Raw genomic sequence first — 57,091 nt, forward strand, 5'->3', positions numbered from 1 at the left:
TCTTAAAAACTTAGGTTAGTGTGATGTCAAAAAAAATCACTGCAACAAACGTGGTCGTCATCGGTACCCAATGGGGCGATGAAGGCAAGGGCAAAATCGTCGACTGGCTGACGGAGCACGCGCAAGGCGTGGTGCGCTTCCAGGGCGGCCACAACGCCGGCCACACGCTGGTGATCGGCGGCGTGAAGACCGCGCTGCAGCTGATCCCGTCGGGCATCATGCGCCCGGGCGTGGCCTGCTACATCGGCAACGGCGTCGTGGTCTCGGTGCCGGACGTGCTGCGCGAGATCGACAAGCTGGAAGCCGTGGGCGTGGAAGTGGCGTCGCGCCTGAAGGTCTCCGAAGCTTGCCCGGTCATCCTGCCTTACCACACCGCGCTCGATGCAGCCCGTGAAGCCGCCCGCGGCGCCGCCAAGATCGGCACCACCGGCAAGGGCATCGGCCCGGCCTACGAAGACAAGGTGGCGCGCCGCGCGATCCGCGTTGCCGACCTGCTCAACGAAAAGCGTTTCGCCGAGAAGCTGGCCGAGAACCTCGATTATCACAACTTCGTGCTGGAAAACTACCTGAAGGCACCGAAGGTCGAGTACCAGAAAACCCTCGACGATGCGCTGGCGTATGTGCCGCGCCTGCGCCCGATGGTGGCCGACGTGTCGAGCGCGCTGTACGCCGCGCACAAGGCCGGCGCCAACCTGCTGTTCGAAGGCGCGCAGGGTTCGCTGCTGGACGTGGACCACGGCACCTATCCGTTCGTGACGTCGTCGAACTGCGTGGCCGGCAATGCCGCCGCCGGTGCCGGCGTGGGCCCGAACATGCTGCATTACATCCTCGGCATCACCAAGGCCTACACGACGCGCGTGGGTTCCGGCCCGTTCCCGTCGGAACTGCCGACCGATGCCGGCGTGGGTCACCACCTGGCGCAGGTCGGCCATGAATTCGGCACCGTGACGGGCCGCGCCCGCCGCTGCGGCTGGTTCGACGCCGCGCTGCTGCGCCGCTCCGTGCAGATCAACGGCGTGTCCGGCATGTGCCTGACCAAGCTGGACGTGCTGGACGGCCTGGAAACGCTGAAGCTGTGCACCGGCTACATGCTGGACGGCCGCAAGGTCGACATCTTCCCGGTCGGCGCCGAAGACGCCGCGCGCTGCGAGCCGATCTACGAAGAAATGCCTGGCTGGACCGAAAGCACCGTCGGCGCGAAATCGCTGGCTGCGCTGCCGGCAACCGCCCGCGCTTACATCAAGCGCATCGAGGAACTGGTCGGCGTACCCGTCGACATGGTATCCACTGGTCCGGACCGCGAAGAAACCATCGTGCTCCGTCACCCGTTCGAATAAAAACACGCAATACACGCCACAAGCAGGAAGGAATTACATGAGCACCCCTCAATCCGACGACAAGCACCTGTGGGTGACCTGGGATGAGTACAACCGCCTGGTCGAAGGCCTGGCACTGAAGGTCTACGAATCGAACTTCAAGTTCGACATGGTGCTGTGCCTGGCGCGCGGCGGCGTGCGCCCCGGCGACGTGTTCTCGCGCATCTTCGACGTGCCGCTGGCGATCCTGTCGACCAGCTCCTACCGCGCCGACAAGGGCACGGTGCAGGGCGACCTCGACATCGCCAAGTACATCACGGTGACGCGCGGCTCGCTGGCCGGCAAGATCCTGCTGGTGGACGACCTGGCCGATTCCGGTGTCACGCTGATGAAAGTCATCGACCACCTGAAGGCCAACTACGCGGATGTCGAGGAGGTGCGTTCGGCCGTGATCTGGACCAAGGGCAGCTCGGCCTTCAAGCCGGACTACCAGATGCAGGAACTGCCGCACAACCCGTGGATCCACCAGCCGTTCGAGGATTACGACGGCCTGCGCCCGCACCAGCTGGCGTCGTGGCTGAAAAAAGGCGAAAAGAGCGCATAAGCATTTGCGCCTGCGCGACAATGGCGGAGGGCCGGAAGGCCTTCCGCCATTTTTCGTTCTGGTACCGCAAAGATAAAAACAAAGAGAGTGCCCCATGACTGAAAACTTCTTCCAGACCTTCATCCTGCTGCTGCTGGTCACCGACCCGTTCGGCAACGTGCCGCTGTTCGCCGCCGCGCTGCAGCCGGTGCCGCTGGCCCGGCGGCCGAAGATCGTGGTGCGCGAATGCCTGATCGCGTTCGCCGTGCTGCTGGTCTTCATGTTCTTCGGCCGGCCGTTCCTGCACGCGCTGAGCCTTTCGGAAGTATCGCTGCGCATCGCCGGCAGCGTGATCCTGCTGATGATCGCCATCCGCATGGTGTTCCCGCACCCGGACGGCGTGCTGGGCAAGAGCGAAGGCGGCGAGCCGTTCATCGTGCCGCTGGCGATTCCCGCGCTGGCCGGCCCGTCGGCGCTGGCCACGGTGCTGCTGTTTTCCAGCGAGACACGTGGCGACGTGATGATCCACGTTGCCGCACTGGCCGCCGTGGTCGTTGTCTGGCTGGCCGTGTTCCTCGGTGCCGACAGGTTGCAGCGGGTACTCGGCACGCAGGTGATGACGGCCTTCGAGCGCCTGATGGGGCTCATCCTTGCGGCGATGTCGATCGAGATGCTGCTGGGCGGGATCAGGGAGTTCGTGAAGACGCTGTAGCCGTCTTCGTGCAACGTTGGACAGGCCGGGCTTGCCCCGGCCTTTGTTTTGATCTATATTTAGATATCCATCTAATTAGCGAACGATCGAAATACGATGCCAGCTCCCACCGATGCCTTCAAGGCCATGGCCGATCCGGCGCGCCGTGAAATCCTGCGCCTGCTGCGCGACGGCGAAATGACTGCCGGGCAGCTGGCCGAGCATTTCGACATGACGCGGCCGACGATGTCGCACCATTTCGCCGTGCTGTCCGAGGCCGACCTGATCACCCGCCGCCGCGACGGCCAGACCATCTGGTATGGGCTGAACACGACGGTGCTGCAGGACGTCGTGGCGTGGATGATGGACCTGACCGAACCACAGACCAAGAGGAGAAAGGCATGAACCGGAACTACCTGATCGCCAACATCGTTCTGATCCTCGCCGCCAGCGCGCTGACGGCATTCTGCTGGCCGCACCTGCCGGACAGCATCGCCATCCACTGGAATCTGGCGGGCGAGGCCGATGGATGGGCCGGGCGCTGGACCTTGTGGCTGACCGGGCCGGGGCTGATGGCGCTGCTGCTGGCAATCGGGGTGGCGCTGCCGTACCTGTCGCCGCGCGACTTTTCGGTCGCCAGTTTCGGCGCCACCGCGGGCCATATCGTGACGCTGATCGTGGCGATGACCGGCGGCGTGCATGTGCTGCTGCTGGCGGGTAATTTTGGCATGGACATCGACATTGCCCGTGTCGTGCCGGCCGGCGTATTCGTGCTGCTGATCCTGATCGGCAATCCGCTGGGCAAGGTCAGGCGCAATTTCTATATCGGCATCCGCACGCCGTGGACGCTGGCCAGCGAGCGGGTATGGTATGCGACCCACCGCATGGGCGCACGGGTGATGGTGGCGGGCGGTGCCTGCGGGTTGATTGCCGTACTGCTGGGGGCACCAGCCGCCGTGATCGTGACACTCCTTGTCGCCCTGGCCTTGCTGCCGGTGCTGTATTCGCTGATGTTGTACAAGCGGCTGGAGCGGGCAGGGGATCTGTAAAAAAAGGCGCTGTGCGCGTTAAGTCGGTTTTGCATCTGGGTACGGAACTTTTCGTGCCTGTCGCTGGTCATCGGTGCCGCTAGCGATCAGCGGCCACCGCAACCCGAAGCCAATGGGCGGGGGCCGTCAACCGGGCGGCGTCGAGCACGCGCTGCCAGCCGGTGTAATTGGCCAGGTAGCGGCTGGACACGCCGTTGAACCGGCGCAGCCAGGTCTTGAAACGGCCATGCCATCCATTGACTCCCTGGATGTGGATGGCGCCGCGCACCCGAATGCCGGCCCGGACGTTGACCGCCTCGTGTGTGATGCTGGCCTGCCGCGCAAATGCTGTATAGGCGTTGGCCGCGTCGCTCACGAGCAGGACGTCCATTGCCAGCACTGGCAGCAAGTGTCCGGCCAACTGCTCGGCGGTTACCGGCCCGCGGCCGGTGACGAAGTCGCAGGTTTGCCGGTTGCGGTCGCGGGCGACGAGGATGCAGTCCAGTTCCGCACTGATGCCGCGCCGGCGCGCCTTGCCGCCGCGCTTGCGGGGCGGGCGATCCAGGTTCCGCGAGCCCTTTTGCGATTCGAGGTGGTAAGTTTCGTCGGCTTCGACGATGCCGGACAATTGCGGACGCGGCTCCTGCCGCACGGCGGCAATGAAGCGGTGGCGCCAGCGGAAGCTGGTGGATTTTGCCACTGCGACGCGCGCGGCAGCCTTGCGGACCGTGGCCGATTCAATCAGGCATTGCAGATAGGCCAGCCACCTGTCGCGCAACCGAAGGCGGGCGAGTGGCGTGCCGGTCAGGGCGTTGAAGCTGCGCCGGCAGGCAACGCAGCGGTAACGCTGCAAGCCGTTGGCCTGGCCGCAGCGGTGGCACCGCTTGCCGCCGCAGGCGGGGCACGATCGGTTGCCCGCGGCCTCCTCGATCAGGCGCAGGCAGTGGCTGGGTAATACAAGATCGGCGAGAACGCCCTGCAGAAGAGCGATTTCCTGATCGGAAAGCTGGACTTGCTCCAGCACCTTCAACACCACGCCCACATCGGCTGCACCCATGACGCCTCCTGATATACATGAAGTATCTCAACAGGAGGTCAGACAATGGTTCTGGTTGAACGTTCACCGATTTAACGCGAACAGCGCCTAAAAAAAACGCCGCGTCGAACGCGGCGTTTTCATGAAAGCGAGCCTTATTTGCCCGTGATCGAAATCACGTCCGCCCCCGGCGCACCGAACATCTGTTCCTTCAGCAGGTGCAACTGGTCGCGCACCTGCGCCGCCTTCTCGAATTCCAGGTTCTTCGCGTGCTCGACCATGAGCTTCTCGAGGCGCTTGATTTCCTTCGACGCCTGCTTTTCGTTCATGGTCTCGTACTTCGCCGTCTCTTGGGCCGCCTTCAGGTTCGTCGACTCGCGGTTCGGGTCGTACACGCCGTCGATCATGTCCTTGATGACCTTGTTGACGCCGCGGGCGATGATGCCGTGCTTCTCGTTGTGGGCGATCTGCTTGGCGCGGCGGCGCTCGGTCTCGTCGATCGCGCGCTTCATCGAATCGGTCATCTGGTCCGCATACAGCAGCGCCACACCGTTCAGGTTGCGGGCGGCGCGACCGATGGTCTGGATCAGCGAACGCTCGGAACGCAGGAAGCCTTCCTTGTCGGCATCCAGGATCGCCACCAGCGACACTTCCGGCAAGTCGAGGCCTTCGCGCAGCAGGTTGATACCGACCACCACGTCGAACGTGCCGATGCGCAGGTCGCGCAGGATCTCCACGCGCTCGACCGTTTCGATGTCGCTGTGCAGGTAGCGCACCTTGATGCCGTGATCCGACAGGTATTCCGTCAGCTGTTCCGACATCCGCTTGGTCAGCGTCGTCACCAGCACGCGTTCGTTCTTCGCGATGCGGTCGTTGATCTCGGACAGAAGGTCGTCGACCTGGGTGCGCGCCGGTCGCACGATGACCTGCGGGTCGACCAGGCCGGTCGGGCGTACCACCTGTTCCACCACCTGGTCGGCATGCTGCTTCTCGTACTCGGCCGGCGTGGCGGAGACGAAGATCATCTGCCGCATCTTGTTCTCGAATTCCTCGAACTTCAACGGGCGGTTGTCTAGCGCGGACGGCAGCCGGAAGCCGTAGTCGACCAGGTTGGTCTTGCGCGAACGGTCACCGTTGTACATCGCCGACAGCTGGCCGACCAGCACGTGCGATTCGTCCATGAACATCAGCGCATCCTGCGGCAGGTAGTCGATCAGCGTCGGCGGCGGCTGGCCCGGCAGCGCGCCGGACAGGTGCCGCGAGTAGTTCTCGATGCCTTTCGTAAAACCGATCTCGGCCATCATTTCCAGGTCGAAGCGGGTGCGCTGCTCGAGGCGCTGTTCCTCGATCAGCTTGCCTTCCTTGCGGAAGAATTCCAGGCGGTCGCGCAGTTCGGCCTTGATGGTCTCGATGGCGCGCAGCACAGTCGAGCGCGGCGTCACGTAGTGCGAGCCGGGGTAGACGGTGAAGCGGGGAATCTTCTGGCGCACGCGGCCCGTGAGCGGGTCGAACAGCTGGATCGATTCCAGTTCGTCGTCCCACATTTCCAGGCGCACGGCCAGTTCCGCGTGTTCGGCCGGGAAGATGTCGATCGTGTCGCCCCGCACGCGGAACGTGCCGCGGCCGAAGTCCACTTCGTTGCGCGTGTACTGCATCTGGATCAGGCGGGCGATGATGTCGCGCTGGCTGACCTTGTCCTTGGCGCGCAGTGTCAGGATCATCTGGTGGTATTCGTTCGGGTTACCGATACCGTAGATCGCCGACACGGTGGCCACGATGACGACGTCGCGCCGTTCCATCAGCGACTTCGTGCACGACAGCCGCATCTGCTCGATATGCTCGTTGATCGAGGAATCCTTCTCGATGAACAGGTCGCGCTGCGGCACGTAGGCTTCCGGCTGGTAGTAATCGTAGTACGACACGAAGTACTCGACGGCATTCTGCGGGAAGAATTCGCGGAACTCGCTGTACAGCTGGGCTGCCAGCGTCTTGTTCGGCGCGAACACGATCGCCGGACGGCCCATGCGGGCGATCACGTTGGCCATCGTGTAGGTCTTGCCGGAGCCCGTTACGCCCAGCAATGTCTGGAATGACAGGCCATCCTCGATGCCTTCGCACAGGCTGTCGATCGCGGTCGGCTGGTCGCCGGCGGGCGGGAACGGCTGGTGCAGCTTGAATGGGGAATTCGGGAACGTCAGCACGGTGGGCTCGGGAGCGCCGGCCAGTGATAAATCAGCCATGAAGTCAGACCTTTGCTAGAATAGGGAGTTGCACACCACATTGTGCAGTCATTGCGCGGCGGCCGGCACACCTGGCCAATACCGCGCATCGGAATTGCTGTGCACCGTCATCACTGTCCAGAGTAATTGCCGCTGAATTTCTTGCTCAGTAACTTGCTCAGTATCTTGCTCAGTAATGTTGTAGTGCTCATCCGCTGCGAATCGCATTCAATCGAATCCAATCCTATCATGACGAATCCTTCCGTTTTCAGTGCCATCGAGATGGCTCCGCGCGACCCGATCCTGGGTATCACCGAAGCTTTTAACGCCGACACCAACCCCAATAAAATCAACCTGGGCGTGGGTGTTTATTATGACGACAATGGCAAGGTGCCGCTGCTGTCGTGCGTGCAGAAAGCTGAAAACATCCTGATTGAACAACCAGCCCCGCGTACCTACCTGCCGATCGAAGGCCTGGCCGCGTATGACAAGGCGGTGCAGGAGCTGGTATTTGGGGCCGACAGCGCCGTTATTCAAGAGCGCCGCGCGATCACCGTGCAGGCCATCGGCGGCACCGGCGCGCTGAAGCTGGGCGCCGACTTCCTGAAGCGTTTCTCGCCATCGTCCGACGTCTACATCAGCGATCCGAGCTGGGAAAACCACCGCGCGCTGTTTGAAAGCGCCGGCTTCAAGGTCAACAATTACGCCTACTACGACGCCGCCACGCACGGCGTGAACTTCGACGGCATGTTGGCCGCGCTGAAGGCGATGCCGCAGGGTGCCGTCGTCGTGCTGCACGCCTGCTGCCACAACCCGACCGGTGCCGACCTGACCCAGCAGCAATGGGACCAGGTGATCGACGTCGTCGTGACCGGCGGCCTGATCCCGTTCCTGGACATGGCCTACCAGGGCTTCGGCGCCGGCATCGCCGAGGACGGCGCCGTGGTGCGCCGCTTCGCCGCCACCGGCGTGCCGCTGCTGGTGTCGAACTCGTTCTCGAAGTCGTTCTCGCTGTACGGCGAGCGCGTCGGTGCGCTGTCCGTCGTGGCGGCCACCGCCGAAGAAGCGTCGCGCCTGCTGTCGCAGCTGAAGCGCGTGGTGCGCACCAACTACTCGAATCCGCCGGTGCATGGCGGCAAGGTCGTCGCTACCGTGCTGTCCACGCCGGAACTGCGCCAGCTGTGGGAAGACGAGCTGGCCGCGATGCGCGTGCGCATCAAGGCAACCCGCGACCAGTTCGTGCAGAAGCTGAAGGAAAAGGCGCCAGGCCACGACTTCGCTTTCGTGCGCGAACAGGTAGGCATGTTCTCGTACTCGGGCCTGACGAAAGAGCAGGTCGCCAAGCTGCGCGAACAGTCGATCTACGCGGTGGACACCGGCCGTATCTGCGTGGCAGCGATGAATTCGAAGAACATCGACATCGTTGTTGACGCGATCGCTAAAGTTCTCTAAAATCCTGCTTCTTCGTTGATGCACGTCAGCGAAGAAAGTTGGAAACGGTGGCAAACGATACCGATAAGCAAGCTTGCAAATGTTGCTCTGAGAGTATAGAATGCTGCTTCTAATCCCTGATAGCTCAGTCGGTAGAGCGACGGACTGTTAATCCGCAGGTCCCTGGTTCGAGTCCAGGTCGGGGAGCCAGAATTCATGTGAAGAGCCCAGCCTTTTGGTTGGGCTTTTTGCATTTCGTCGAACCGCAACTAATCTAATGCGAGCATCAAAATGGAAAACGTCGATCAGCGCTACATGGTCCAGCAAAACAAGATCAGCGATGGCGATAAAAAACCACCGGTCTTCGCCAAGGTCATGCGCAGCAAAGAGGGCGCGTTTGAAGGTGTTTCGTTCATCAAAAACAAGGAAAAGGCATCGGTGATGACCATCGCGCAGGCACAGGAAGCGGTCGAATGGGCGAAAAAGAAAAAACCGGCGGCCCACGAATACGAGACAAAGGTCATCTGTGTCGGCCAGTAGAGGAAGCTGCCTGTGTCCCAACCGGGAAGCCGTGTTTCGAAAAAAAAGCCCGACTGCGCAGGTTGGGCTTTTTTCATTCCGGTGCTAGGAACTGCGCGGCAGCGTCTCGCGACGATCACGCTACGGCGCATAACAAAGTCGCCTTGGTCGGCTCAGGCGTCTGCCCCCTCGGCTTTCGGCAAGTGCAATATCGCTGCCGCACGGATGGCGTCTGCATGATCATAGAGATCATCTACCTGTGATAGTGGGATGCGCTCCTCTTCCTTCTGAGCATTGAATAACCCAACTGCGAGCTTTTCTGTGTTGTTGAAGCGAAGACGGCAGATTGGTTTGCGATTGTTGTCATCGAGCAGGATTGCGCAGTAGCTCTGCGCATCCCGCATGAAGATGCGCTTTGGGCTTACCGAATCACGCAGTATCGCCCGGACAATGTGAAAGCCTTCAATTTCCTCAGCTGTTGTCACAATCTGTTCAGCATCTTTTGCTGCCGGCGCATGAGTCAAAGCCGGTTCCTGGATCAATGATACATCCGGTGTCATCGCTCCTTTAAGGCGTTCATTTATTCGTTCACTGAGAAGTGATTCAAACGCTCTTCGAGTTATGATTGTAAACTGGTCTTTCACTGCCGGCGTGAAGCGCTTTCCGCCCAAGAGGTCAGAAGAGAGAATGCGTACGATTTCGTCGGATGGGTTTGCGATCAGGTCAGCAAGACGCGATTGAATCACACGTGTGAATTTCAGATCGCTAGCGGTGGTGAGGATTGTGTCTACATCAAACAGCGTTTTTGCAAATTTTTTAAGTTCATCTACATCGCGTTCTTTGAAATCGAGTATATTGAACTCAAAAAACGGCTTTTCATCCATCTTGTTGGGTTGCTCCAGATCTGTGAAGAACCGATACACGAGGCCATTGGTCAAAACGCCAAACCGTGCTTCCGTAACGTGAAAATATCGAAAGAGTTGCCCTGCATGGTTGATGCTGAGGTCACCACCGCTCTTTTTGCATTCAAAAAGAATGATGGGCTTTCCCTCCTTAAGGATTGCATAGTCAACCTTTTCTCCTTTTTTGTTCCTACGTCTGCGATGAGTTCCGGCGTTACCTCAGTTGGATCAAAGACATTGTAGCCAAGCGCCTGGATGAATGGCATTACCATTGCATTCTTCGTCGCTTCTTCGGTGCTGACAAGATCCTTCGTCAACGCAATCCGCGCTGAAAGTGCTCTCAGCTGGTCGATCAAATCCATGATTTCCTCTTAAAAGTTATCCGCGGAGCGCCGTCGGCGAACCAAAAATTTGTCTGATTTGGTACCTCATTAGTTTGCACAAGTTGCATTCATTTGGCAACTTTGGTTTTCTGAAAGAATGATCGAACCGATGCGATTAGGATGGTTGAGCAAGTGCGAGGCGGAGTAGGTGCGTGTCACTCAACGTTCTCGGCCAAATTTGTACCCGTTCGAGGTCGTCAATGACAGGGGATCCCGCCCGATAATGGCTGAGTGCGAAGCCGACATAAATGTTGACTCATTTCAACATTTCGGGTGGGCCTTGAGCCAGAATGATGAGCAGAGGAAATGTCCTCTACGCCAAGTCGTCGGCACTTTGCCCTAAGTGCTGCGTTGTGCGGTTTCATCATTCACTCGGGAGTATTCCTATGGCAATCGACGTGTATCTCCAAATTGACGGTATTAAAGGCGAATCCCAAGATTCAGCGCATGTGGGCTGGATCGAAATCTCTTCGGCGCGGTGGGGAGTCGTACAGCCCCGAAGCTCAACCGCTTCCACCGGGGGAGGGCACACGGCTGAGCGCTGCGAGCATCGAACTCTGTCTCTCAGCAAGCTCTGCGACTTGGCATCACCGATATTGATGCAACATTGCTCGATGGGTAAGACAATTCCCGCAGCGAAGCTGGAAATGATGCGCGCCGATGGCCAGGGTAAGCCCGTGAGGTACTACGAGGTCGAACTGGAAAACGTCATGATCGCCAACATGGAGCAATTGGTAAGCGAGGGGAGCATCCTCCATGACTCCATCGGCCTGCGCTTCTCCAAGGTCAAATGGAAGTATACCCAGCAAAAAATCGGTGGAGGAACGGGTGGAAACACGTCTGGCGGTTGGGACTTGGCATGTAGTAAATGCATTTGAGGAGACCTGCCATGGAAGAAGATAATGACCCCCTGCGCCCGCGTCCGCCGAGCGATTCGCGTGGCTACTTCATGTTACCCCAGGCTCCGATGGACTCAGGGTATTACGTCTAGGCAATCTTCACAAGAAACCAGCCAAAGGAGCTTACCAATATGCGCATCCAACGATGATGACCTCAATCTTGACCGTCGCCTTGGAATGGCAAGCCATGGACACCCGCCGATTTGGTGTCGGGGATATCAGCCTCGCGGGAGGTATTCCGACACCTGATCATGGTGGACACAAGAGCGGCTTGAATGTGGATATTCGCCCGCTGAGAAAGGATGGCCGTGAAGAGCCGGTGACCTGGAGGGATCCGCAATATGATCAGGTGGCCACGCATGCGCTGATAAACCTTTTTTATATATTTGCGCCGGTTGTGACCGTCATATTCAACGATCCCGGCATTCCTTTCCTGTCGCGGGCGAAGAGGCATGATGACCACTTTCACCTGAATTTGCGGGGTTAAGTATGCGTTCTGCAGCTTTGTTATGGTTCGGAGCCGTAGGCATGCTCTCGGCTACTCTGGCGGCCGATTTGGCGGGCGACCCTTCCGGTCTTTGGAAGACATTCCCCGGAATCTTTAAAATCCACTCGGGCAGCGTAGCCGACCGTGCACCCGCAGAAGGGAAGGATCGCAAACTCACCATCCATGTAGATGGCACGGCTGCTCGGGATATATTTGCTTCGATAGGCCCGGACGTACAACCAACCTGCGATGGGCATTCCGGCAGCCGGGAGCGTCGCAGGAAAGGAATCTACTGTTCGTTTGACCCAGAAATGGTGAAAGCGAAAAATGGTCCATACCGATGCTGGATCGGTATGGACCTTGTGACGGGAGAAGCGGGTACCTATGTTAGCTGCTGAGTCGTGTCCAAGTTGAGTCCGGACATGGGCAGTACGCCGGTAAAGGGCCACATGTAAATGTGGCCCTTTACTGGTGATGAACTGCGCGAAACAGCATTGCCGCTACTCCGCAGCATCTCGCTTCGCGCCATCCTGGCTTGTTTTACTGCATCCGATGGCGGTTTCGTCGCCCGGCCGTTGCCATAATCCCATTGCGGCAACAGAATGGCGGCTCACCCACTGCGAGCCGCCATGACCGATACCGCCACCCTCGACCGACCGCGCCCGGCACGCCGCTTCCCTTGGCGGCGTTTCGCCACCGATGCCTGCTGGATGCTGGTGCTGGTCGTGATCTGCGCCGTGATCATTACCTGGTCGTTCGGCGATGGCACCGGCTTCGGCATCAACCTGCTGGTCTCGGCCTGCATCGGCACGATCGCATTCGTCATCATCGATGGCGCACGGTTGGCATTCTGGGGACAGGCCGTGCGCCCGCACTGGCTGGCGTTCGCCGCCCTCATCGCGGTTGGCGTGCCGGTCGGACAGATTGGCGGCGCACGGCTGGCCGGCTGGCTGCTGGGGCGCGAGCTGACGTCGCTGCACACGCTGGGATCGGGCCGCACCACCGGCATGCTGGTGTTTACCCTGCTGGCCACGGGCGCCGTGACGCTGTTCTTCGCCAGCCGCGACCGGGTGGCGCGGGCCGAAGCGGCGGCCGCCGAAGAGCGGGCGCGCGCCGAGGCCGTCGAGCGCCAGGCACTGCAGGCGCAACTGCAACTGCTGCAGGCCCAGATCGAACCGCACATGCTGTTCAACACGCTGGCCAACCTGCAGGGCCTGATTGCGCTGGATCCGGAACGTGCCCAGCAGATGCTCGACCAGCTGATCCAGTACCTGCGGGCCACGCTGTCGTCGTCGCGCGCGCAATCGACCACGCTGGCGCAGGAATTCGCGCTGTTGCATGCGTATCTCGGCCTGATGTCGGTGCGCATGGGCGCCAGGCTCACGTATGCATTCGACTTGCCGGATGCCCTGCGTGGCGTCGAGATTCCGCCGATGCTGCTGCAGCCGCTGGTGGAAAACGCCATCGCGCACGGCCTGGAGCCGACCATCGATGGCGGCCATGTCCACGTGTCCGCCCGGCGCGAGGGAATGCTGCTGACCCTGTGCATCCAGGATAATGGCCGGGGCCTCGATGCGGGCCCGGGCAAGGCCGGCACGAGCCTGGGCCTGGCCAATACCCGCGCGCGCCTGGACGTGCTGTTCGGCGGGCGCTCCGCCGTCACGCTGCGCGCGGCCGATGGCGGCGGCGCGCTGGCCTGCATCGCCATTCCACTCGATTGAAAACCAGACCATGACGACTGCCCTGATTGCCGAAGACGAACCGATCCTCGCCGCCACGCTGGCGGCCAGCCTGAAGCGGCTGTGGCCCGGCCTGGAGATCGTGGCCACGTGCCCGCACGGTGTTGCCGCCCTGGCCGAAGCGCTGGCGCGCCAGCCAGACGTGCTGTTCCTCGACATCAAGATGCCCGGCAAGACGGGACTCGAGGTGGCGGAGGAGCTGGCGGAGCAATGGCAAGGCGAAAAACCGTTTCCGCAGATCGTGTTCGTCACCGCCTATGACGAGTTCGCGGTGCGGGCGTTCGACAACGCGGCCGCCGACTACGTGCTGAAGCCGGTCAGCGACGAGCGGCTCGGCCGCACTGTGCAGCGGCTGCGCCAGCGCCTGGAAGCTCAGCCTGGCGGCGGCATGGATGCCTTGCTGGCGCAATTGCGGGCACTGGCACGGCCCGTTCAGCCTTCGGTCGAGCGGCTGACCGTGATCCGCGCCGCCGTCGGCAACCAGGTGAAAATGATTCCGGTGGCCGATGTGATCTATTTCGAAGCGACCGACAAGTACGTCAACGTGGTCACGGCGGAAGGGGAGGCGCTGATCCGCGCCAGCCTGAAGGAACTGCTGCCGCAGCTGGACGACCGGCAGTTCTGGCAGGTCCACCGGGGCACGATCGTCAATGCGCCCTGCGTACTCAGTGCGGTCAAGGATGAGGCGGGCAAGCTGGCGCTGAACATGAAGCATCGGCAGGAGCGGGTGCGCTTCAGCCCGCTGTATGCGCACCTGTTCCGCCAGATGTAGCCGCGTTGTGCGGTGTCACGACACTTCGTTTGAAAATGGTGTTGTCGATCTGGATTGGCGCCGCTATAATGCGGCCTCTTTTCCCTGATAGCTCAGTCGGTAGAGCGACGGACTGTTAATCCGCAGGTCCCTGGTTCGAGTCCAGGTCGGGGAGCCAGAATTTTAAAAGCCGCGTTCATCGCGGCTTTTTGTTATCCGCGGCAATGACAGAATTACAGGTAGTTGGCAGTGCGTACATACAGAGACGGAGCCGAGCCGTTGGGCATCCGCACGAGGACGTTAAAAAATCCGGAGACAGCGTTGACCACCCTTGCAGCATTATTCTTAACCCAGGAAGGCAAATGATGAAACTGTCCAAGATGCACAAGCGTCTCCTCGCGCTGACGGCCGCGCTGCCGATGGCCGCCATGGCCCAGGACGCTACCCAGGCAAACACCGAACAAACCACCCAGCAGGCTGCCCAGCAGCCGGTCGCCAGCGGCCAGCTGGAAACCGTGACCGTGACGGCCCAGCGCCGTGCCGAGAACATCAAGGAAGTGCCGGTATCGGTGTCGATGCTGCAACACGAAAAGCTGGACGTCATCCTGTCCGGCGGCCAGGACGTGCGCGTACTCGCCGGCAAGACGCCCAGCCTGAACGTGGAATCGTCGACGGGCCGTGTGTTCCCGCGCTTCTACATCCGCGGCTACGGCAATGCCGACTTCTCGATCTTCGCTTCGCAGCCCGTGTCGCTGATCTATGACGACGTGGTGCAGGAAAACCCGATCCTGAAGGGTTATCCGATGTTCGACCTGGCCAACATCGAAGTGCTGCGCGGCCCGCAGGGCACGCTGTTCGGCCGCAACACCCCGGCCGGAGTGGTGAAGTTCGAATCCGCCAAGCCCAGCCTGAAAGGCGTGGAAGGCTACTACAACTTCTCCGTGGCCACCCACGGCACCACCAACGTCGAAGGCGCGGCCAACATCCCGCTGTCGAACGAATGGGCGATGCGCGTTTCCACCCTGCGCCAGCACCGCGACGACTACGTTGCCAACGGCTTCACCGATGGCCGCGATTCGCTGGATGGCTACAACGAGCACGCCGAGCGCGTGCAGGTGCTGTACCAGCCGAACGGCGCGTTCAACGCGCTGTTCAATGTGCACCAGCGCACCACGACGGGCAATTCGCGCCTGTTCCAGGCCAATATCATCAAGAAGGGCAGCAACCAGCTGGTCGACAACTACGACGAGCGCATGGTGTTCACCAACGGCCAGAACTACCAGAACCTGACCACGCGCGGCGGCAATGTGCGCCTGTCGTGGGACCTGGGCGCGGTGAAGCTGTACTCGGTAACCGGCTACGAGTCGATCGCGGAGTACAACAGCCGCGGCGACATCGACGGCGGCAATCCGGTCTACGGCCCGGGCGTGGTGCCGTTCCAGGTGGAGACGGCTTCCGTGCTGCCGGACCTGAAGCAGTACACGCAGGAATTCCGTGTCGAATCGAAGCAGGCCGGCCCGATGAGCTGGCAGGCAGGCGTGTACTACTTCGACGAAGACGCCACCGGCGGCAGCGACAACTTCAACACTGCTGGCGCGCGCACCAGCCGCGTAGTCAGCAACCAGCGCAACAAGGCCTGGGCGGCATTCGGTTCCGTGAACTACGCGGTCACCGATGCACTGACCGTGCGCGGCGGCCTGCGCTACACCAACGACAAGAAGGACTTCCGCACCATCGAAGCGAGCGGCACCACGCTGCAGGGCCCGTCGACGATCAACGCGGAACGCCACAAGACCAACTGGGATCTGTCGGCAACGTATGCGATCAACCCGGACGTGTCCGCCTACGCCCGCGTGGCAACGGGCTTCCGCGCACCGTCGATCGGCGCGCCTTCCGCTTCCGGCCCGGCCACCATCGCCGATGCGGAAACCATTACGTCGTATGAGGCCGGCATCAAGGCCGACCTGCTGAACCGCCGCGCCCGCGCTTCGCTGTCGATCTTCGACTATGACGTGAAGGACCAGCAGCTGACGGTCGTCGGCGGCAACTCCAACGTGACCGCGCTGATCAACGCCGAGAAGACCAAGGGCCGCGGCATCGAAGCCGAGATCGAAGGCTTCGTCACGCCGGACTTCAAGGTGGCGGCATCGACCAGCTACAACTACACGAAGATCCAGGATCCTTCGCTGTCGGTCAACAAATGCGCCCAGTGCACGGTGATCGACCCGATCAACGCCGCCGGCCGCGTCGTCATCGACGGCAATGCGCTGCCGCAGGCGCCGAAGTGGATCGTCAACCTGTCGGCCCGCTACAACTGGCCGCTGGCCGAAGGCAACCTGTTCGTGCTGACCGACTGGTCGTACCGCAGCAAGGTCAACTTCTTCCTGTACGAGGCGAAGGAGTTCACCGGCGCGCCGCTGACGGAAGGCGGCCTGCGCATCGGCTACAACTGGCAGGGCGGCAAGTATGAAGTGGCCGCGTTCGGCCGCAACATCACCGACCAGCGCCGCATCACGGGCGCGATCGACTTCAACAACCTGACCGGCTTCGTCAACGAGCCGCGCCAGTGGGGTGTGCAGCTGAAAGGTCTCTTCTAAGAGATCGTTGTTTGATGCCGCTGGCAAGGAAAGCACTTTTTCTTGCCAGCGGTCAAAGTGGCCGCTATAATACGGCCTCTTTTCCCTGATAGCTCAGTCGGTAGAGCGACGGACTGTTAATCCGCAGGTCCCTGGTTCGAGTCCAGGTCGGGGAGCCAGAATACAAAAAGCCCAGCAGCGATGCTGGGCTTTTGACGTTTACGGTGCGGTTCCCGCAGCACAGGCGCGGTTTTCAACGACGGAACGTTACCACCGGCTGATGCCGCAACCAGACGGCGCTGGCTTGTCCCTACGCCACCGCGAGACAGGCACGCCTGACAGGTGTGTGCGTCGAACTCCTTGACACCATTTCTCCCCTCGATCTTCGGCAAATGCGGCATTTGAGGCCGGATGCGGACCGCGCTGACCGGCGCCCTGGTGTCTTGATTGTCGAATGCAAGAAACCCCATGTCGGCAAAACTTACCCGGCAGTGATGCCGCCCTCCGAACCCGCGCGGGCACGAGATATGCAACGGTAAAGGCGAGAAGATCGAACGCTCATTTACCAACGTCTATCGAGAGGACAATCATGAAAAGCACACTGAAAACGCCTGTGTGGGCCAGCGTCGCCGTCGCGTCGGCACTGGGATGCATCCCCCTGACATCGCAGGCGACCTTGATGCTGGCGGGGCAGATCAGGCAGATCGGTGGTACCACGGTCCAGTTTTGTGCCAGCGACAATAACAACCCTTCCTGCTCTTACGGGGGGAGTATCCAGGATGTGGACAGTACCGGCATGGTATTGCAACTGGGCGGTACGACCCCCGGACCTGTCAATATCAACAACGTGATGGTCAGCGGATCGCTGCACCGTCAGACCATCGGCAATCCGGATATTCTCGACAGCAGCTCGCTCAGCGTCATCAACAACAGCGGATTCACAGTCGAGGTCGACGTCGCCGTCGGGGGGAACGGTTACTCGGATATCGCCTCGCTCTCTACCTCCGCCAGTGGTACTTTCCTGCTGTCGAGCGGTTCGACGGTGACGAACGAATGGTGGATCAGGCCCGGCAATTCGCAGCCCGGCGTCGACCCCTTCGACCCGTCGCGGCCGGGTACGCGTATCCATCTTTTCACCGACACGGCAGGCACCGATGCCTATTCCTACTCGAACAGCAGCGGGCCGAATCCTTTTCCTGTCGTGGGAGCGTATGGACTCGAAGAAATCTTCCGCTTCACGCTGGCCCCTGGCGGCAGCCTGACAAGCCGCGGGCAGGTGGCGATCGGCTTCCAGGAGGAAGTTCCCGAACCGGCTTCGCTCGCGCTGGTTGGCCTGGGCGGGCTGGCATTGGCGTTCGTGCGCCGGCACAAGGCACGCAAGACATAGTGTCGACTGCCATTCCAGGCAGTTGAAGCTTCCCACCGCCCAGCGTTGTGCCGCGCTGGGCTTTTGTGTTTCTGGGGGAATCACGCACTCAACTGCCCACCGCCGGCCTTGCCGAGACCGGCATTACCCCCGTGCTGTTCGAGGAACTCGCGCCGTTCCATGTTGCGGCGTGCTTGGCGTGAGGGGGCGCGCGAACGAGTGAGGCTGGGCACAAACATGAGTGCAGCCGCATCGCGCGGCCGCCGGAGGAGACGGCGTTATTCAATGTGGCAGGCCCCGCCAGCACTGCTACTGCAGATGCGAATGCGGCACAGCCGGCCTTCTTCGCCACCGACACGCCGGCAGCGCTGCAGCAGGCTTTCGGTGGTGTCGCCAGCGCGTGTTTCGACGACGTCGTGATCGCCCGCATGGGCCATAAGGGCGGATAGCAAGGCAACATCCGTATCCCGTATTGCAACGGAGGCGCGGCGCGGCTTTTCGTGCATTTCCGCCCTGCGTTTCGGTTTTGCCTTCTGCTTGGCCGGCTGCCGGGTCACGACCGCGCGGCCAGGACGCATCACGATCGTCGCGATCGGGGCTGGCACCGCTTGCGGCCTTGGCGAAGCGGCAGCGGTCGGCTGCGGCGCTTCGTCGACAATGGCCGCCGCCGCGGTTTCCGCCACCGCTGCGGGCTCCGGCTGCGGCGGGGTGGCCTGCGCGAGTGGCGGCAGCGTTTCCTGCACGATCACAGGCGACGGCCCGCTGTACAGCCACCACGCCAGCAGCGCACCGATCAGCATACCGGCGCTCACCACCAGCGCGGCGCCGCGGCCAGCCGACGGCGTGGAGTCGGCGATGTGCCGCGGCGGCTCCGCGGCCTTGTGTTCGAGTCTGGCCAATATGCCCCTGCCGGTTTTCGATGAATCCAAGGTTGTCCTCCAAAGCTTGATGTAGGCGCTTGCGCGGGCCGGGCCGTGGCTTACGATGGGCAGCCCGTTCGCCGGTCAGTGTCGCGCGGAAACTTTTTAATCATGTTGACGGAGCGCACCATGTTTCTCCTTTCCATGCTGCTGTTGTTCATGGCCGCTTGCCTGGCCGGCTGGCTGCTGGTCTTTCCGGCAGGGCGCGACGCCGCCGGCGCGGCGGTGATGCGGCTAAGCCGCGATGCCGATCGCGCCTGGCGGGGCATCAATACGCAAGGCGCGCAAGGCCTGCTGTTGGCTGGCCGCGGCGTGCGGGCCTCGCTTGCCCGGGCAGCACGGCTGGTGTGGCGCTACCCGCTGCTGACCGGCGGCTGCGCCGTACTGGTGCTGCTGCCGCCACTGGCGGCGCTGCTGCTGGCCGGGCGCACGGCGCTACCCGGCGTCCCCGTCCAGGACCACGCCGTCAACGAACAGGTGGCCGAACTGCTGCGCGGCGAACGGCTGGCCGCACCCATGCCGTTGCCACCCGCCGTCTTTACTACCGCCGACGTGACGCTGGTGCGCCCGCAACTGGCCAGTGCCAACCGCAACTGGGATCTGCTCGACCCGGAATTCACGCAGCGGCTGCTGCTGGTGTTCAAGATCATGCGCGACCAGTACGGCTACGAGATGGTGCTGCTGGAGGGCTACCGCAGCCCGGAGCGGCAGAACCGGTTGGCCGACGCCGGCGGGCACGTCACGAATGCGCGGGCGTTCCAGAGCTGGCACCAGTTCGGCCTGGCGGGCGACTGTGCCTTCCTGCGCAACGGCAAGGTCGTGATCTCGGAAAAGGATCCCTGGGCGATGCGTGGTTACGCGCTGTACGGGCAAGTGGCCGAAGCGGCCGGGCTGACGTGGGGCGGGCGCTGGAGAATGATGGATTTTGGCCATGTGGAATTGCGCACACGCCGCCGCTGAAGTTGCGGCAAGTCAATAAATTTCCCATGGGATAGTGGCACCATCATCCGATCCGAAACGAACGGGTGCCACATGATGCGACGAATCTGGCTGTTCCTGACGGACTCCCGTCACTTTGCGATCCTCGGCCTGGCTGCGATGGCAGGTCTCTATTATCTTGGCGCCGAACTGATGGAGCTGGCGCTGATCTGGGTGATCGCGGCCACCTGCGCGACCGTCCTTCTGTGGCTGCTGGTGCGATGGTTGCGGCGTGCGCTGGCGGCGCGTCACGCCGCGCGGCTGGCAGGGGCCATCGAGGACACTTCCGAAGTTGCCGGCGCCTCCAGCGACGACGTGGATGTGCTGCGTACCGGCCTGCTGGACGCGATCGACACGATCCGCAATTCGAAGCTTGGCATCACGGCCGGCAGCAGGGCCCTGTACGAACTGCCGTGGTACATGATCATCGGGAATCCCGCCGCGGGCAAGAGCAGCGCCCTCGTCAACTCCGGCCTGCAGTTCCCGATCGACGGGAACAAGGTGGTGCGCGGCGTGGGCGGCACCCGCAACTGCGACTGGTTCTTTACCACCGAAGGCATCGTGCTCGATACCGCGGGCCGCTATGCGGTCGACGACGAGCACCGCGCCGAGTGGCACGGCTTTCTCGACCTGCTCAAGAAATACCGTGCCCGTGCGCCGGTCAACGGCATCCTGGTTGCCGTCAGCATCGCCGAACTGCGTAGCGCCGACGCCGATGCCGGGATCCGGCTGGCACGCAGCCTGCGCAAGCGGGTGCAGGACCTGATCGAGCGGCTGCAGGTGTTCGCGCCCGTCTATGTGGTGTTCACGAAGGCCGACCTGATCGCCGGCTTCGCCGAGTTCTTCGCGCCGTTCGAGCGGGCCGAGCGCGAACGGCCGTGGGGCGCCACGATGCCTTACCAGCGCAAGGCCGGCACGCAGGAAATCCTGGCATTCTTCGATAGCGCATTCGACGAGTTGCACGAGGGCCTGAAGGAGACCTGCATCGCCAACATGTCGCTGCAGCGGCGCGACGGCCCGCCTTCCGGCATCTTCACGTTCCCGCTCGAGTTCTCGTCGCTGCGGGTGTCGCTGCGTGCGTTCCTGGCCACCTTGTTCGAGGAAAATCCATTTCAGTTCAAGCCGGTGTTCCGCGGCTTTTACTTCACCAGCGCGCTGCAGGAAGGCGTGCCCGCATCCGCGCAGTCGCGCCATGTGACGGAGCGCTTCGCCCTGTCGCTCCAGGCCGAGCCGGCGCAGGCGCAACCCGGCGAGGTGCGCGAGGTACGCCAGGCCGGCTACTTCCTGCTGAACCTGTTCCGCAAGGTGATCTTCGAAGACCGCAACCTGGTATCCCAATACGCCAGCCGCAGCAAGCTCCAGTTCAAGTATGCCGCGTTCATCGCGGTGGCCGTGGCGCTCGGCGTATCGCTGGCGGGGTGGAGCTGGTCCTACCTCGGCAACCGGCAACTGCTGGCCGCCGTGCAGGGGGATCTCGACAAGGTCGTGAGGCTGCAGGATCGCCGCCTCGACCTGCAATCGCGGCTGGAAGCACTGGACGTGCTGCAGCGGCGCATCGAACAGCTCGGAAAATATCGCCAGGACCGGCCATGGGCGTTGTCGCTCGGCCTCTACCAGGGCGAGCTGCTCGAGCGCAAGCTGCGCGAGGAGTTCTTTGGCGGCGTGCGCGAGGTGATGGTCCGGCCGGTGGCCGCCAACCTGGAGGCGCTGCTGTACGAGATGAACGCCAGCGCCGACCAGCTGGTTGCGCCCGCGGCGACCTTGCAGCAACAGGTGCAGCCACCCGTGCAGCAGCCGGCGCGCGCCTATGCCGATGCGTCGCCGACCAACGTGGAGGATGCCTACAACGCGCTGAAGACCTACCTGATGCTGGCCGATCCGGCGCACGCCGAAGCGGGCCACCTGAACGACCAGTTGACGCGCTTCTGGCGCGGCTGGCTGGAAGCCAACCGCGGCACGATGCCGCGCGAGCAGATGATCCGCAGCGCCGAGCGGCTGCTGACGTTCCATCTGGCGCAGGCCGGCGACCCGTCGTGGCCGCGGATCGAGCAGAAGCTGGCGCTGGTGGACACGGCGCGCGAGAACCTGCGGCGCGTGGCGCGCGGCATGCCGGCTCGCGACCGGGTGTATGCCGAGATCCGTGCCCGCGCCGCGACGCGCTTTCCGGCGATGACGGTGGGCCGCATCGTCGGCGAGCAGGACGCGGCGCTGGTGCAGGGGAGCCACGCGATCTCCGGCACGTTCACCCGCGAGGCCTGGGGAAAATACGTGGCCGGCGCGATCCGCGAAGTGTCGGCGAAGGAACTGCAAAGCACCGACTGGGTCCTGAAGACGTCCAGCCGCGACGACCTGACGCTGGAGGGCAGCCCGGAACAGATCGAAAAGAACCTGGTCGCCATGTACAAGGCCGACTACACGCGCGAATGGCAGAAATTCGTGCAGGGTATCGCGATCGCCGACATGAACGGCTTCAACGGCGCCGTGGCGGCGATGAACCGGCTCGGCGATCCGCAGGCTTCGCCGATCGCGAAAATCCTGGACACGATCCACGAGCAGACCGCCTGGGACAATCCGACGGTGCTGAACGCGCAAATGAAGGAAGCGCAGACCGGCTTCCTCAACTGGATCAGGACGCGCGTAATGCAGCGCGCGCCGTCGTCGGTGAACGGCAGCGTCAACATCCAGTTGGGCGGCATCGGTTTCGACAGGGTACTCGGCCCGGTCGGCCGCGAATTCGCCCCGGTCGCGCGGATCGTCGGCAAGCATGACAAGGATGCCTCGCTGCTGCGCTCCTACCTGGACACGCTGTCGCGCCTGCGCACCCGCCTGAACGTGCTGAAGAACCAGGGCGACCCCGGCCCGGGTGCCAAGGCCTTCATGCAGCAGACGCTGGAAGGCAGCGGCTCCGAGCTGGCCGACGCCTTGCGCTTCGTCGACGAGCAGATGCTGAACGGGATCAGCGACACGCAAAAAAGCGCGATCCGGCCGCTGCTGGTGCGGCCGCTGATGCAGACCTTCGCCGTGATCGTCGGCCCGGCCGAGACGGAAATCAACAAGACCTGGCTGGCGCAGGTGTACGAGCCGTTCAACCGCACGCTGGCCGGCAAGTATCCGTTCTCGCCATCGGCCCGCATCGAAGCGAGCCAGGCGGAAATTGCCCAGTTCTTCGGCCCGGAAGGGCTGGTCGCGAAATTCGTCAACACGTCGATGGGGCCGCTGGTACTAAGGCGAGGCGACGTGCTGGCGCCGCGCACCTGGGCCGACATGGGCATCACGCTGCAGCCGCAGGCGGTGCAGCGCTTTCCGGGCTGGGTGGCGGCCGCCGGCGCGGCCGCCGCGCCGGCACAAACCGTGTTCCAGATCCTGCCGATTCCGTCACCCGGCACGATCGAGTACACGGTGGAGATCGATGGCCAGCAGCTGCGCTACCGGAACACGCCGCCGCAATGGGCCAGCATGGTTCACCCCGGCACGCAGGGCGTGCCGGGCGCGCGCATCACGGCAGTCGCGTTCGACGGCCGCAACGTCGAGTTGTTCAGCGAAGCCGGCCAGTTCGGCCTGAAACGGCTGATCGAGGCAGCCGAGAAGAAGCGCAAGGAGGGCGGCGTGCACGAGCTGCGCTGGAGCGCCGACGGCCTGAGCGTCGCGGTCGACCTGCGTATCACCAGCAGCCCGACCGTCGCCAGCGACGCGGCGGCACCGCAGCAGGGTTTCTCCGGCATGCGCTTGCCGGAAACGATCGTCGGCGGCGCGCCGTCGACCGTCACACACGGCGGGCGCACGGAAGGTGCGCCGGCGGCAATCGCCCAGGCGGCGGCAGCAACGATGGAAGGAGTACAGCAATGAGCACGTTCCGTATCGGCTATTTCGGCAAGCTGCCGGCCCGTTCCGACTTCGTCAAGGGTGGCGCGCAGCACGAACTCGCCGGCCTGATCGACGAATGGCTGGCCGGCATGATGACCCAGCTGACCACCAACCCGCGCTGGAAACAGCATTACGACGCTGCGCAGCCACTGCATTTCGCCTTTGTCGGGCCGCGCAGCCATGTGGCGGTGGCCGGCCACCTGGCGGCCAGCAACGACCAGTCGGGCCGCCGCTTCCCCTTCATCGCGATGGGCACGCTGGAAGTGCCGCGTCCCGAGTCCTTCCTTCCCGCCAGCCCGCTGGCGCTCGCGCCGCTGTGGCAGCAACTGGGCACGCTGGCGGACGACGTGCTGTCGGCCGCCGATCCCGCCGCGCCGCTGCAGGCACTGAACAAGGCGGTACTCGGTACCGATGCCGCCAGTGAAGGCCATGCCGCCGCGCTGGAACGCTTCACCGCCGACACAGACGTGGCCACGCTGGAAAGCCTGCTGGGATATCGCCCGCAGGGCAGCCATGGTACGCATGGTACGCATGGCATGCACGGCGAACATCGCGGTTCGGTACGCGGCATCGTGCTGGGCATCGGCCTGCTGCTGCAGCCATTCGCCTGGAGCGGCAAGAATGAGCTGGAGCGCGGGCTTGTGTTGCCGCTGCCCGGTGCGCCGGAACAGCGGCCCGCCGTGGCGGCATTCTGGCTGGCGCTGATCGCGCCGTTCCTGCGGCGCGCCGAGATCGAACTGGCGCTGTTCGTCACCGAGATCGGCGCGCGGCCGATGCTGGTCGTCGGCTTCTCCGGTGCCTCGGCGGGAGCGCTGCAGGCAATCATCGATCCGGAGGCAGCGCCCGGTCAGTTGATCGGCTTCGACGACACGGCCTGGGTCGATGACATGATCGCCAGGGATCACACCGTGCAGCGGCTGTCTGACTGCCTGGCGCAGGGCAGCCTGTCGCTCGCCGCCGCACGCGAGCTGTTCCGCGAGACCTTTGCCTGACGGGAGAACATGATGACGAAAGCAAGGCAGTCCATGCGAGTGGCGGTACTGGCCGGCCTGGCGCTGGCGGCAAGCGGTGCCGCGGCGCAGATGCCCGGGCCGGCCAGCCCGATGCCGGGCCAGGTGCTGGTCAGCGGTACGTTGCCGGACGAAGCCAGCAAGGCCGCGATGCTGGCGCGCGTGCGCGAGCTGTACGGAGCGGAGCGGGTGGTGGACCAGGTCGCGATCGGCAACGTGGTGCAGCCGCCGAACTGGAACGGCTATGTGCAGAAGCTGATCAATCCGAACCTGAAGCTGATCAGCCGGGGCCAGCTGAAGGTGGACGGCAACAACGTCAGCGTGCAGGGTGAAGTGGCGAACGAGGCACAGCGCCAGCGCATCGCCGGCGACATCGCCGCCAGCCTGAATCCCACGTATCTCGTCAAGAACGGCTTGCGGGTCAGCGCCGCCGAGCAGAACCTGCTCGATGCCACGCTGGCCAGGCGCATCATCGAGTTCGAGAGCGGGCAGGCGGTGATCCGGCCGTCCGGCCTGCAGATCCTGGACGAGATGGCTGCCGCGTTGCTGAAAGTTCAAGGCAAGAAGGTGGAAGTGATCGGCCATACGGACAATACCGGACTGCGCGAAAGCAACCTGTCGCTGTCGCTCGCGCGCGCCGAAGCGGTGCGCACTTACCTGGCCGCAAAGGCCATCGACACGGCGCTGATCAGCGTATCGGGCCAGGGGCCGGACCGCCCCGTCGCCGACAATGCGACGGCGGATGGGCGGGCCCGCAACCGCCGCATCGAGTTCCGCGTCGCCGATTGACGGTCCGTGATCACGGCAGCGTGATCGTCAGGCTGGCCGGGCGGGGCGCCAGCTTGACGAGGTCGGAATAGGCGGCCATCGCATGCTGCGTATCGCGGTTCAGCGACGTGCGCAGCCCCGTGAATACGCCCAGGCCGACCAGCGCGAACACGGCGGAAACGGCCCATAGCGGCATGTCGCTGCGCAATTTGTTGGTCACCTGGTCGGGGCGCGCGGCACGCGGCGCGAAGCCTTTGCTCTTGCCCTTGATGTGGGCGATCTCGTCGCCCAGGCGCACTGTCGTGTAGGCCAGCCTGTCGCTGTTGTCCATCCCGTGCCGGCCCTGGTAGCCCAGCAGCAGGCACATGTGGAACACCTGCAGCGACTGCAGCCGCGCGCCGCCCTTGCCGCGCAATGCCTCGAGCCGGCCGTAGAAGTTCTCGCCGGCGAGCTGGTCGCCGAACACCGTCAACTGAAGCGGGTGCCGTTCCCATGTGTCGCGCAGCGGCGACGTGGATGACAGCAGGACTTCATCCAGCGCGGCACACCAGGCGTACTTGGCCGCCTCGATGTCCTCGCTGTCGGCACGCAGCTTCTTCGCCTCGCGATCGAAGTCGTTCAGGAAGGCGCTGATGCGCGGCATGAACTCCGCGTCGGAGGGCGGCAGGCAGCTCGTCTTCAGCAGGTAAAGCATGTGGAAGCCTTCGTGCATCAGGTCGAGCAGCGAGTGGATGCGCGTGCCGTCCGGCGTGACGGGGCGGCCGCTGAACAGGGATGGCGCGGCGCGCCGTTCGATTTGTGTCGTCATGGTGTTCTCCTGGTGAGTGTTCAGGCGCAGTGCGCCATGGTTGGCGGCCGGGCCACTTGCGGCTGGCGTGCCGCGGCACCCTGGCCGACCGTCAGCGCGCAGGCATGCAGCCCGATCGTGATCCCGGCCTTCTCGGCATCGGCGGCGGAAAAGGCCGCGCGCCAGCGCTGGCCGTCGGGCGCGCGGAACAATGCCACCACGCCGACATAGCCGGCTTCCCGGCTGACTTTTTCCGTCACCTCGTAGCGCTGGCCTGGAATCAGCAGCACCTCCTTCACTTCCACCAGGTCGGGCCCCAGCAGCTCGCGTTCGGCCTGGGTGCTGGCGGAGCCGGCATAGGCTGCGTACGACAGGCGCTCGAACGCTTCGGCCTGGCGCAGCTTGTAGATGCGCGCCACCAGCGCCAGCGGTGGCCCGCCGTTGCCGCTGTTGAGGGCAGGCGCGGCATGCAGCCGGATGGTCACGCTGCGCGGCGGTTTTTGCGCATCGGGCGGTTCGGGCGGCCGGTTGATGCCGGCGACCTGCAGCACGGCCCCGGCGATCGATGCGCCCGCGCAGCCGGCCAGCGTCGCCACCGTGACGGCCGCTGCGACGGCCGCTGAGATACATGCGCTTGCCTTCATGTTTGCTCCTTGGTGGTTGATTGATGTGCCGATGTGGGTCGGTTACCCATTTAACCGGTCCAGCCCTCGGTCAAACTTGCGTTCACGCAACTACCATTGCATTGATTGCGTCAACGCAACCTCTCCTACAGGCAACTCTTCAATAATGGCTTCACCCCATTGCATGGAGGAAACCATGAAGACACACCTGATCACCTGCCTGGCCAGCGCGCTGTTGTTGTCGGCCTGCGCCAGCACCACCCCCACCGACGCTACCGCCGTACCGGCGTCGGCAACACTCGACGCGGCGATGGCCGACGCCGAGCGCAGCGTTGCCGCCGGCGATGCCGACAAGGCCTACACGATCCTGCGCAGCGCCGGCAGCCGTTTCCCGGCCGAGAAGGCACCGTGGGTGCAGATCGCGCAACTGAAATTCGATCGCGGCAGCTACGGCGATGCGATCACGCATGCGCTCGAGGCGCTGCAGCGCGATCCCAACGACCGGCAGGGCAACAGCATCGTTGCCGTTGCCGGCCTGCGCCTGTCGACCAAGGCCGTGGCGGACCTGAGCCAGCAGAACCACCTGGGCGGCCCGCTGCGCACCGAAGCCCAGCAACTGGCGAACCTGCTGCGCACCACGCTGGGCGAAGAAGTGCTGGTGCCGAACAAGAGTGCCAAGCCGCCAGTGAAGAAACCTGCGGGCGGCGGAGCCAAGCGCACCGTGGCCAATCAAACGACCAGCGCCGATCCGTTCGGCGCACTGAAATAGGAGCAGCCATGGCAAACGGCGACAGCGTGCAGAAACGCCTCACCAAGGTCAGGCCGCCGCGCGTGCAGATGACCTACGACGTGGAAATCGGCGATGCCATCGAGAACAAGGAGCTGCCGTTCGTGCTCGGCGTGATCGGCGACTACGGCGGCAGTCCGGACAAGGAGCAGAAGCGCCTGAAGGACCGCAGCTTCGTCAACGTCGACAACGACAATTTCGACGAAGTGCTGTCCGGCGTGGCGCCGGCGGTGCAGTTGCAGGCGCCGAACCGACTGACGGGCGAAGGCGACCTGTCCGTCGAACTGCAGTTCCGCACGATGGCCGATTTCCGGCCGGAGTCGATCGTGCGCCAGGTCGAGCCGCTGGCGAAGCTGCTCGACGCGCGCACCAAGCTGGCCGACCTGCGCAACAAGCTGGCCGGCAACGACAAGCTGGAAGACATCCTCACCGACGTGCTGAAGAACACCGACCAGCTGTCGCAACTGAAACCGCCGGCCGGGGAGGAATGACATGTCCGCTCAACTGCAAGCAGGGGGCGTGCCCCAGGTTGCCGAAAGCACGGCGTTGCTGGACCAGATCGTCGAACGCAGCAGGGTGGCCAAGTCCAGCGCCGAACACGAACGGGCGAAGGACATCATCGGCGAGCTGGTAAGCCAGGTACTGGAAGGCGCCGTGATCGTGTCCCACAGCCTGTCGGCCACCATCGATGCGCGTGTCGCCGAACTCGATCGGCTGATCTCGGAGCAGCTGTCCGCGATCATGCATGCGCCGGCCTTCCAGAAGCTCGAGCAAAGCTGGACCGGGCTGCACTACCTGGTGCGCAATACCGCCACCGGCCCCGGCCTGAAGGTGCGCATGCTGAATGCCACCAAGCGCGAGCTGGTGCGCGATTTCCAGGGCGCTCTGGAGTTCGACCAGAGCGCGATGTTCCGCAAGATCTACGAAGAGGAGTTCGGCACGTTCGGCGGCGCTCCGTATGCCGCGCTGCTGGGCGACTTCGAGATCTCGCGCCAGCCGGAAGACATCTACTTCGTCGAGCAGATGTCGCACGTTGCCGCGGCCGCGCATGCGCCGTTCATCAGCGCCGCGTCGCCCGAGCTGTTCGGCCTGGAGGGCTTCGGCGACCTGGGCAAGCCGCGCGACCTGGCCAAGGTGTTCGACACGCTGGAATACGCGAAGTGGAAGGCCTTCCGCGAATCGGAGGACTCGCGCTACGTGGGCCTGACCCTGCCGCGTTTCCTGGGCCGCCTGCCGTTCAATCCGGTCGACGGCACCACTGTCGACGGCTTCAACTTCGTCGAGGACGTGGACGGCACCGACCACCAGAAATACCTGTGGTGCAACGCCGCCTACGCCTTCGGCGCCAGGCTGACCCGCGCCTTCGAGGAATTCGGCTGGTGCGCGGCGATCCGCGGCGTGGAGGGCGGCGGCCTGGTGGACGACCTGCCGACCCATACCTTCAAGACCGACGAAGGCGAAGTCGCCCTGAAATGCCCGACCGAGGTGGCCATCACCGACCGGCGCGAAAAGGAATTGTCGGACCTCGGCTTCATCTCGCTGGTCCACTGCAAGAACACCTCGTACGCCGCGTTCTTCGGCGCGCAGTCGGCGCAGAAGGCGCGCCGCTACAGCACCGAGGCGGCCAATGCAAACGCCGTACTGTCGTCGCAGCTGCAGTACATCTTTGCCGTGTCCCGCATTGCGCACTACATGAAGGCCATGATGCGCGACAAGATCGGCAGCTTCGCCTCCGCATCGAATGTCGAGGACTTCCTGAACCGCTGGCTGATGAAGTACGTGCTGCTGGACGATAACGCCAGCCAGGAACAGAAGGCGCAATTCCCGCTGCGGGAAGCGTCGGTGCAAGTGCATGAAGTACCGGGCCGGCCCGGCGTCTACCGCGCCGTCAGCTTCCTGCGGCCGCATTTCCAGCTCGACGAGCTGACCGTTTCGCTGCGCCTGGTGGCGGAGCTGCCGAAAACAACCAGTTGATCAACCACGAAGGAGAATGCAATGGCAATTGACGTCTATCTGCAGATTGATGGTATCAAGGGCGAGTCGATGGATGACCGCCACAAGGACTGGATCGAGTGCAAGTCCGTCAGCTGGGGCGTGGCGCAGCCGAAGTCCGCCACCTCGTCCACCGGCGGCGGCCACACCGCCGAACGCTGCGAGCACCAGGACATCGTGCTCCAGAAACTTGCCGACCTGGCGTCGCCCGTGCTGCTGCAAACCTGCTCGGCAGGCCGCACGATCCCGAAGGCCAAGTTCGAATTCATGCGCGCCGATGCGCAGGGGGAACGGATCAAGTACTACGAGATCGAGATCGAGAACGTGCTGATCGGCGCCGTGACGCCATCGGTCGAGGAAGGCGACATCCTCACCGAATCGGTGGCCCTGAAATTCTCCAAGATCCGCTGGCGCTACACGCAGCAGAAGATCACCGGCGGCGCGGGTGGCAATACCTCCGGCGGCTGGGATCTGTCGGCGAACCGGATCGTCTGATTTGCGACGGCGACTTTGCCGCGGCTCACGCCGCGGTTTTTTTTTACGCGAGGACCTATGACTGGCTATACGCCCGGCCTGTTCGACCGCCTGCTCGGCGACCGCGGCCATGGCTCCCGGCTGTCGCTGGAACAGCTGAAGGACGCGGTGGCGCGCGACCTGGAAGACCTGCTGAACACGCGCATGGCGCTGCCCGCGGAGATGCTGGACGGCTGGCCCGAATGCGCCGCGTCGATCCTTACCTACGGGCTGATCGACATCGCCGGCATGTGCCTGTCCAGTACCGATGACCGCACCCGCATCTGCGACAGCCTGCGCACCACGATCGAGCGGCACGAACCCCGCTTGCGCAGCGTGGTCGCCCGTGTCGAACAGCAGGCGGGCACCGTCAACCGGATCAACTTCGTCATCACCGGCGTGCTGCACGCACCCGGCGTATCCGAACCCATCAACTTCGACGCGGTATTGCAGCCGTCGACGCTGCATTACTCGATCCGCCGCAACGCGAGAGGAAGCGCATGAACAACCTGAAAACGCTGATCGGAAAACTGAACGACACCACACGCCAGGCCGCCACGCGGGCAGCCAGCATGTGCCTGGGCATGGGCCACTACGAAGTCGACCTGGAGCACCTGTTCCTGGCGCTGCTGGAAGAACCGGGCAGCGACTTCACCACCATCGCGCGGCGTTGCGGCATCTCCGTGGAGGCGCTGGAAGCCGACCTGCGCGCCGAACTGGCCCGCTTCGAAACCGGCAGCAGCCGCGTGCCGGTCTTCTCGCGCCACCTGCCGCCGCTGCTCGAACATGCCTGGCTGCTGGCATCGCTGGCGCAGCAGCAGCCGGCGCAGATCCGCAGTGCCCACCTGCTGCTGGCGCTGCTGACCGAACCCGAACTGGCGCAACTGGCGCACCGCGGTTCGCCGCTGTTCGCGCGCTTCCCGGTCGACGAGCTGAAACACCATCTCGACAAATTGACCCGCGATTCCGGCGAAACGCCGCCGTCCGCCGCTGCGGAGGACACGGCCGGCGCCGACCCGGTGCGGCAGGTCGCCGCGAAAACGCCGGCGCTGGACCAGTTCACCACCGATCTCGTGCAGCTTGCCCGCGATGGCAGGATCGATCCGGTGGTCGGCCGCGAGGCCGAGATCCGCCAGGCGGTGGACATCCTGATGCGCCGCCGCCAGAACAACCCGATCCTGACCGGCGAGGCCGGCGTCGGCAAGACCGCCGTCGTCGAAGGCCTGGCGCTGCGCATCGCCGAAGGCAGCGTGCCGGAAGTACTGCAGGGTGTGCATATCCATGCGCTGGACATGGGCCTGCTGCAGGCCGGCGCCAGCGTCAAGGGCGAGTTCGAGAACCGCCTGAAGAGCGTCATCGCCGAAGTGAAGCGCAGCCCGCACCCGATCGTGCTGTTCATCGACGAGGCGCACACCATGATCGGCGCCGGCGGCCAGGCCGGCCAGAACGATGCCGCCAACCTGCTGAAGCCGGCGCTGGCGCGCGGCGAACTGCGCACCATCGCCGCCACCACGTGGAGCGAGTACAAGAAGTATTTTGAAAAGGATGCCGCGCTGGCGCGCCGCTTCCAGGTCGTCAAGGTCGAGGAACCGGACGAGGAAACGGCCTGCTCGATGCTGCGCGCGATGGTGCCGCTGATGGAGAAGCATTTCAATATCCGCGTGCTGGACGAGGCCATCGTCGACGCCGTGCGCCTGTCGCACCGCTACATTGCCGGCCGCCAGTTGCCGGACAAGGCGGTCGGCGTGCTCGATACCGCCTGTGCCCAGGTGGCGCTGGGCCAGAGCACCGTGCCGGCGCAGCTGGAAGGCTGCCATCGGCGGCTGGCCGCGCTGGCCGTCGAGATCGCGGCACTGGAGCGCGACATGGCCGATGGCTGCCTCGCCGCCGCAGCCAGCGGTGGCCCTGGCGGCAACCGCCTGTCCGCGCTGCGCGACGAGCGCGGCATGCTGCGGGCCCGCCAGGACGAACTGGCACAGCGCTGGGAGTGCGAGAAGTCGCTCGGCATGCGCATCCGCAGCCTGCGCGCCGAAGGGGGCGATCCGGCAGGGGCGCGCGCCGCCGAGCAGGAGCTGCGTGCACTGCAAGGCGAAGCGCCCCTGGTGCAGCTGCAGGTGGATGCCGCCACCGTGGCCGGCGTCGTCGCCGGCTGGACCGGCATTCCGCTGGGCCGCATGGTCAAGGATGAAATCGACACTGTGCGCCAGTTGCACCTGCAACTGGGCGAACGGGTGCTGGGCCAGCCGCATGCGATCGCCGCGGTCGCCCGGCGCGTGCGCACCGCCCGCGCCAATCTCGACGATCCGAACAAGCCGAAAGGCGTGTTCCTGTTCGTCGGCCCGTCCGGCGTCGGCAAGACCGAAACGGCGCTGGCGCTGGCCGACCTGCTGTATGGCGGGGAACGCAAGCTTGTCACGATCAACATGAGCGAATACCAGGAAGCACACAGCGTCTCCGGCCTGAAGGGCTCGCCGCCCGGCTACGTCGGCTACGGCGAAGGCGGCGTGCTGACCGAAGCGGTGCGGCGCAACCCCTACAGCGTGGTACTGCTAGACGAAATCGAAAAGGCCCATCCGGACGTCGTCGAACTGTTCTTCCAGGTGTTCGACAAGGGCGTGATGGAGGATGCCGAAGGCCGCGAAATCGACTTTCGCAACACCATCGTCATCGCCACGTCGAATGCCGGCTCGGCCACGCTGATGGGGGCCTGCCTGAACAAGGCGCCGGCCGACCTGCCGGCGCCCGAACAGCTGCAGGAACTGGTGCGCGCGCAACTGATGAAGCACTTCAAGCCGGCGTTCCTGGGCCGCCTGCAGGTCGTGCCGTTCTATCCCCTGGGCGACGACGTGCTGGCCGGCGTCATCCGCGCCAAGCTGGCGCGCATCGCCGAGCGCGTGCACGCCAATCACCAGGCCGAGTTCTCGTGGGATGGCGCGCTGGTCGAGGCCGTGCTGGCGCGCTGCACGGAAGTCGATTCGGGCGCGCGCAACGTCGACAACATCCTGAACGGCACGCTGTTGCCGGAAATCGCCGATGCCGTGCTGGCCCGCATGGCCGAAGGGGCCGGTATCGCCAGGATCAAGGCCGGCGCCACGCGCCAGGGCCAGTTCCGCTACACCATCCGATAGAGGAGACCATCATGCTCGACATCGCTCAACTGCTCGTTCCCATCAGCGTCGCCCAGTCCTGCGGCGAAGACCTGAGCTTTTCAACGGAAGTGGACACCATCGCCCACGCCCGCCGCCACGACGATCCCGCGCTCGACCAGGGCGAATGGGTCGAGGCGTTGAAGGAAGCCGACTGGCCCTACGTGGCACGCCACTGCGAAAAATTGATCCGCTCGCGCAGCAAGGACTTGCGGCTGGCCGTCTGGCTGGCCGAGGCCCATGCGAAGACGCGCCATTTCCGCGGCCTGGGCGACGGCTACGCGCTGCTGGCGGGGCTGTGCGAACGCTTCTGGGACGAGCTGTATCCCGCAGCCGAAGCGGGCGACCACGAACAGCGCATCGGTAACCTGTTCTGGCTGCTCACGCGTTCGCCGCAACTGGTGAAGGAAATCCCGCTCACCGAGGACGGCGCCGTATCGCTGGCCGATTTCGACGCCGCGCGCCAGCGCGCCGCCAGTGCGCAGGGGGCGGACGAATGGGGCAATCGCCCCGCGCCGGGCGGCCCGACGGTCGAGGAGCTCGATGCGCGCCGCCGCCGCAACGCCGATGCATTCAATGCCATGCTGCTGGCCGACGCGCAGTACTGCCTGCAAGCACTGCGCGCGTTCGAGGAGGCGGTCGACCGGCGGCTCGGCGGCGACGGCCCCAGCTTCATGGCCGCGCGCGATGCGCTGCAGCACGCTGTCGATTTCATCGGACTGCTGGCAAGACCCACCGTGCCCGCCGCACCAGCCGCCGCGGACGATGCCGCCTCCGCACAGCCGCTCCTGAAGGCGTGCGCCGACGGCACGGTCGCATCGCGGCAGCAAGCCATCGACCAGTTGCACAAGGTGGCCGAGTACTTCCGCCGCAGCGAGCCCCACAGCCCGGTGGCTTATCTCGCCGACAAGGCCGCGGCATGGGCGGCGATGCCCCTGCATCAATGGCTGCGCGCCGTCGTCAAGGACCCCGGCCAGATGGCCCAGCTCGATGAATTGCTGGGCACTGTCGCGCGGGAACCGGAGAACTGATTCCCGTTGCCGCGTTCCGCTTGCATTCTCCCCGCGTTATCGGCAGACTGGCTTGCAAAGATAATGCAGGGAGGCAATATGGGCAATCTCCGAATCGGCGCGCGCCTGGCGCTTGGCTTCGCGCTCGTGCTGGCGCTGCTGGCGGCAATGACGGTCACCGGCGTGCTGCGCATGCAGGGCGCCAGCCGGCTGACCGACGAACTGGTCACGCAGCGGGTCCACAACGAACGCCTGATGGCCGAGTGGAACAAGGTCATCGAAGTCAACGCGGCGCGCACCATCGCCGCATTCCTGGCGCCGGACCCGGCGGCGCAAAAGGCCATCGAGGCCACGATGGCGGCATCGTCGAAACGGGCGACGGAGATCCAGGACCTGCTGGGGCGCACGCTGGCCGACGAGGACTCGCGCCGCGGCCACGCCGCCGTGATGGCAACGCGCAAGCAGTACACCGACACGCGCAAGACGATGCTGGCGGCGAAGGCCGCCGGCGACATGGCTACCGCCCAGCGCCTGTATGCGGCCGACCTGAACACCACCCGGGAAGCCTACCTGGCCGCGCTGGCCAGCCTGCTGAAAACGCAGCAGACTGCACTCGACGCCACCGCAGCCGCCATCCAGGCCAGCTACGCAACTGGCCGCAACCTGCTGGTCGCGCTGGGCATCTGCGCCACCGTGGCAGGCGTAATATTGGCCTGGCGCCTGACGCGGGCGATCACCGCGCCGCTGCGGCAGGCCGTGCAGGTGGCCGAGAACGTCTCGTCCGGCGACCTCACCAGTGCCATCGATGCGTCGCGGGGCGACGAAACCGGCGAGCTGATGCGCGCGCTGAAAAAGATGAACGGCAGCCTGCAGACCATCGTCGGCCAGGTTCGCAACGGCACCGACACGATCGCCAGTGCCGCCGCCGGGATCGCGGCCGGCAACCTCGACCTGTCGTCGCGCACCGAGCAGCAGGCCAGCGCATTGCAGCAGACCGCGGCCACGATGGAGGAACTGACATCGACAGTGCGCTCGAATGCCGACAATGCGCGCGAAGGCCGCACGCTGGCCGATGGCGCCGCCGTACTCGCCGGCCAGGGCGGCGCCGCGGTGGCCGATGTCGTGCGCACGATGGAGGACATCAACGCCTCGTCGGGCCGCATCGTCGACATCATCGCCGTCATCGACGGTATCGCCTTCCAGACCAATATCCTGGCGCTGAACGCGGCCGTCGAAGCGGCGCGCGCCGGCGAGCAGGGCAGGGGCTTTGCCGTCGTGGCGTCCGAAGTCCGCGCGCTGGCCGCCCGTTCGGCCGCGGCGGCCAGGGAAATCAAGGAGCTGATCGGCGACTCGGTGCAGAAGGTCCAGGCCGGCAGCGCGCTGGTCGACCGCGCCGGCCATGCCATGGGCGACATCGATGCGGCGATCGGCAAGGTCACGCAGATCATGAACCAGATCGCCGATGCCAGCGCGCAGCAGCAGGATGGCATCGAGCAGGTCAACACGGCGATCACGCAGATGGACCAGGTGACGCAGCAGAACGCGGCGCTGGTCGAGCAGGCGGCGGCCGCCGCGGCCGCGATGCAGGAGCAGGCGGACCGGCTGGCCGATGCGGTGGCCGTGTTCCGGCTCGATGCCGCGCCGCCGATGCGCCGCCGCGAAGATCACGGCAGCCGGGATCGGCCCATCGCGCTGCCCGCCTGAAGATGGTTGCAAGCCCGGCTACAATGCGCGGATGACCCAGGAAACGACGAACCGGCGCGCGCAATGCCCCACCTGCCTGCGCGCTGCCAGTGCGTGCATCTGCCACTGGATACGCCGGGTCGACAGCCATGCGTCACTGCTGATCCTGCAGCACCCGATGGAGACGGCGAACGCGAAGAACAGCGCGCGGCTGCTGCACCTGTGCCTGCCCGGCAGCACGCTCGTTGTCGGTGAAACGTTCGACAAGCTCGGCGCATTGCTGGAGGGGCCCCGCCAGCCCGTGCTGCTGTACCCCGACACGCCGGGCGACCGTTCGCTCGGCATTCCGCCACCGCCGCCGTTCGCGCCGGTACCGGCCGACACCGTGATGCTCGTCGTGCTCGATGCCACCTGGCGCAAGAGCCGCAAGATGCTGTATTCGAACCCGGCGCTGCAGGCGCTGCCCCGGCTGGCGCTGACCGATGTGCCGGCGTCGCATTACCTGATCCGCAAGGCGCACGCGCCGGGACAGTTGTCGACGCTGGAGGCCACGGCGTATGCGCTGGCCCGGCTGGAGGAAGAAGGAATGCGCGGCGACGCGCGCTTCGGCGTATCCCGCTTTGCTGCGCTGATCGAAGCCTTCGACGGCTTCGTCGGCCAGCAGCAGGCGCTGGCCGCGCAGCACGGCCACCCTGGAAGCTGATCAGCTGATCAGCTTCAGCCCCGGAGGCAGCGCGTCGCCGAGCATGCGCTGCTCGCTGGCCTGGTCCAGTTCGACGACGTCGCGCACCATCGCGCTCCACGTCGGCGGCGCGCCCACGCCGGTCAGCCGGCGCAGTACTTCATCGCGCAGGGCAGGGCTGATGTCGCGCGACCGGTCGCCGGTCATGCGCGCCAGGTGCGCGGCCGCGAAGCCGGCCGGTTCGATCTTCTTCCAGTCCAGCTTGAGGATCGTACCCAGCCATGTTTCCACCGAGGCCACCGGTGCCACCTCGTGCGCACTGCCGTGGAATGGCTTGCGTGCGCCCACGCGGCCCAGCGCCCACAGGTAGCGGGTGAAGCTGGCGGCCGCCTTGGCGTCGAACTTCGGGCCGGCGGTCGGCAGCTTGCCGAGAGTTGCCACCATCCAGTCGCCGATCTCGGCCTTGTAGGCGGCCGGGATGCGCTCCAGCGAAGCGCCCAGCCGCAGCATGTCTTCCTCGCTGCCGTCGACCAGCGTGGCGGGACGGGTGCCCCGCTCGGCCGCGCTGGCCTGCAGGTTGAAGGCGAAATCGTCCAGCAGGCGCAGCTGCATGTCGGTGGACAGGCCGCCGGCCACGCGGCGCCACAGCGTCCACCATTCGGCGCGCACCTGGCTGTCCTTGAAGTACTGGGCGCCGCTGTCGAACAGCGCCCACAGCTGGCCGATGCGCCAGTCGTCCAGCGGCGCGCCGAAGCCCGGCCGCAGGCACCAGCCGGCCAGGTTCAGCCACACGCGCTCATGTTCGGCCGAACGGCGGCGGCCTTTCGCACGCGCCATCAGCGCGTCGAACAGGTGCCGCAGCAGCGCGGTCGGCCACCGTTCGCGGCTGCCCAGCAGCTGCTCGAGCTGGCCGCGCAACTGGCGCACTTCCTTGCTTTCCACCTGCAGCACGCGGGAACCGAAGATCCGGTCGATCTTCTCGACGGCATCGGCAAAGCGCGGCGGCGGCGCGTTGTCCTGCGGCTCCGGCGCCGACTCTTCCTCGCCACGCAACTGGAACTCCAGCAGCCAGCGCCGGCCGCTTGCCGCTTCCACGCAATGCACTTCCAGCGTGCCGACTTCGGACAGCGCCGCCGCCAGCCGCACCGGGATTTCCTTCGGCACCTTCGTGTCGTCGGACTTCAGCACGGTGGAGATTGCCGGCAACGGTACGTAGTCGGCCGGATCCAGGTCGGCCAGGTCGCCGGCGCCGTGGCGCAGGTCGGTCACGGTGGAGACCAGGTGGAAGCGCACCGGCCGGCCGACGCGCAGGCCGAACGTGCGGTCGGCCAGCGTCACCTCGCTGCCCGGCTGGGCGCCGCGCGGCAGGATGCACACGGCGCGGCGCTTCACGCCCGGCGCCTTGTCGGCATCGAGCAGCAGGTAGTAGGCGCGCGCCGAGCCGCCGGCGATCGACGGCGCCATGCCTTGCCGCGACAGTGAATAGGCGACGCCGCCGCGCGCCACGGCCACGTCCGGGTTATCGTTGTGCAGCAGCTTGACCGGTCCCAGCCCCTGCTGGCTGCGCCAGCCGTCCAGCGTATCGGCCAGCCGCTGCGCCAGCGCATCGGCGCGGAATACGCCGCCATTCAGCAGCAGGGTGTCGGGTACCGGGAAGCTGGTGTCGTCGGCGATGCCCAGCGCGGCCCGCGCCGCCTGCGCATGCTGGCGCAGGAATCCGGCGAGATGCCGCGTAACGGCGGCATCGCTGGCATACGGCAGCCCGAATTCGACGATGCCGCCACGCGACCGGCGCGCCTCGGCCTGCTCCTGGTTCAGCGGGAAAAAGCCTTCGACGACGACCTGCGCCACATCGGCCCGGGTCAGCGCCACCGAGCGGCTGCCGCCGATCAGCCTGGAACCGCTGCCGAGCAGCGTGACGCTGGCCTGTTCCGGACCGCCGGCCGCCAGCAACTGTTCCTTCGCGGCGCGGCAGCGTTCCGTCAGCTGCGCCAGCCGTCCAGCCGAGAGTCGCTGCTGGCTGTCCTGCGGCGCCAGGCGCGATTCGGCCAGGTGCGCCAAAGCCAGGTCCATGTTGTCGCCGCCAAGGATCAGGTGGTTGCCCACGCCGATCCGTTCCAGCACCGGTTCGCCGTTCGCCACCCGCACCTGCACCAGCGAGAAGTCGGTGGTGCCGCCGCCCACGTCGGCCACCAGCACCAGCCGCGTGTCCGCCAGCTGTTCGGCCAGCGTGGCGCGGTGGCGGTACAGCCAGTCGTACAGTGCCGCCTGCGGTTCTTCCAGCAGCCGCACGCCATGCAGGCCGGCCATCTTGGCCGCTTCCAGCGTCAGCGCGCGCGCACCTTCGTCGAACGACGCGGGTACGGTCAGCACGATGCGCTGGTCTTCCAGCAGATGATCGGGGAAACGGGCGTTCCAGGCGCCGCGCAGGTGCGCCAGGTAGCTGGCGCTGGCAGCCACCGGGGAGACTTTCGGCACCCCGTCCGGCGCACGGTCGGACGCACCCCAGGGCAGGATCGGCGCCGTGCGGTCGACGCCCGGATGCGACAGCCAGCTTTTCGCGCTGGCCACGTAGCGCCCGGTCACCTGGGCGCCGAGCGTGCGGGCCAGCCGGCCGACGACGAAGCGCTCGACGCCGGCCACGTCGGCCTGCAGCCATGGCAGCTGCAGTTCCGCCGGGCCCAGCTCGCCCTCGGCCGGGTGGTAGCGGCTCGACGGCAGCAACAGCGCGCCATGTACTTCGCCCGGCGCGGTCAACTGGTCGATGTCGAGCAGCTGGACTTCGGTCGCGCCGGGTGCGGCGTAGGCCAGCACCGTGTTGGTGGTGCCGAGGTCGATGCTGACCAGGTAAGGTGTCATTGCCCTTCGGCGGTGCCGCGCACGTCGAATTCCACCTTCCAGCGCTGGCCGTCATCGGCCACCGCCAGCAGTTCCAGCGTGCCGGCCTCGGTGGCATGCGCGTGCAGGCGCACCTGCACCACGTCGCCCGGCTGGCGGCCTTCCGGCGACAGCTCGGCATGGATCTCGTTCAGTTCCACCAGTTCGTCCGGCCCCCAGAAATCGAGCACGGTGCCGACCTGGTCCTGCCGGCGCGTGGACGAACCGAAGAAGCGGAACTGCACCGGTTCGCCGACGACGAGGCCGAATTCCTGCCCCGGCAATTCCAGTTCGCTGCCTTCTTCCATGCCGAACGGCGCCACGCACAGTGCCTGGATCGGCGGTTCCATGCCGGGAATGGCCGGCATCGACGATTCCACCGCCACGTAGTACGAACGGGCCGTGCCGCCGCGGATGCGCACGCCGGCGCCGCGCCGTACATAGCTGTAGTAGGCCGCGCCGCGGGCGACGGCCAGGTCCAGGTCCGCGCCGCCCAGCATGCGCGCGGCCTCCGCGCCTTCCATGTACAGCCAGTCGTTGATGGTGTCCATCACGCGCTGGGCCAGCTGCGCCGACTTGAACACGCCGCCGTTGAACAGCACGGCGCTCGGGTGCAGGAACGAATGGTCCGGGTTCTGGCGCCCGGCGAAACCGGGCACGTCGGCCGTCGCTCCCTTCTGGCGGCCCAGGAAGGCGGCCAGGTGGCGCGTGATCGCGGCATCCTGCGCATACGGCAGGCCCAGCTGCGTCAGGCCGGCGCGGGTGCGCACGGCCGGGCGGGCAGTGGCTTCCACCTTCGGGAAGAAGCCGTCGGTGATGAATGCCGTCACTTCGTCGCGGGTCAGCTCGGTGCGGATCGAACCGCCGATCAGCTTCGAACCGCGGCTCGGCACCACGATCGGCCAGCTGTCGGCGCTGGCGTCGGCCAGCAGGTTTTCCTTGGCGGCGCGGCAGCCGTAGGTCAGCGCACGCAGTTGCCACGGGTCGAGCTGCGTGCCGTTCGCGGACAGCTTGCGTGCCACCAGGTGGGCCAGGGCCAGGTCCATGTTGTCGCCGCCCAGCAGGATATGGTCGCCCACGGCCACGCGGTGCGGTTCCAGCACGCCGTCGCGCTCGGCGATGGCGATCAGCGAGAAGTCGCTGGTGCCGCCGCCCACGTCGACGACGAGGATGATGTCGCCCGGCTTGACTTCCTTGCGCCAGCGGCCTTCGCTGCCCTGGATCCAGCTGTACAGCGCGGCCTGCGGTTCTTCCAGCAGCGTCACGGCGTCATAGCCGGCGGCGCGGGCCGCCTCGGCGGTCAGCTCGCGCGCGGCCGGATCGAACGAGGCGGGAATCGTCACCGTCACGGCCTGTTCGCCGAATGGCGCATCCGGGTGCGCGGCATTCCACGCCTGGCGCAGGTGGGCCAGGTAGCGGGTGGAAGCTTCCAGCGGCGAGACGCGCGTGACTTCTTCCGGCGCATCGTTCGGCAGGATCGCGGCGCGGCGGTCCACGCCGGGGTGGCACAGCCAGCTCTTCGCGCTCGACACGAGGCGGATCGGCGTGGTGGCGCCGCGGCTGCGCGCCATTTCGCCGGCCACCGAGCTTTCGCCTTCGGTGCTCCATGGCAGCGCGAGCTCGCCGGGCGGCACCTCGTCCGGGTGCGGCAGGTACAGGAAGGACGGCAGCAGCGGCAGCTCTTCCACCGTGCCGGGCGCGGTCAGCTGCGGGACGCGCAGCACCGACTGGCGGGTCTTTTCGCCATCGCTGGCACCCAGGTCCACATACGACAGCGCGCTGTGGGTGGTGCCCAGGTCGATGCCGATCGCGTAGCGCGGCGCGTTGTTCAGTTCGCTCACAGTTCCACCTCCGCCGGCGCCAGGATCTTCGCATCGTGGGCCTCGGCCAGCTTCGGCAGGCGCACCGCCGTGGCACGCCAGCCGCGGTGGCTCAGCGTGCCCTTGAACGGCGGCTTGCCGACCACGTTGCCGGTCAGGCGCACGGCGGCGGCATCGAAGCCTTCTTCCAGCGTCACGCGGCTGCCTTCGGCTTCCGTGCGCGCCGCTTCGATGGTGAAGTGCTCCTTGAGTACCTTGCTGCAGCCTTCGTGCACCACGCGGGCGGCCGCGCCGATGTCGGCATCCGAATAGCCGGCCAGGTTCTCCTGCGTGAAGTCGATCAGGCGCGCTTCGCGCTGCAGCAGCGACAGCAGTTGCAGTGCCGCATCGGGCGTTGCTTCGCGCAATGGCGGCGCTACCGGTGCGGGGATCGGGGCAACGGCCGGGGCAGGAGCGGGTGCCGGAGCCGGCGCAGGGGGCGCGGCCACCGGGCCGATCTGGTCGTTCTGGTAGCGGCCGGCGAATTCGGCGTCGCCCAGCGTCTTGAAGAAAGCGCTGAAGGCAAGCGGGATCCTGGCCAGGAAGGACGGGTTTTTGGTAGTCATATTGCTTATGGATGGTGGGTCCGGGGGTGCTCCGGACGGGCAATTGCGAATCATACCAGTTGGCGAACTGCCAAGGTGCATGCGGCGGTTGCATGCTCTTGAAGAACGGCCTAGAATACTGTATATACATACAGTTATATGGAACTCTGGAGCGGCCATGCACCGAGACAACTTCACCACGAATGACTTCACCAAGGCTACCGATCCCCAGGCCGAGCAGGTCATGCTGATGCCCCGCTCGCTGAAGGCGCTGAAAGGGCGCGGCGCCGTCACGAACGTGCAGGGCCGCTATGAGGTGGACGTGCGCGAAACGTTCGACGACGGCTGGCTGCGCGAGGAAGAGGAAGCACGCGTGTGGCGCACCCATGTCACCGAGGAAACGGCGAAATCGATCCTGTCGCGCAACCAGTCGCCCGATATTCCGTTCGGCGTCTCGCTGAATCCGTACCGCGGCTGCGAGCATGGCTGCATTTACTGCTTTGCGCGGCCCACGCACAGCTACCTGGGCCTGTCGCCCGGACTCGATTTCGAGAGCAAGCTGTATGCAAAGATCAATGCGCCCGAATTGCTGCGCAGCGAACTGGCGAAACCGGGCTACGCGGTGGAACCGATCGCGCTGGGCGTCAATACCGATGCCTACCAGCCCATCGAGCGCGAGCTGAAGCTCACGCGGCGTGTGCTCGAGGTATTGCGGGAATGCCGCCATCCGGTGGGTCTGATCACGAAATCGTCGCTGATCGAACGCGATATCGACATTCTCGCGCCGATGGCGGAGCAGCGCCTGGCGGCGGCGTCGATCACGCTCACCACGCTCGACCCGAAAATCGCGCGCACGCTGGAACCGCGCGCCGCGTCGCCGGAACGGCGCTTGCGGGCGATCCGCACGCTGACGGAGGCGGGCATCCCGGTCGGCGTGTCGGTCGCGCCGATCATCCCCTTCGTCACGGAACCGGAGATCGAAAAAGTGATCGAGGCGGCCTTCGATGCCGGTGCCATCCAGGCCAGCTACGTGGTGCTGCGCCTGCCATGGGAAGTCAATCCCTTGTTCAAGGACTGGCTGGAAGCGCACTTCCCGGACCGTGCCCAGCGTGTGATGAACCGGGTGCGCGAAATCCACGGCGGCAAGGATTACGATGCGTCGTTCGCCACGCGGATGGGCGGCCAGGGCCTGTGGGCCGACCTGATCCGCCAGCGCGTGGAGAAGGCCACCCAGCGCTGCGGCATGGCGGGCCGCGGCACCCGGTTCCGGCAGCTCGATTGCACGCAGTTCAGGCCGCCTCTGGTGGTGCCGCCACAGGGAGCGAAGGCCCGTCGGGCGGAGGCGGCAGGGCAGATGAGCCTGTTTTAGTATCCGGCCCGGGCGTGGTGTGTGCTCCGGGCGAGCGCTGCCGGCCCGGCTTCAGCGGCCGAGGCCGGCCAGGTGGCGCTCGATCGCAAACACATGCTCATCCTCGTGCCCCATGTCGCGCAGCGCATGTGCCAGGTGCACGAGGTATTCCGCGTTCGGCCCGCTGGGGCCGCGCGCACCGGCAATGTGCTGCGCGATCTCCCATTCCGAAGCCTCGCCCAGGTAAGCGGCATTGTCGTGCCGGGCAATGTAGACAAGGCCCTTTTCGCTGCCCCCGCCATCGAAACGGATCTCGGTCGGCAGCCGCAGGTAGCCGTTCTTTTCCCGGTGGTCGAGGTGCACGAATTCTTCCGGCGTGACCAGGTAAGCCATGCCTTGGCAGACGGCGTTTTCCTGCGGCACGAGCGTCACCACGCGGCCCGGTGCGTCCGGCGTGCCGCGGTGGTCGTGCGAGCCTTGCCAGAAGCGGCGCACCCAGCCGGCAATGGAGGCCGGCCGCCGTTCGATGAACGGGAAATCGGCCTTCCAGATCAGCGAACCGTAGCCGAACAGCCACACGCTGTGGCGGCCGTCGAAGTGATTCATCGCGAGGTCCATCGCGCGGTTGATCTCGATGGTGTTGTGCGGCATGGTCGGCAAATGGAAACGTTGGACGGGCAATTATAGGGCGGATGACAGGCGCGGATTTTGCGGCGGCCTTTTCCTGGCAGAGGCGGGGGCAGAGGCAGAGGCTGCGGCTACGTCCAAAGCTACGGCTGCAGGCCGGACAGGCCAGGCCCCTGGAACCGTACCACGCGATCGCGGCCTTCCTCCTTGGCGCGGTACAGCGCCTGGTCGGCACGCATCAGCAGCGTCGACGGCGTGTCGCCAGGAACCGCCGAGGCAACGCCGATACTGATCGTCAGCGTCACTTCGCTGCCGTCTTCGGCATGCAGGCGAAGCGCGGCCGCCGCGATGCGCAGGCGCTCCGCCGCCACGGCGGCAACCGCTTCCTCGGTCTCCGGCATCAGGACCACGAATTCCTCGCCACCGAAGCGCGCCGCGGTGTCGATCGTGCGCAGCGATCCGGCCAGCAGCTGCGCCACCGCGACGATCGCCTTGTCGCCGGTATCGTGGCCGAAGGTATCGTTGATGCGCTTGAAGAAATCGATGTCCACCATCAGCACCGAGACCGGGTGGCCGAAACGCCGAGCACGAACCAGTTCGGCGTCGATCTGCTCGGTCATCTTGCGGCGATTGGCGATGCCGGTCAGCGGATCGGTCGTGGCCAACTGTTCCAGCTGCGTGTTCGCGGTGCGCAATTCGAGCGTGCGCCGCTGCACGCGCTCTTCCAGGTGATCGCGCTCGTCGTTCAGCGCGGCCAGCGTACGGCGGCGCTCGCGCAGTGCCGCCACCAGCGCCGTGATCAGCGCGCCCTGCAACACGATCAGCGTGATGCCGGAAACGATCTGCCAGCGATAGCGTTCCCAAACGCTGTCCGGCCGGTTCAGCAGCTTGGCATCGGCCGGCAGGTCGCGCAGGCCGAAACGGCTGACCGTGGGCGCATCGAACACATAGCGCTGCAGCGCGATATCGTCGGTGCGTGCGCCGACCAGGATGCGGGCGATCACGCGTCCGATGCCTTCGCCGCTGAGGACGTAGCCCCCCACCATGCCGGGCAGTACCAGCGAATCCAGGTGCGTAAACACCGGCACGGGGCTGGCGGCGGCGATGCGGTGCGCCATGTCATGCGGATCGAGGCGGCCCGCCTTGTCGTTCAGGCCGGCAGCCAGCAACAGCAGGGCGCTGTGCCGGTCCAGCGTCGCCAGCTTGCCTGCCACCCGGTCGAAATCCTCCTCGGTCCAGTACTCGAACGTCATCTTGCCGGCGTGGCGGGCGGCCGCGACGCGGATCGCGGCGACCCAGCGCTGTACCCGCTCGCTGCTGTCGCCGATCACGACGAGGTGCCGAACGTCCGGCGCCGTGCGCGCCACGATACCGACCGCGCGGTCGAAATCGGGATGCACGGCGATTGGTGTACCGTCCCGCGGCTGCCAGCCCGAGTGGCCGAAATTCACGTAGAAACGCCGCGCTCCGGGGAACAGGTCGGGATGCTCGCCCAGGAACGTGGCGGCCACCTGGCCTTCGGTCACCACCACGTCGAATTTCACCCTGGCATACTTGCTGCGCAGGTAAGGCGCCATGCCGGCCGTCGCGGCATCGGCACCGACACGGATCGCGTCCAGTCGTTCCTCGTGGATGACCGGCATCGTGGCGTCGCCGCGCTTGCCCAGTTCGTCGTACATCCCGTCGTGCAGCAGCCGCTGCCAGTTCGACATGGTATCTGGGCCCAGCGAATACAGGACCAGCACCCGTCGCTCGCCCGGGGCTGCATGCGCCGGCAGCAGGACCAGCGCCAGCGCCAGCCAGCAGCCGGCCATCAGCCGGTAAAGCCAGCAGGGGAGCGCGAGGGGCAGCTTGAAGTGCATCGGGAGGCGGAAGCGGGAACGGACGGATTGCGGACAGGTCGGCGCGAGGCATTACACGGAAAAAGTGTAACACGGTCGAATCGATAAAATTCCTTTGAAGAAAGTCTAGATATCTTTTTGCAACAATGCGACGGCACGACTACGGCACCTGGACTTCATCTTCCACCAGCGCCTGCAGCTCGCGCGCGTTGACCGGCTTGACCAGGTGCGCGGTAAAGCCGGCGGCGGCGGCGCGGCGCGGATCGGCTTCCTGGCCATAGGCGGCCAGCGCGATCAGCCGGGTGTCGCACAGGTGCGGCCGGCGGCGCAGTTCGGCCGCCAGCTCATAGCCGTCCATGCCCGGCAGCCCGATGTCGAGGATGGCCAGGTCAGGCGCCAGGCTGTCGGCCAGACGCAGCGCCGTGGCGGGATCGGACACGGCATGCACCTCGTGGCCGCGCAGTTCGAGCATGGCGCGCAGCCCATCCAGCACGTTCGGATTGTCGTCCACCAGCATGATCCGGCTGCGCCCGGCCGGCATGTCGCCGCCGGCCGCCACGGGCTTCATCGCGAAAGGTGACTGCGCGACCGGGGTACTATCCACCGCACCGGGTGCCAGCGGCATGCGCACCTCGAACACGCTGCCCCGGCCGGCACCGGCGCTGCTGGCGGTGACAGTGCCGCCGTGCAGCGAGACGATGCTCTTGACGATCGCCAGGCCCAGGCCGAGGCCGCCGCGCGAGCGGTCCAGCGCCTGGCGCTCCTGGACGAACTTGTCGAACAGTTGCGGCAGCATCTCGGGCGAGATGCCGATGCCGTTGTCGGTTACGCGGATCACCACGTCGTTCTCCACGCGCCGCGCTTCGAGGCCGATGTCGCCGCCATCGCCGGTGTACTTGGCGGCGTTCGTCAGCAGGTTCGACAACACCTGCACGAAGCGCACGGCGTCGGCATCCACCGTCAACCCGGCCGCCGGCACATCGAGGCGCAGCCGGTGCCGCCGTTCTTCCAGCAGCGGGCTGACCGTTTCCACCGCCTGCGTCACCAGTGTCCCCAATGCGATCCGTTCGCGCCGCAGTTCGAACTTGCCCTGGGCAATGCGGGCCACGTCGAGCAGGTCGTCCACCAGGCGCACCAGGTGGCGCGCCTGCCGCTCGATCACCGCATGTTCCCTGTCGAGCGTGCCGATGCCTTTCAGCCGCATCAGTTCCAGCGCCACCAGGATCGGCGACAGCGGATTGCGCAGCTCGTGGCCCAGCATTGCCAGGAATTCGTCCTTGGCGCGGTTCGCCACCTCGGCGTCGCTGCGTGCCCGCACGAGCGCCGTCACGTCGAATGCCACGATGGCGACGCGGTCCACCTGTCCGGCAGTGTTGCGGATCGGCTGATGCACGTAGTCGAAGAAGCATTCCTCGGGCTCCGCGCCGGGCTGGCGCTGCAGCGCCACACGGCGCGCCCGGCCCACCGCCGGCTCGCCGCTGGCCAGCACGTGCTCCAGTTCCTCGAACAGGCTCAGGTCGGATACTTCCGCCAGCGCCTGCCGGAATGGCGTACCCTGCACGTCGCGTCCGCCGATCAGCCCGGCGTAGCGCTCGTTCACCAGCTCGTAGACGAGATTCGTGCCGCGCAGGATCGCGATCGCCGCGGGCGCCTGCATGAACACCTCGGCCATGCGCTCGGCATGCGCACGCTCCACCTGGCGGATGCGGTAGCGGATCAACTGCGATTCGACACGCGTGAGCAGCTCGCGCGCCGAAAACGGCTTGACGAGATAATCGTCGGCGCCGGCATTCAGTCCTTCGATACGCGCTTCCTCGCCGGCGCGTGCCGACAGCAGCATCACCGGCAAGTCGTGCAGCGCGTCGTCCGCCCGCACGGCGGCGATCAGGCCGAAGCCATCGAGTTCCGGCATCATCACGTCGGAAACGATCAGGTCCGGACGCTCGCGCCTGGCCGCTTCCAGCGCCTCCCGGCCGTTCGCCACCGTCGTCACGCGCCAGCGCTGCCGCAGCAGGCGCTCCAGGTAGCCGCGCATGTCGGCGTTATCGTCCGCCACCAGCACGTGGGCGCCATGGGCCAGCAGCGTGCGATCGTCTTCCTCGTCGCCGGCCTGCCGCGGCAGCCAGCGCCGCGCCTCGGTCGTATAGGCCTGCAGCGTGGCGGCCGAAGCGGTGCCGTCGGCGCGGCCGGCCAGGCGCTCTTCCGGCAGGTGCGCGTGGCCCAGCGGCAAAGTCACGGTAAAGCAGGTGCCGTTGCCGGGCTCGCTGCGGACGGTAATCGCACCATGATGCAGGTCCACCAGGTCGCGCACCAGCGCCAGGCCGATGCCGGACCCTTCGTGCGAACGCGAGCGCGCCCCCTCGACGCGCTGGAAGCGCTCGAAGATCTTGTCAAGGTGGTGCTCGGAAATCCCCACGCCGCTATCCTGCACGGTCAGCACCGCGTGGCCCTCCTGCTGCCGCAGGGCGACCGCGATGCGGCCCTCGAACGTGAACTTGAACGCGTTCGACAGCAGGTTCAGCACGATTTTTTCCCACATGGCCGTGTCCACCCAGACCGGTGCCGGCAAGGGCTCGCAGTGCACGTCCAGCGCCAGGCCGGCGCTCTCGACGATCGAGCGGAAGCCGCTGGCCAGGTCGCCCGTCAGCGCCGCCAGGTCCACCTCGGCATACGAAGCATGCATGCGGCCGGCCTGCACGCGCGAAAAATCGAGCAGCGTGTTGACCAGTTTTTGCAGCCGCAGCGCGTTGTCGTGCGCCAGTTCCAGGCGCTGGCGCTGCGCCGGCGGCAGCGGCGCTGTGCCGTCCTCCAGCGCATCCTCCACCGGAGCCAGCATCAGCGTCAGCGGCGTGCGGAATTCATGGCTCACATTGGCGAAGAACGCGGTCTTGGCGCGGTCCAGCTCGGCCAGCGCATCGGCGCGGCGGCGCTGCTCCTCGGCCGCGGTGGCATTCTGCAGCGCCGCCGCGACCTGCCCGGCCAGCAGGCCGAAAAAGGTCCGGTGCTCGGCATCGAGCGGCCGCGCCGGGTTGACGCCCGCGATCAGCACGCCGGCTGCCCGCGTGCGCCCCGGGATCGCCAGCGGCAGCGCGAGCGCCTGCGTGACGGGCTGCCCGGCAACGCCGGCCGGCAGTCCTGCCACGCCGCCAAGCGGCACCAGCACGGCGCTGCCGGCCGCGCAAACCTCGGCAATGGGCCAAGGCGCGGCGGCATCGTCGAGCGCAATGGCGGTGGGCGTGACGCGCTCGGACGGTGGCAGGTGCACCGCCTGCCGGAGCAGCGCGGTGCCGGATTCCTCGTCCACCAGGTAGAGCAGGGCGAACGGCATGTCGAGCGGATTCCGGCCGATGGTCGCCATGGCCGTCGCGCAGGCGCGCGTGACGCTGTCTTCGCCGGCGGCCGCGGCCAGCGCCGACAGCGTGGCCAGCCGGCGTGTGTTCAGATTGCTGGCGGTAACGTCCGTGGAGGGGCAGAACAGGCCGCCGACGCCGCCCGACTCGTCGACGATCGGGCTGTACGAGAACGAATACCACGTCTCTTCCAGGTAGCTGCCGCGGTTCATGTACAGCTGGACATTGGCGACGAACGTGGCTTCGGCCTGCCGGAACACCTTGTCGGCCAGCGGCCCGCAGAAGTCCCAGATTTCCGCCCACACCCGGGCCGCTGGCAGGCCCAGCGCCCACGGGTGCTTGGCGCGGCTGAGGACTTCCACATAGGCATCGTTGTACAGGAAGGTCGCTTCCGGGCCCCAGCCGATCCAGATCGGATGGCTCGAGTTCAGCATCAGGCTGACGGTGGTGCGCAGGCTCTGCGGCCAGGCATCCAGGGGGCCGAGCGGCGTGGTCGACCAGTCGTGTGCGGCGATCAGGCCCGCCATCTCCCCGGGGGCGGCAAGAAAGCCCAGGTGGGCTGGAACGACGGGCTGCGCCGGCTTCTCATGGTCCGTCAAGGCGCTCTCCGTCATGAAGTTTGCAAAAAAGGTCGCAATGTTGATAAATGTCTACTGTACGGTAAGCTGACACACTAGTCGCGCACGATAGAACGCCGTGGCATGTTGTGTCGCCTGGCGTGCACAAATTGACAGCACCAATCGTGCGCAGGATACTTTCGCGGCCATCCCCTCATGCCATGACGCCCCCATTCCCGATCCGCAAGGAGTGCCCGCCCGGTGCTTGCGACTGCAAGCGCGAGCTGCTGGAGAACGATCCGCAGGCGGACATGCGCGTGCTGCGCCTGACGCGCGACGAAGAGAAGCGCCTGATCGAGCGACTGGAATCGATCGCCAGCTACGCCGAGCTGGTGCGCGTTGGCCAGCGGCTGCAGGAGCAGCTGGGCGTCACGTTGACGATCGCGCCGGGCCGAACGAGGTGCGCACCGTGCGCGGCTTCGCCATCGAGCTGGTACCGTGTCCCGGCCTGTGCCGCAAGACCCGTCAAGCCGTACCGGCCGCGATCCGGCGTTGCCTCGACGCCCGCCCCGAGATCGCCTTTGCGATCCTCGACGCGCACGACCTGCTGGGACGGCCATGAATCCACGATAAGGTACCGGCCAAACAAATAGGGACGGACCCAAACAAATAGGGACCGACCCTGTTTTTGGGGCAACAATAAATAGGGACAGACCCTGTTTTTGGGGCAACATCTGGCCTGGAAGGAGGTGTTCCTTACGGTAGAATCCCGCCCTTTGCCTCTTCGCCAGCGCATGACCATTCCCTCGCACTTCCTCGCCGCCCTCGACAGGGCAGATCCTTCGTGGCATCCGGTATTGATCAAGGGCCTGGAGGCCATCGCCGCCGCGGATCCTGCCTATCTGCCGGCCCTGGCCGACGACAGCTACCTGCCCACCGGGCAGCGCCTGTTCGCCGCTTTCGCGCTGCCGCTGGAGCAGGTGCGCTACGTGCTGGTGGGCGAGGGCCCGTATCCGCGGGCGGAAAGCGCCACCGGCGTCTGTTTCATGGATGGCGCCGTCGACAGCCTGTGGTCGGATCTTGCCGATGGCGGCCTGTCGAAGCGCGTCAACCGTGCCACGTCGCTGCGCAACTTCATGAAGATGCTGCTGGTGGCAGACGGGCAACTGCACGAATCCGATACCGCCGGCACCGCATTGGCTGCGTGCGCCGTGCGCGCCCGGAGCGGGGCCGCGATCGGCACGTTGGCCGAGCTGCAGCAGCGGCTGACGGACCACGGCTTCCTGCTGCTGAACGCTTCGCTGGTGTTCCGGCCGCACGTGGCGCCGGTCAAGGACGCCAAGGCGTGGCTGCCGTTCTTTGCCACCGTGATCGACGCCCTCGCAGCGCGCGAGGAGCAGCCCAGGTTGGTGTTATGGGGAAAGATTGCCGAACAATTCAACAAGTTGCCGGCCGTGCGGGCAATGCCGCAGGCGGTGGCGGAGCACCCATATAACCTGTCGTTCATCGCCAACAGGGAGATGCACGCGCTGTTCGGCCCGCTGCGATTGTTGCATCGCCGCTAATTTTCGGTGGCAGCCCTGGCGGTTCGGGGAAGATTGCCTACGAGGCGCTGCATCGGCATCGAAGCTACGCCCGGCAAGGATTTTTGGAAGCTGTTATACTTGACTAAATCGTTCAAGTAATCAGGTTTTGTTTGCGGGTCCGCAAGGTGTTTTCGAAAGAGCCCTTATCGCGACGGAAACCTGGCAGATGAAGCACGAGATTTTACCTTAGTTCAATACCGAGTTGGAAACCTGCCGGATTGCGTTGTTCCCGGCGGCATTTATTCGAGGTCGTATGCGTCTGACTACCAAAGGCCGCTTTGCCGTGACGGCGATGATCGACCTGGCAATGCGCCAGGGCAAAGGTCCCGTCACGCTCTCTGGCATCAGCCAGCGGCAAGCCATTTCGCTGTCCTACCTGGAGCAGTTGTTCGGCAAGCTGCGCCGGCACGAGATCGTCGAATCGATCCGCGGTCCCGGCGGCGGCTACAGCCTGGCCCGCCGTGCCGACAAGGTAACGGTGGCCGACATCATCATCGCCGTCGACGAACCGCTGGATGCCACCCAGTGCGGCGGCAAGGAAAATTGCCATGGCGCGGACCACGCCAGCGGCGCACGCTGCATGACCCACGAACTGTGGACCACGCTGAACGAAAAGATGGTCGATTACCTCGACTCGGTCTCGCTGCAGGACCTGGTCGACCAGCAAAAACAGAAGAACGCCGAGCAGAACGTGGTGGTCATGCACCGCAATGAACACGCCGCCCTGGCAAAGTAAGCACTCAGCTGTCCCAGAATACCCACATACGCCGCAAAGCACTGGAGTGAAAAGATGAACGCCCCTGAAAAAAACGTCCCCAAGGTTGCCCCGGTCGATTTCAAGACCGCGCCGCACTTCCCGATCTACATGGACTATTCGGCCACCACGCCGATCGACCCGCGGGTGGCGGACAAGATGATTCCCTACCTGCGCGAGCAGTTCGGCAACCCGGCCTCGCGCAGCCACATGTACGGCTGGACGGCCGAGGCGGCCGTGGAAGAGGCGCGCGGCCACGTGGCGGCGCTGATCAATGCCGATCCGCGCGAGATCATCTGGACTTCCGGTGCCACCGAAAGCAACAACCTGGCGATCAAGGGCGCGGCGCAGTTCTACAAGACCAAGGGCAAGCACATCATCACGGTGAAGACCGAGCACAAGGCCGTGCTGGACACCGTGCGTGAACTGGAGCGCCAGGGCTTCGAAGCGACGTACCTGGACCCGCAGGACAACGGCCTGATCACCGTCGAGCAGCTGGCCGCGGCCGTACGCCCGGACACGATCCTGGTCTCCGTCATGCTGGTCAACAACGAGATCGGCGTGATCCAGCCGGTCGGCGAGATCGCCGCCTTCTGCCGCGGCAAGGGCATCATTTTCCACTGCGACGCCGCGCAGGCGACCGGCAAGCTGGCCATCGACGTGCAGGCGCTGAAAGTGGACCTGATGACGTTTACCGCGCATAAAACCTACGGCCCGAAAGGCATCGGCGCGCTGTACGTGTGCCGCAAGCCGCGCGTGCGCCTGGAAGCGCAGATGCACGGCGGCGGCCACGAGCGCGGCCTGCGTTCGGGCACGCTGCCGGTGCACCAGATCGTCGGCATGGGCGAAGCATTCCGCCTGGCCAAGGTCGAGATGGATGAAGAGATCGCCCGCATCAAGGCGCTGCGCGACCGCCTGGCCAAGGGCCTGCAGGAGATCGAAGAGGTTTACATCAACGGCGATATGGACCACCGCGTACCGCACAACCTGAACGTGTCGTTCAACTATGTGGAAGGCGAGTCGCTGATCATGGCCGTGAAGGACCTGGCCGTGTCGTCCGGTTCGGCCTGTACTTCGGCCAGCCTGGAGCCGTCCTACGTGCTGCGCGCGCTGGGCCGCAGCGACGAACTGGCGCACAGCTCGATCCGCTTCACGATCGGCCGTTTCACGACCGAGCAGGACATCGACTTCGCCATCGAACTGATGAAGTCGAAGGTGGGCAAGCTGCGCGAACTGTCGCCGCTGTGGGATATGTTCAAGGAAGGGATCGACATCAGCTCGATCCAGTGGGCCGCTCACTAAGCTGGCCGTCATAACGAATCATTAGGAGCAATATCATGGCTTACTCGGAACAAGTACTCGATCACTACGAAAACCCGCGCAACGTGGGCGCCTTTGAAAAGGGCGATGACACCGTCGGCACCGGCATGGTCGGCGCGCCGGCCTGCGGCGACGTGATGAAACTGCAGATCAAGGTCGGCGCCAACGGCCTGATCGAAGACGCGAAATTCAAGACCTACGGCTGCGGCTCGGCCATTGCTTCCAGCTCGCTGGTGACCGAATGGGTCAAGGGCAAGACGCTGGACGAAGCACTGGCCATCAAGAACACGCAGATCGCCGAGGAACTGGCGCTGCCGCCGGTGAAGATCCACTGCTCGATCCTGGCGGAAGACGCCATCAAGGCGGCAGTGAGCGACTACAAGGCCAAGCACTCGGCCTGAGTTTGAATGCAAGAACGGAATCCGCGGCGCGGGTTCCGGTGAAGGAGGAATTCGCATGGCAGTCACCCTGACCGAAAAGGCAGCAAAGCACATCTCCCGCTACATCGAACGGCGCGGCAAAGGCGTCGGCCTGCGCTTCGGCGTGCGTACGACGGGCTGCTCGGGGCTGGCGTACAAGCTGGAATACGTCGATGAAGTGGCGCCGGAAGACTCGGTGTTCGAATCGCACGGCGTGAAGGTATTCGTCGATCCGAAAAGCATGCCGTACATTGATGGCACGGAGCTCGACTTCGCGCGTGAAGGCCTCAACGAGGGCTTCAAGTTCAACAATCCAAACGAAAAAGACGCCTGCGGTTGCGGCGAAAGCTTCCGCGTCTGACGCATTGATATTACTTTCACCGTGCAGAATCACTTCGAGCTTTTCCACCTGCCGCGGCAGTTCGCCATCGATGCCGGCGCGCTGGACGCCGCCTACCGCGAAGTCCAGGGCCGCGTGCACCCCGACAAATTCGTCAACGCCACGGACGCTGAAAAGCGCGTCGCGATGCAGTGGGCCACGCGGGCCAACGAAGCCTACCAGACGCTGAAGAACCCGCAGCGGCGCGCGCAGTACCTGTGCGAGCTGCATGGCGTCGACCTGCAGGTCGAGTCGAACACGGCGATGCCGATGGCCTTCCTGATGCAGCAGATGGAATGGCGCGAGGAACTGGCCGAGGCGCGCGCCACGCGCAATGCCGGTTTGCTGGACCAGCTGGACGGCCAGTTGCGCAGCGCCCGCAAGGGCCAGTTGAAGGACATCGAGACGCAGCTGGACGCGGGCGACTACCACGCCGCGGCACAAGGCGTGCGCGCACTGATGTTCCTGGAAAAATTCGGCGAAGAAGTCCGCTTTGCCTTCGACGCGCTCGACGCATAGGCGACTTCACCACGCGCCGCGACGGATCTACCCCGGCGGCAGGCACACAACAACAACAGGTTTCACATGGCTCTTCTGCAAATTTCCGAACCCGGCATGTCCACCGCCCCGCACCAGCATCGCCTGGCGGTCGGCATCGACCTGGGCACGACGAACTCGCTGGTCGCCACCGTGCGCTCGTCCATTCCCGAGGTGCTGAACGACGAGGACGGCCGGCCGCTGCTGCCGTCCGTCGTGCGCTATCTGCCGAACGGCCACGCCAACATCGGCTACAAGGCACTGGCGGCGCAGACCACCGATCCGAAGAACACGATCGTCTCCGTCAAGCGTTTCATGGGCCGCGGCCTGAAGGACATCGCCTACGCCGAGAACCTGCCGTATGACTTCGTCGATGCGCCCGGTATGGTGCAGCTGAAGACCGTGGCGGGCGTGAAGAGCCCGGTCGAGACGTCGGCACAGATCCTGGCCACGCTGCGCCAGCGCGCCGAGGATGCGCTGGGCGACGACCTGGTGGGCGCCGTGATTACCGTGCCCGCCTATTTCGACGATGCGCAGCGCCAGGCCACCAAGGATGCGGCCCAGCTGGCCGGCCTGAACGTGCTGCGCCTGCTGTCCGAGCCCACCGCCGCGGCCATCGCCTACGGTCTCGACAACGCCTCCGAGGGCCTGTTCGCCGTCTATGACCTGGGCGGCGGCACGTTCGACATCTCGATCCTGAAACTGTCGAAAGGCGTGTTCGAAGTGCTGGCCACCGGCGGCGATTCCGCGCTGGGCGGCGACGATTTCGACCACCGCCTGTTCTGCTGGATCCATGCGCAGGAAAAGCTGGCACCGCTGAACGAGCAGGACACCGCGGTGCTGATGGTGAAGGCGCGCGAGGCCAAGGAACTGCTGTCGACCAAGAACGAAGTGCTGGTCGATGCCAGCCTGTCGTCCGGCGAGAACGTACACCAGATCATCACTGCCGAAACGTTCAACGAGATCACCAAACACCTGGTCGGCAAGACGATCAACGCCGTCAAGAAGGCGCTGCGCGATGCCAACGTGGATGCCGACGATATCGACGGCGTGGTCATGGTGGGCGGCGCTACGCGCATGCCGCACGTGCAGCGCGCCGTGGGCGAGTTCTTCCACACGATCCCGCATGCCAACATCGATCCGGACAAGGTGGTGGCGCTGGGCGCTGCCATCCAGGCCAACCTGCTGGCCGGTAACCGCGCCGCAGGCGATGACTGGCTGCTGCTGGACGTGATTCCGCTGTCGCTCGGCATCGAGACGATGGGCGGCCTGGTGGAGAAGATCATCCCGCGCAATTCGACGATTCCGTGCGCCCGGGCGCAAGAGTTCACGACATTCAAGGATGGCCAGACCGCGCTGGCGGTGCACGTGCTGCAGGGCGAGCGCGAGCTGGTATCCGATTGCCGTTCGCTGGCGCGCTTCGAGCTGCGCGGCATTCCGCCGATGGCGGCCGGCGCGGCACGCATCCGCATCACCTACCAGGTCGATGCCGACGGCCTGCTGTCCGTCTCGGCGCGTGAATTGCGCTCCAACGTCGAGGCATCGATCACCGTCAAGCCGTCGTATGGCCTGGGCGACGACGATGTCGCGCGCATGCTGCAGGAATCGTACACGTCGGCCGACAGCGACATGAAGGCGCGCGCGCTGCGCGAAGAGCAGGTCGAGGCCGAGCGCATCCTGCTGGCGACCCAGTCGGCGCTGGATGAAGACGCGGCCTTGCTGACCGCCGAAGAACGGGTAGTGGTCGATGCGCTGATGCAAAAAACTCGCGAGATCCTGGCGCAGTCGGTCGCGGGCGCGGTCGACCACCTGGCTGTGAAAGCCGCCGTCGAGGAACTGGCGCACGGCACCGAGGAATTCGCCTCGCGCCGGATGGACCGCAGCGTGCGCAGCGCGCTGGCCGGCAAGTCGCTGGACCAGGTCGCGTAACCCAGGCACATAATCCAGCCACATCGTCCAGCCACATCGTCCAGCCACATCGTCCAGCCACATCGTCCACCGCGTCATCTACAAATATTACAGAGGTAGCAAGTGCCACAAATCGTCATCCTGCCCCATGCCAAGCTGTGCCCCGAAGGCGCCGTCATCGAGACGGAAGCGGGCAAATCCGTCTGCGACGTCCTGCTGGACAACGACATCCACATCGAGCACGCCTGCGAAAAATCGTGCGCCTGCACCACCTGCCACGTGATCGTGCGCGAGGGTTTCGATTCGCTCAACGAAGCCACCGAGACGGAAGAAGACCTGCTCGACAAGGCTTGGGGCCTGGAAGCGCAGTCGCGCCTGTCGTGCCAGTCGATCGTGGCGGACGAGGACCTGGTCATCGAAATCCCGAAATACACCATCAACCATGCCAGCGAAGGCTCGCACTGAGATGAAATGGACGGACATCACGGCGATCGC

At 65.3% G+C, this 57,091-nt stretch carries 49 protein-coding genes, 3 tRNA genes and 2 pseudogenes (2 of these 54 only partly in view); 41 read left to right on the forward strand and 13 right to left on the reverse strand.

The features are described from left to right. The 6 genes from ACY34H_RS14230 to ACY34H_RS14255 all read left to right on the forward strand — a co-directional run. Nucleotides 1–19 carry the end of an ATP phosphoribosyltransferase regulatory subunit gene (locus ACY34H_RS14230; RefSeq protein ID WP_464978142.1) on the forward strand. The gene continues 1,142 nt to the left of window position 1, outside the view, so the window shows 19 of its 1,161 coding nt (coding positions 1,143–1,161); the start codon falls outside the window, past its left edge; it ends in the stop codon at nt 17–19. A gap of 4 nt (nt 20–23) precedes the next feature. Continuing rightward, nucleotides 24–1,337, forward strand: a complete 1,314-nt coding sequence (locus tag ACY34H_RS14235; RefSeq protein ID WP_137314006.1) for an adenylosuccinate synthase — start codon at nt 24–26, stop codon at nt 1,335–1,337. Between the two features lie 37 nt (nt 1,338–1,374). Further along, nucleotides 1,375–1,920, forward strand: a complete 546-nt coding sequence (locus tag ACY34H_RS14240; protein WP_464978143.1) for a phosphoribosyltransferase — start codon at nt 1,375–1,377, stop codon at nt 1,918–1,920. Nucleotides 1,921–2,014: 94 nt separating this feature from the next. Next, the gene (locus ACY34H_RS14245) at nt 2,015–2,611 is read left to right on the forward strand and encodes a MarC family protein (RefSeq protein WP_464978144.1); all 597 of its coding nucleotides are present in this window, start codon (nt 2,015–2,017) and stop codon (nt 2,609–2,611) included. Nucleotides 2,612–2,707: 96 nt separating this feature from the next. Beyond that, on the forward strand, nt 2,708–2,995 hold the full coding sequence (locus ACY34H_RS14250) for an autorepressor SdpR family transcription factor (protein ID WP_464978145.1): 288 nt from the start codon (nt 2,708–2,710) through the stop codon (nt 2,993–2,995). Next, complete coding sequence (locus ACY34H_RS14255; protein WP_464978146.1) at nt 2,992–3,639, forward strand: SdpI family protein; 648 nt, start codon at nt 2,992–2,994, stop codon at nt 3,637–3,639. Before ACY34H_RS14250 ends, ACY34H_RS14255 begins: the two co-directional genes overlap by 4 nt. A 79-nt stretch (nt 3,640–3,718) precedes the next feature. On the opposite strand, the gene ACY34H_RS14260 is transcribed toward ACY34H_RS14255, so the two are convergent. Continuing rightward, nucleotides 3,719–4,675, reverse strand: coding sequence for an IS1595 family transposase (locus ACY34H_RS14260; protein WP_464978147.1), 957 nt, complete (start codon nt 4,673–4,675; stop codon nt 3,719–3,721). A 134-nt stretch (nt 4,676–4,809) separates the two neighbouring features. Continuing rightward, the gene (gene uvrB, locus ACY34H_RS14265; protein WP_464978148.1) at nt 4,810–6,894 is read right to left on the reverse strand and encodes an excinuclease ABC subunit UvrB; all 2,085 of its coding nucleotides are present in this window, start codon (nt 6,892–6,894) and stop codon (nt 4,810–4,812) included. Between the two features lie 228 nt (nt 6,895–7,122). Between uvrB and ACY34H_RS14270 the strand changes: the two genes are divergently transcribed. The 3 genes from ACY34H_RS14270 (at nt 7,123) to ACY34H_RS14280 (ending at nt 8,844) form a co-directional block, all read left to right on the forward strand. Then, nucleotides 7,123–8,325: an amino acid aminotransferase gene (locus ACY34H_RS14270; RefSeq protein WP_464978149.1), complete on the forward strand. Its 1,203-nt coding sequence runs from the start codon at nt 7,123–7,125 to the stop codon at nt 8,323–8,325. 113 nt (nt 8,326–8,438) lie between these two features. After that, a tRNA-Asn gene (locus ACY34H_RS14275) sits at nt 8,439–8,514 on the forward strand. 81 nt (nt 8,515–8,595) lie between these two features. Continuing rightward, a complete protein-coding gene (locus ACY34H_RS14280; protein ID WP_464978150.1) occupies nt 8,596–8,844 on the forward strand; it encodes a hypothetical protein in 249 nt (82 codons plus the stop codon). Between the two features lie 152 nt (nt 8,845–8,996). Here ACY34H_RS14280 and ACY34H_RS14285 read toward each other — a convergent pair whose 3' ends face one another. Beyond that, nucleotides 8,997–9,863: a restriction endonuclease gene (locus ACY34H_RS14285; protein WP_464978345.1), complete on the reverse strand. Its 867-nt coding sequence runs from the start codon at nt 9,861–9,863 to the stop codon at nt 8,997–8,999. Next, on the reverse strand, nt 9,758–10,087 hold the full coding sequence (locus ACY34H_RS14290; RefSeq protein WP_464978151.1) for a type I restriction endonuclease: 330 nt from the start codon (nt 10,085–10,087) through the stop codon (nt 9,758–9,760). Before ACY34H_RS14290 ends, ACY34H_RS14285 begins: the two co-directional genes overlap by 106 nt. A gap of 407 nt (nt 10,088–10,494) precedes the next feature. Here ACY34H_RS14290 and ACY34H_RS14295 point away from each other — a divergent pair, with 407 nt between their 5' ends. The 8 genes and pseudogenes from ACY34H_RS14295 (at nt 10,495) to ACY34H_RS14330 (ending at nt 17,947) form a co-directional block, all read left to right on the forward strand. Next, the gene (locus ACY34H_RS14295; RefSeq protein WP_464978152.1) at nt 10,495–10,986 is read left to right on the forward strand and encodes an Hcp family type VI secretion system effector; all 492 of its coding nucleotides are present in this window, start codon (nt 10,495–10,497) and stop codon (nt 10,984–10,986) included. Between the two features lie 160 nt (nt 10,987–11,146). Beyond that, a pseudogene (locus tag ACY34H_RS14300) lies at nt 11,147–11,494 on the forward strand (M74 family metallopeptidase); the annotation flags it as partial. 629 nt (nt 11,495–12,123) lie between these two features. After that, nucleotides 12,124–13,215: a sensor histidine kinase gene (locus tag ACY34H_RS14305; RefSeq protein WP_464978153.1), complete on the forward strand. Its 1,092-nt coding sequence runs from the start codon at nt 12,124–12,126 to the stop codon at nt 13,213–13,215. A 10-nt stretch (nt 13,216–13,225) separates the two neighbouring features. Next, nucleotides 13,226–14,005, forward strand: a complete 780-nt coding sequence (locus ACY34H_RS14310; protein ID WP_464978154.1) for a LytR/AlgR family response regulator transcription factor — start codon at nt 13,226–13,228, stop codon at nt 14,003–14,005. Between the two features lie 81 nt (nt 14,006–14,086). Next, a tRNA-Asn gene (locus ACY34H_RS14315) sits at nt 14,087–14,162 on the forward strand. Between the two features lie 184 nt (nt 14,163–14,346). Beyond that, complete coding sequence (locus ACY34H_RS14320; RefSeq protein WP_464978155.1) at nt 14,347–16,581, forward strand: TonB-dependent receptor; 2,235 nt, start codon at nt 14,347–14,349, stop codon at nt 16,579–16,581. A gap of 82 nt (nt 16,582–16,663) precedes the next feature. Further along, nucleotides 16,664–16,739, forward strand: a tRNA-Asn gene (locus tag ACY34H_RS14325). Between the two features lie 410 nt (nt 16,740–17,149). Next, nucleotides 17,150–17,947: a PEP-CTERM sorting domain-containing protein gene (locus tag ACY34H_RS14330; protein WP_464978156.1), complete on the forward strand. Its 798-nt coding sequence runs from the start codon at nt 17,150–17,152 to the stop codon at nt 17,945–17,947. A 257-nt stretch (nt 17,948–18,204) separates the two neighbouring features. On the opposite strand, the gene ACY34H_RS14335 is transcribed toward ACY34H_RS14330, so the two are convergent. Next, entirely contained in the window at nt 18,205–18,726 is a 522-nt protein-coding gene (locus ACY34H_RS14335; protein WP_464978157.1) for a hypothetical protein, read from the reverse strand. A 249-nt stretch (nt 18,727–18,975) separates the two neighbouring features. Here ACY34H_RS14335 and ACY34H_RS14340 point away from each other — a divergent pair, with 249 nt between their 5' ends. From ACY34H_RS14340 to ACY34H_RS14355, 4 genes are all read left to right on the forward strand, one after another. Further along, nucleotides 18,976–19,806: a M15 family metallopeptidase gene (locus tag ACY34H_RS14340; protein WP_464978158.1), complete on the forward strand. Its 831-nt coding sequence runs from the start codon at nt 18,976–18,978 to the stop codon at nt 19,804–19,806. A gap of 75 nt (nt 19,807–19,881) precedes the next feature. After that, on the forward strand, nt 19,882–23,670 hold the full coding sequence (gene tssM / locus ACY34H_RS14345; RefSeq protein WP_464978346.1) for a type VI secretion system membrane subunit TssM: 3,789 nt from the start codon (nt 19,882–19,884) through the stop codon (nt 23,668–23,670). Further along, a complete protein-coding gene (gene tagF / locus ACY34H_RS14350) occupies nt 23,667–24,680 on the forward strand; it encodes a type VI secretion system-associated protein TagF (protein ID WP_464978159.1) in 1,014 nt (337 codons plus the stop codon). Before tssM ends, tagF begins: the two co-directional genes overlap by 4 nt. A gap of 9 nt (nt 24,681–24,689) precedes the next feature. Beyond that, nucleotides 24,690–25,487, forward strand: a complete 798-nt coding sequence (locus tag ACY34H_RS14355) for an OmpA family protein (protein ID WP_464978160.1) — start codon at nt 24,690–24,692, stop codon at nt 25,485–25,487. A gap of 10 nt (nt 25,488–25,497) precedes the next feature. On the opposite strand, the gene ACY34H_RS14360 is transcribed toward ACY34H_RS14355, so the two are convergent. Then, on the reverse strand, nt 25,498–26,274 hold the full coding sequence (locus ACY34H_RS14360) for a DotU family type IV/VI secretion system protein (protein ID WP_464978161.1): 777 nt from the start codon (nt 26,272–26,274) through the stop codon (nt 25,498–25,500). A gap of 20 nt (nt 26,275–26,294) precedes the next feature. After that, entirely contained in the window at nt 26,295–26,897 is a 603-nt protein-coding gene (gene tssJ / locus ACY34H_RS14365; protein ID WP_464978162.1) for a type VI secretion system lipoprotein TssJ, read from the reverse strand. Nucleotides 26,898–27,072: 175 nt separating this feature from the next. Here tssJ and ACY34H_RS14370 point away from each other — a divergent pair, with 175 nt between their 5' ends. The 9 genes from ACY34H_RS14370 to ACY34H_RS14410 all read left to right on the forward strand — a co-directional run bounded on the left by ACY34H_RS14370 (nt 27,073) and on the right by ACY34H_RS14410 (nt 36,710). Further along, nucleotides 27,073–27,645: an outer membrane protein assembly factor BamD gene (locus ACY34H_RS14370; protein WP_464978163.1), complete on the forward strand. Its 573-nt coding sequence runs from the start codon at nt 27,073–27,075 to the stop codon at nt 27,643–27,645. A gap of 8 nt (nt 27,646–27,653) precedes the next feature. Further along, the gene (gene tssB / locus ACY34H_RS14375; protein WP_464978164.1) at nt 27,654–28,154 is read left to right on the forward strand and encodes a type VI secretion system contractile sheath small subunit; all 501 of its coding nucleotides are present in this window, start codon (nt 27,654–27,656) and stop codon (nt 28,152–28,154) included. A 1-nt stretch (nt 28,155) separates the two neighbouring features. Further along, complete coding sequence (gene tssC, locus ACY34H_RS14380; protein ID WP_464978165.1) at nt 28,156–29,637, forward strand: type VI secretion system contractile sheath large subunit; 1,482 nt, start codon at nt 28,156–28,158, stop codon at nt 29,635–29,637. A gap of 21 nt (nt 29,638–29,658) precedes the next feature. Beyond that, the gene (locus tag ACY34H_RS14385) at nt 29,659–30,150 is read left to right on the forward strand and encodes an Hcp family type VI secretion system effector (RefSeq protein ID WP_464978166.1); all 492 of its coding nucleotides are present in this window, start codon (nt 29,659–29,661) and stop codon (nt 30,148–30,150) included. A 57-nt stretch (nt 30,151–30,207) separates the two neighbouring features. Then, nucleotides 30,208–30,672: a type VI secretion system baseplate subunit TssE gene (gene tssE, locus ACY34H_RS14390; RefSeq protein ID WP_464978167.1), complete on the forward strand. Its 465-nt coding sequence runs from the start codon at nt 30,208–30,210 to the stop codon at nt 30,670–30,672. Then, a complete protein-coding gene (gene tssH, locus ACY34H_RS14395) occupies nt 30,669–33,296 on the forward strand; it encodes a type VI secretion system ATPase TssH (RefSeq protein ID WP_464978168.1) in 2,628 nt (875 codons plus the stop codon). Before tssE ends, tssH begins: the two co-directional genes overlap by 4 nt. Nucleotides 33,297–33,307: 11 nt before the next feature. Next, entirely contained in the window at nt 33,308–34,345 is a 1,038-nt protein-coding gene (tssA, locus tag ACY34H_RS14400) for a type VI secretion system protein TssA (protein ID WP_464978169.1), read from the forward strand. Nucleotides 34,346–34,423: 78 nt separating this feature from the next. Continuing rightward, nucleotides 34,424–36,028, forward strand: coding sequence for a methyl-accepting chemotaxis protein (locus ACY34H_RS14405; RefSeq protein WP_464978170.1), 1,605 nt, complete (start codon nt 34,424–34,426; stop codon nt 36,026–36,028). A gap of 31 nt (nt 36,029–36,059) precedes the next feature. Further along, nucleotides 36,060–36,710, forward strand: coding sequence for a tRNA-uridine aminocarboxypropyltransferase (locus tag ACY34H_RS14410; protein ID WP_464978171.1), 651 nt, complete (start codon nt 36,060–36,062; stop codon nt 36,708–36,710). Here ACY34H_RS14410 and ACY34H_RS14415 read toward each other — a convergent pair whose 3' ends face one another. Genes ACY34H_RS14415 through ACY34H_RS14425 form a run of 3 tightly spaced genes read right to left on the reverse strand, consistent with a single transcriptional unit; the run spans nt 36,711 to nt 41,991 of the window. Further along, nucleotides 36,711–39,548, reverse strand: a complete 2,838-nt coding sequence (locus ACY34H_RS14415; RefSeq protein WP_464978172.1) for an Hsp70 family protein — start codon at nt 39,546–39,548, stop codon at nt 36,711–36,713. Beyond that, a complete protein-coding gene (locus tag ACY34H_RS14420; protein WP_464978173.1) occupies nt 39,545–41,407 on the reverse strand; it encodes an Hsp70 family protein in 1,863 nt (620 codons plus the stop codon). The genes ACY34H_RS14415 and ACY34H_RS14420 overlap by 4 nt, the downstream gene beginning before the upstream one ends. Beyond that, the gene (locus ACY34H_RS14425; protein WP_464978174.1) at nt 41,404–41,991 is read right to left on the reverse strand and encodes a DUF2760 domain-containing protein; all 588 of its coding nucleotides are present in this window, start codon (nt 41,989–41,991) and stop codon (nt 41,404–41,406) included. The genes ACY34H_RS14420 and ACY34H_RS14425 overlap by 4 nt, the downstream gene beginning before the upstream one ends. 223 nt (nt 41,992–42,214) lie before the next feature. Here ACY34H_RS14425 and ACY34H_RS14430 point away from each other — a divergent pair, with 223 nt between their 5' ends. Next, the gene (locus tag ACY34H_RS14430) at nt 42,215–43,339 is read left to right on the forward strand and encodes a PA0069 family radical SAM protein (RefSeq protein ID WP_464978347.1); all 1,125 of its coding nucleotides are present in this window, start codon (nt 42,215–42,217) and stop codon (nt 43,337–43,339) included. Between the two features lie 51 nt (nt 43,340–43,390). Here the strand turns inward: ACY34H_RS14430 and ACY34H_RS14435 are convergent, their stop codons facing one another. From ACY34H_RS14435 to ACY34H_RS14445, 3 genes are all read right to left on the reverse strand, one after another. Then, on the reverse strand, nt 43,391–43,969 hold the full coding sequence (locus tag ACY34H_RS14435; RefSeq protein ID WP_464978175.1) for a gamma-glutamylcyclotransferase: 579 nt from the start codon (nt 43,967–43,969) through the stop codon (nt 43,391–43,393). A gap of 119 nt (nt 43,970–44,088) precedes the next feature. Continuing rightward, on the reverse strand, nt 44,089–45,807 hold the full coding sequence (locus ACY34H_RS14440) for a diguanylate cyclase (RefSeq protein ID WP_464978176.1): 1,719 nt from the start codon (nt 45,805–45,807) through the stop codon (nt 44,089–44,091). A 139-nt stretch (nt 45,808–45,946) separates the two neighbouring features. Next, nucleotides 45,947–49,735, reverse strand: a complete 3,789-nt coding sequence (locus tag ACY34H_RS14445; protein WP_464978177.1) for an ATP-binding protein — start codon at nt 49,733–49,735, stop codon at nt 45,947–45,949. A 179-nt stretch (nt 49,736–49,914) separates the two neighbouring features. Here ACY34H_RS14445 and ACY34H_RS14450 point away from each other — a divergent pair. The 10 genes and pseudogenes from ACY34H_RS14450 to iscX all read left to right on the forward strand — a co-directional run. Continuing rightward, nucleotides 49,915–50,315: pseudogene (locus ACY34H_RS14450) on the forward strand (hypothetical protein). Between the two features lie 172 nt (nt 50,316–50,487). Then, nucleotides 50,488–51,258 carry a uracil-DNA glycosylase family protein gene (locus ACY34H_RS14455; RefSeq protein ID WP_464978178.1) on the forward strand — a complete coding sequence of 257 codons (771 nt, stop codon included), beginning with the start codon at nt 50,488–50,490 and terminating at the stop codon, nt 51,256–51,258. Between the two features lie 274 nt (nt 51,259–51,532). Continuing rightward, nucleotides 51,533–52,015, forward strand: a complete 483-nt coding sequence (gene iscR / locus ACY34H_RS14460) for a Fe-S cluster assembly transcriptional regulator IscR (RefSeq protein ID WP_137313982.1) — start codon at nt 51,533–51,535, stop codon at nt 52,013–52,015. A 54-nt stretch (nt 52,016–52,069) separates the two neighbouring features. Further along, nucleotides 52,070–53,335 (forward strand): IscS subfamily cysteine desulfurase, encoded by a 1,266-nt coding sequence (locus ACY34H_RS14465; RefSeq protein ID WP_464978179.1) that lies wholly within the window; start codon nt 52,070–52,072, stop codon nt 53,333–53,335. Nucleotides 53,336–53,370: 35 nt separating this feature from the next. Further along, nucleotides 53,371–53,754 (forward strand): Fe-S cluster assembly scaffold IscU, encoded by a 384-nt coding sequence (iscU, locus tag ACY34H_RS14470; RefSeq protein WP_130188275.1) that lies wholly within the window; start codon nt 53,371–53,373, stop codon nt 53,752–53,754. A 55-nt stretch (nt 53,755–53,809) separates the two neighbouring features. After that, nucleotides 53,810–54,133: an iron-sulfur cluster assembly protein IscA gene (gene iscA / locus ACY34H_RS14475; protein WP_131144662.1), complete on the forward strand. Its 324-nt coding sequence runs from the start codon at nt 53,810–53,812 to the stop codon at nt 54,131–54,133. A gap of 21 nt (nt 54,134–54,154) precedes the next feature. Beyond that, the gene (gene hscB / locus ACY34H_RS14480; protein WP_464978180.1) at nt 54,155–54,670 is read left to right on the forward strand and encodes a Fe-S protein assembly co-chaperone HscB; all 516 of its coding nucleotides are present in this window, start codon (nt 54,155–54,157) and stop codon (nt 54,668–54,670) included. 66 nt (nt 54,671–54,736) lie between these two features. After that, nucleotides 54,737–56,617 carry a Fe-S protein assembly chaperone HscA gene (gene hscA / locus ACY34H_RS14485; RefSeq protein ID WP_464978181.1) on the forward strand — a complete coding sequence of 627 codons (1,881 nt, stop codon included), beginning with the start codon at nt 54,737–54,739 and terminating at the stop codon, nt 56,615–56,617. Nucleotides 56,618–56,719: 102 nt separating this feature from the next. Continuing rightward, nucleotides 56,720–57,061, forward strand: a complete 342-nt coding sequence (fdx, locus tag ACY34H_RS14490; protein WP_130188279.1) for an ISC system 2Fe-2S type ferredoxin — start codon at nt 56,720–56,722, stop codon at nt 57,059–57,061. 1 nt (nt 57,062) lies between these two features. Next, a protein-coding gene (gene iscX / locus ACY34H_RS14495) for a Fe-S cluster assembly protein IscX (RefSeq protein WP_137313976.1) crosses the window boundary here: on the forward strand, nt 57,063–57,091 show its beginning. It continues 166 nt past the right edge of the window; only the first 29 of its 195 coding nucleotides appear in the window; its start codon is at nt 57,063–57,065; the stop codon falls past the right edge of the window.

The sequence above is a fragment of the Pseudoduganella sp. jia 9 genome (genome assembly GCF_055502615.1).

What these genes read in the sequence shown, in the direction of transcription:
- ACY34H_RS14430 (WP_464978347.1), top strand. Translation starts at nt 42,215, where the DNA reads ATGCTGATGCCCCGCTCGCTGAAGGCGCTGAAAGGGCGCGGCGCCGTC.
- ACY34H_RS14465 (WP_464978179.1), top strand. Translation starts at nt 52,070, where the DNA reads ATGAACGCCCCTGAAAAAAACGTCCCCAAGGTTGCCCCGGTCGATTTC.
- tssJ (WP_464978162.1), bottom strand. Translation starts at nt 26,897, where the DNA reads ATGAAGGCAAGCGCATGTATCTCAGCGGCCGTCGCAGCGGCCGTCACG.
- ACY34H_RS14310 (WP_464978154.1), top strand. Translation starts at nt 13,226, where the DNA reads ATGACGACTGCCCTGATTGCCGAAGACGAACCGATCCTCGCCGCCACG.
- ACY34H_RS14455 (WP_464978178.1), top strand. Translation starts at nt 50,488, where the DNA reads ATGACCATTCCCTCGCACTTCCTCGCCGCCCTCGACAGGGCAGATCCT.
- ACY34H_RS14260 (WP_464978147.1), bottom strand. Translation starts at nt 4,675, where the DNA reads ATGGGTGCAGCCGATGTGGGCGTGGTGTTGAAGGTGCTGGAGCAAGTC.
- ACY34H_RS14340 (WP_464978158.1), top strand. Translation starts at nt 18,976, where the DNA reads ATGTTTCTCCTTTCCATGCTGCTGTTGTTCATGGCCGCTTGCCTGGCC.
- ACY34H_RS14385 (WP_464978166.1), top strand. Translation starts at nt 29,659, where the DNA reads ATGGCAATTGACGTCTATCTGCAGATTGATGGTATCAAGGGCGAGTCG.
- ACY34H_RS14250 (WP_464978145.1), top strand. Translation starts at nt 2,708, where the DNA reads ATGCCAGCTCCCACCGATGCCTTCAAGGCCATGGCCGATCCGGCGCGC.
- ACY34H_RS14410 (WP_464978171.1), top strand. Translation starts at nt 36,060, where the DNA reads ATGACCCAGGAAACGACGAACCGGCGCGCGCAATGCCCCACCTGCCTG.
- ACY34H_RS14435 (WP_464978175.1), bottom strand. Translation starts at nt 43,969, where the DNA reads ATGCCGCACAACACCATCGAGATCAACCGCGCGATGGACCTCGCGATG.
- ACY34H_RS14355 (WP_464978160.1), top strand. Translation starts at nt 24,690, where the DNA reads ATGATGACGAAAGCAAGGCAGTCCATGCGAGTGGCGGTACTGGCCGGC.
- ACY34H_RS14295 (WP_464978152.1), top strand. Translation starts at nt 10,495, where the DNA reads ATGGCAATCGACGTGTATCTCCAAATTGACGGTATTAAAGGCGAATCC.
- tssC (WP_464978165.1), top strand. Translation starts at nt 28,156, where the DNA reads ATGTCCGCTCAACTGCAAGCAGGGGGCGTGCCCCAGGTTGCCGAAAGC.
- ACY34H_RS14425 (WP_464978174.1), bottom strand. Translation starts at nt 41,991, where the DNA reads ATGACTACCAAAAACCCGTCCTTCCTGGCCAGGATCCCGCTTGCCTTC.
- hscA (WP_464978181.1), top strand. Translation starts at nt 54,737, where the DNA reads ATGGCTCTTCTGCAAATTTCCGAACCCGGCATGTCCACCGCCCCGCAC.
- tssM (WP_464978346.1), top strand. Translation starts at nt 19,882, where the DNA reads ATGCGACGAATCTGGCTGTTCCTGACGGACTCCCGTCACTTTGCGATC.
- tssH (WP_464978168.1), top strand. Translation starts at nt 30,669, where the DNA reads ATGAACAACCTGAAAACGCTGATCGGAAAACTGAACGACACCACACGC.
- tagF (WP_464978159.1), top strand. Translation starts at nt 23,667, where the DNA reads ATGAGCACGTTCCGTATCGGCTATTTCGGCAAGCTGCCGGCCCGTTCC.
- ACY34H_RS14320 (WP_464978155.1), top strand. Translation starts at nt 14,347, where the DNA reads ATGATGAAACTGTCCAAGATGCACAAGCGTCTCCTCGCGCTGACGGCC.
- tssA (WP_464978169.1), top strand. Translation starts at nt 33,308, where the DNA reads ATGCTCGACATCGCTCAACTGCTCGTTCCCATCAGCGTCGCCCAGTCC.
- ACY34H_RS14255 (WP_464978146.1), top strand. Translation starts at nt 2,992, where the DNA reads ATGAACCGGAACTACCTGATCGCCAACATCGTTCTGATCCTCGCCGCC.
- ACY34H_RS14270 (WP_464978149.1), top strand. Translation starts at nt 7,123, where the DNA reads ATGACGAATCCTTCCGTTTTCAGTGCCATCGAGATGGCTCCGCGCGAC.
- ACY34H_RS14240 (WP_464978143.1), top strand. Translation starts at nt 1,375, where the DNA reads ATGAGCACCCCTCAATCCGACGACAAGCACCTGTGGGTGACCTGGGAT.
- ACY34H_RS14280 (WP_464978150.1), top strand. Translation starts at nt 8,596, where the DNA reads ATGGAAAACGTCGATCAGCGCTACATGGTCCAGCAAAACAAGATCAGC.
- iscU (WP_130188275.1), top strand. Translation starts at nt 53,371, where the DNA reads ATGGCTTACTCGGAACAAGTACTCGATCACTACGAAAACCCGCGCAAC.
- tssE (WP_464978167.1), top strand. Translation starts at nt 30,208, where the DNA reads ATGACTGGCTATACGCCCGGCCTGTTCGACCGCCTGCTCGGCGACCGC.
- ACY34H_RS14440 (WP_464978176.1), bottom strand. Translation starts at nt 45,807, where the DNA reads ATGCACTTCAAGCTGCCCCTCGCGCTCCCCTGCTGGCTTTACCGGCTG.
- ACY34H_RS14245 (WP_464978144.1), top strand. Translation starts at nt 2,015, where the DNA reads ATGACTGAAAACTTCTTCCAGACCTTCATCCTGCTGCTGCTGGTCACC.
- ACY34H_RS14415 (WP_464978172.1), bottom strand. Translation starts at nt 39,548, where the DNA reads ATGACACCTTACCTGGTCAGCATCGACCTCGGCACCACCAACACGGTG.
- ACY34H_RS14405 (WP_464978170.1), top strand. Translation starts at nt 34,424, where the DNA reads ATGGGCAATCTCCGAATCGGCGCGCGCCTGGCGCTTGGCTTCGCGCTC.
- ACY34H_RS14235 (WP_137314006.1), top strand. Translation starts at nt 24, where the DNA reads ATGTCAAAAAAAATCACTGCAACAAACGTGGTCGTCATCGGTACCCAA.
- ACY34H_RS14370 (WP_464978163.1), top strand. Translation starts at nt 27,073, where the DNA reads ATGAAGACACACCTGATCACCTGCCTGGCCAGCGCGCTGTTGTTGTCG.
- ACY34H_RS14290 (WP_464978151.1), bottom strand. Translation starts at nt 10,087, where the DNA reads ATGGATTTGATCGACCAGCTGAGAGCACTTTCAGCGCGGATTGCGTTG.
- tssB (WP_464978164.1), top strand. Translation starts at nt 27,654, where the DNA reads ATGGCAAACGGCGACAGCGTGCAGAAACGCCTCACCAAGGTCAGGCCG.
- ACY34H_RS14360 (WP_464978161.1), bottom strand. Translation starts at nt 26,274, where the DNA reads ATGACGACACAAATCGAACGGCGCGCCGCGCCATCCCTGTTCAGCGGC.
- iscA (WP_131144662.1), top strand. Translation starts at nt 53,810, where the DNA reads ATGGCAGTCACCCTGACCGAAAAGGCAGCAAAGCACATCTCCCGCTAC.
- ACY34H_RS14305 (WP_464978153.1), top strand. Translation starts at nt 12,124, where the DNA reads ATGACCGATACCGCCACCCTCGACCGACCGCGCCCGGCACGCCGCTTC.
- ACY34H_RS14335 (WP_464978157.1), bottom strand. Translation starts at nt 18,726, where the DNA reads ATGCTGATCGGTGCGCTGCTGGCGTGGTGGCTGTACAGCGGGCCGTCG.
- ACY34H_RS14330 (WP_464978156.1), top strand. Translation starts at nt 17,150, where the DNA reads ATGAAAAGCACACTGAAAACGCCTGTGTGGGCCAGCGTCGCCGTCGCG.
- uvrB (WP_464978148.1), bottom strand. Translation starts at nt 6,894, where the DNA reads ATGGCTGATTTATCACTGGCCGGCGCTCCCGAGCCCACCGTGCTGACG.
- iscR (WP_137313982.1), top strand. Translation starts at nt 51,533, where the DNA reads ATGCGTCTGACTACCAAAGGCCGCTTTGCCGTGACGGCGATGATCGAC.